The 57671-nt window shown below is 45.6% G+C and carries 51 protein-coding genes (2 of these 51 cut by a window edge); 29 read left to right on the top strand and 22 right to left on the bottom strand.

Going from position 1 to position 57671, the window contains the following annotated elements:
• On the bottom strand, positions 1-248 hold the beginning of the coding sequence (gorA, locus tag OCU35_RS12835; protein WP_102490373.1) for a glutathione-disulfide reductase. 1108 nt of this gene lie to the left of the window's left edge; the window shows 248 of its 1356 coding nt (coding positions 1-248); its start codon is at positions 246-248; the stop codon falls past the left edge of the window.
• 47 nt (positions 249-295) lie between these two features.
• Complete coding sequence (locus tag OCU35_RS12830) at positions 296-1135, bottom strand: 23S rRNA (adenine(2030)-N(6))-methyltransferase RlmJ (protein ID WP_017029312.1); 840 nt, start codon at positions 1133-1135, stop codon at positions 296-298.
• Between the two features lie 116 nt (positions 1136-1251).
• Between OCU35_RS12830 and prlC the strand changes: the two genes are divergently transcribed.
• Positions 1252-3294, top strand: coding sequence for an oligopeptidase A (prlC, locus tag OCU35_RS12825; RefSeq protein ID WP_261825463.1), 2043 nt, complete (start codon positions 1252-1254; stop codon positions 3292-3294).
• 46 nt (positions 3295-3340) lie between these two features.
• Here prlC and asnC read toward each other — a convergent pair whose 3' ends face one another.
• Positions 3341-3802, bottom strand: coding sequence for a transcriptional regulator AsnC (gene asnC, locus OCU35_RS12820; protein WP_017029314.1), 462 nt, complete (start codon positions 3800-3802; stop codon positions 3341-3343).
• A gap of 88 nt (positions 3803-3890) precedes the next feature.
• Between asnC and OCU35_RS12815 the strand changes: the two genes are divergently transcribed.
• Both OCU35_RS12815 and OCU35_RS12810 read left to right on the top strand, forming a co-directional pair.
• Positions 3891-4673, top strand: a complete 783-nt coding sequence (locus OCU35_RS12815; RefSeq protein ID WP_017242679.1) for a class I SAM-dependent methyltransferase — start codon at positions 3891-3893, stop codon at positions 4671-4673.
• 106 nt (positions 4674-4779) lie between these two features.
• Positions 4780-5319, top strand: a complete 540-nt coding sequence (locus OCU35_RS12810) for a hypothetical protein (RefSeq protein ID WP_261825462.1) — start codon at positions 4780-4782, stop codon at positions 5317-5319.
• A 52-nt stretch (positions 5320-5371) separates the two neighbouring features.
• On the opposite strand, the gene OCU35_RS12805 is transcribed toward OCU35_RS12810, so the two are convergent.
• On the bottom strand, positions 5372-5797 hold the full coding sequence (locus tag OCU35_RS12805) for a universal stress protein (protein WP_017029317.1): 426 nt from the start codon (positions 5795-5797) through the stop codon (positions 5372-5374).
• 212 nt (positions 5798-6009) lie between these two features.
• On the opposite strand from OCU35_RS12805, the gene ftnA reads away from it, so the two are divergent.
• From ftnA to OCU35_RS12790, 3 genes are all read left to right on the top strand, one after another.
• Positions 6010-6537: a non-heme ferritin gene (gene ftnA, locus OCU35_RS12800; RefSeq protein ID WP_017029318.1), complete on the top strand. Its 528-nt coding sequence runs from the start codon at positions 6010-6012 to the stop codon at positions 6535-6537.
• A 77-nt stretch (positions 6538-6614) separates the two neighbouring features.
• Positions 6615-6938 (top strand): universal stress protein UspB, encoded by a 324-nt coding sequence (gene uspB, locus OCU35_RS12795; protein ID WP_017029319.1) that lies wholly within the window; start codon positions 6615-6617, stop codon positions 6936-6938.
• Positions 6939-7047: 109 nt separating this feature from the next.
• Positions 7048-8235 carry a BaiN/RdsA family NAD(P)/FAD-dependent oxidoreductase gene (locus OCU35_RS12790; RefSeq protein WP_261825461.1) on the top strand — a complete coding sequence of 396 codons (1188 nt, stop codon included), beginning with the start codon at positions 7048-7050 and terminating at the stop codon, positions 8233-8235.
• Between the two features lie 130 nt (positions 8236-8365).
• Here OCU35_RS12790 and OCU35_RS12785 read toward each other — a convergent pair whose 3' ends face one another.
• The gene (locus OCU35_RS12785; RefSeq protein WP_240494788.1) at positions 8366-8671 is read right to left on the bottom strand and encodes a hypothetical protein; all 306 of its coding nucleotides are present in this window, start codon (positions 8669-8671) and stop codon (positions 8366-8368) included.
• 265 nt (positions 8672-8936) lie between these two features.
• Here OCU35_RS12785 and OCU35_RS12780 point away from each other — a divergent pair, with 265 nt between their 5' ends.
• Positions 8937-9707 (top strand): substrate-binding periplasmic protein, encoded by a 771-nt coding sequence (locus OCU35_RS12780; protein WP_102334650.1) that lies wholly within the window; start codon positions 8937-8939, stop codon positions 9705-9707.
• Positions 9708-9777: 70 nt separating this feature from the next.
• Here the strand turns inward: OCU35_RS12780 and OCU35_RS12775 are convergent, their stop codons facing one another.
• The 7 genes from OCU35_RS12775 to OCU35_RS12745 all read right to left on the bottom strand — a co-directional run bounded on the left by OCU35_RS12775 (position 9778) and on the right by OCU35_RS12745 (position 19999).
• Positions 9778-13218: a hypothetical protein gene (locus OCU35_RS12775; protein WP_261825460.1), complete on the bottom strand. Its 3441-nt coding sequence runs from the start codon at positions 13216-13218 to the stop codon at positions 9778-9780.
• A gap of 104 nt (positions 13219-13322) precedes the next feature.
• Complete coding sequence (locus OCU35_RS12770; RefSeq protein ID WP_261825459.1) at positions 13323-14327, bottom strand: LacI family DNA-binding transcriptional regulator; 1005 nt, start codon at positions 14325-14327, stop codon at positions 13323-13325.
• Positions 14328-14371: 44 nt separating this feature from the next.
• Positions 14372-15355, bottom strand: coding sequence for an ABC transporter ATP-binding protein (locus OCU35_RS12765; protein WP_017029325.1), 984 nt, complete (start codon positions 15353-15355; stop codon positions 14372-14374).
• A gap of 21 nt (positions 15356-15376) precedes the next feature.
• Positions 15377-16336: an ABC transporter ATP-binding protein gene (locus OCU35_RS12760; RefSeq protein ID WP_017033026.1), complete on the bottom strand. Its 960-nt coding sequence runs from the start codon at positions 16334-16336 to the stop codon at positions 15377-15379.
• On the bottom strand, positions 16333-17316 hold the full coding sequence (locus OCU35_RS12755) for an ABC transporter permease (RefSeq protein ID WP_017029327.1): 984 nt from the start codon (positions 17314-17316) through the stop codon (positions 16333-16335). The genes OCU35_RS12760 and OCU35_RS12755 overlap by 4 nt, the downstream gene beginning before the upstream one ends.
• A gap of 9 nt (positions 17317-17325) precedes the next feature.
• Complete coding sequence (locus tag OCU35_RS12750) at positions 17326-18300, bottom strand: ABC transporter permease (protein ID WP_017029328.1); 975 nt, start codon at positions 18298-18300, stop codon at positions 17326-17328.
• Between the two features lie 55 nt (positions 18301-18355).
• Positions 18356-19999 carry an ABC transporter substrate-binding protein gene (locus OCU35_RS12745; RefSeq protein ID WP_102555717.1) on the bottom strand — a complete coding sequence of 548 codons (1644 nt, stop codon included), beginning with the start codon at positions 19997-19999 and terminating at the stop codon, positions 18356-18358.
• Between the two features lie 532 nt (positions 20000-20531).
• On the opposite strand from OCU35_RS12745, the gene OCU35_RS12740 reads away from it, so the two are divergent.
• Positions 20532-21794, top strand: coding sequence for a hydroxymethylglutaryl-CoA reductase (locus OCU35_RS12740; protein ID WP_261825458.1), 1263 nt, complete (start codon positions 20532-20534; stop codon positions 21792-21794).
• Here OCU35_RS12740 and OCU35_RS12735 read toward each other — a convergent pair whose 3' ends face one another.
• Positions 21795-22676 carry a DMT family transporter gene (locus OCU35_RS12735; RefSeq protein WP_119009458.1) on the bottom strand — a complete coding sequence of 294 codons (882 nt, stop codon included), beginning with the start codon at positions 22674-22676 and terminating at the stop codon, positions 21795-21797. It lies immediately after the preceding gene.
• A gap of 308 nt (positions 22677-22984) precedes the next feature.
• On the opposite strand from OCU35_RS12735, the gene ubiE reads away from it, so the two are divergent.
• From ubiE to tatC, 6 genes are read left to right on the top strand one after another with little or no spacing between them, the layout of a single operon-like run.
• Positions 22985-23758 (top strand): bifunctional demethylmenaquinone methyltransferase/2-methoxy-6-polyprenyl-1,4-benzoquinol methylase UbiE, encoded by a 774-nt coding sequence (gene ubiE / locus OCU35_RS12730; protein ID WP_017029332.1) that lies wholly within the window; start codon positions 22985-22987, stop codon positions 23756-23758.
• A gap of 12 nt (positions 23759-23770) precedes the next feature.
• The gene (locus tag OCU35_RS12725; protein WP_017242689.1) at positions 23771-24376 is read left to right on the top strand and encodes a ubiquinone biosynthesis accessory factor UbiJ; all 606 of its coding nucleotides are present in this window, start codon (positions 23771-23773) and stop codon (positions 24374-24376) included.
• Positions 24373-26007, top strand: a complete 1635-nt coding sequence (gene ubiB / locus OCU35_RS12720) for a ubiquinone biosynthesis regulatory protein kinase UbiB (protein ID WP_017033023.1) — start codon at positions 24373-24375, stop codon at positions 26005-26007. Before OCU35_RS12725 ends, ubiB begins: the two co-directional genes overlap by 4 nt.
• Before the next feature lie 33 nt (positions 26008-26040).
• Complete coding sequence (gene tatA / locus OCU35_RS12715) at positions 26041-26304, top strand: Sec-independent protein translocase subunit TatA (protein WP_017029335.1); 264 nt, start codon at positions 26041-26043, stop codon at positions 26302-26304.
• Positions 26305-26307: 3 nt separating this feature from the next.
• Complete coding sequence (gene tatB / locus OCU35_RS12710; protein WP_017029336.1) at positions 26308-26646, top strand: Sec-independent protein translocase protein TatB; 339 nt, start codon at positions 26308-26310, stop codon at positions 26644-26646.
• 45 nt (positions 26647-26691) lie between these two features.
• Entirely contained in the window at positions 26692-27438 is a 747-nt protein-coding gene (gene tatC / locus OCU35_RS12705) for a twin-arginine translocase subunit TatC (RefSeq protein ID WP_017029337.1), read from the top strand.
• Positions 27439-27507: 69 nt separating this feature from the next.
• Here tatC and OCU35_RS12700 read toward each other — a convergent pair whose 3' ends face one another.
• Positions 27508-28269 (bottom strand): TatD family hydrolase, encoded by a 762-nt coding sequence (locus OCU35_RS12700; protein ID WP_017029338.1) that lies wholly within the window; start codon positions 28267-28269, stop codon positions 27508-27510.
• Positions 28270-28401: 132 nt separating this feature from the next.
• Between OCU35_RS12700 and hemB the strand changes: the two genes are divergently transcribed.
• From hemB to polA, 3 genes are all read left to right on the top strand, one after another.
• A complete protein-coding gene (gene hemB / locus OCU35_RS12695; protein WP_017029339.1) occupies positions 28402-29415 on the top strand; it encodes a porphobilinogen synthase in 1014 nt (337 codons plus the stop codon).
• 80 nt (positions 29416-29495) lie between these two features.
• Positions 29496-29942 (top strand): GNAT family N-acetyltransferase, encoded by a 447-nt coding sequence (locus tag OCU35_RS12690; RefSeq protein WP_102501719.1) that lies wholly within the window; start codon positions 29496-29498, stop codon positions 29940-29942.
• Positions 29943-30276: 334 nt separating this feature from the next.
• Complete coding sequence (polA, locus tag OCU35_RS12685) at positions 30277-33081, top strand: DNA polymerase I (RefSeq protein ID WP_261825457.1); 2805 nt, start codon at positions 30277-30279, stop codon at positions 33079-33081.
• A gap of 547 nt (positions 33082-33628) precedes the next feature.
• On the opposite strand, the gene yihA is transcribed toward polA, so the two are convergent.
• The gene (yihA, locus tag OCU35_RS12680) at positions 33629-34288 is read right to left on the bottom strand and encodes a ribosome biogenesis GTP-binding protein YihA/YsxC (RefSeq protein ID WP_261825456.1); all 660 of its coding nucleotides are present in this window, start codon (positions 34286-34288) and stop codon (positions 33629-33631) included.
• A gap of 200 nt (positions 34289-34488) precedes the next feature.
• Between yihA and OCU35_RS12675 the strand changes: the two genes are divergently transcribed.
• The 5 genes from OCU35_RS12675 to hemN all read left to right on the top strand — a co-directional run bounded on the left by OCU35_RS12675 (position 34489) and on the right by hemN (position 38998).
• Positions 34489-35106, top strand: coding sequence for a c-type cytochrome (locus OCU35_RS12675; protein ID WP_017029343.1), 618 nt, complete (start codon positions 34489-34491; stop codon positions 35104-35106).
• Between the two features lie 695 nt (positions 35107-35801).
• A complete protein-coding gene (locus OCU35_RS12670; protein ID WP_065599596.1) occupies positions 35802-36452 on the top strand; it encodes a methyltransferase domain-containing protein in 651 nt (216 codons plus the stop codon).
• Positions 36439-36999, top strand: coding sequence for a Der GTPase-activating protein YihI (gene yihI, locus OCU35_RS12665; RefSeq protein WP_017029346.1), 561 nt, complete (start codon positions 36439-36441; stop codon positions 36997-36999). Before OCU35_RS12670 ends, yihI begins: the two co-directional genes overlap by 14 nt.
• Positions 37000-37005: 6 nt before the next feature.
• Positions 37006-37494 carry a DUF2489 domain-containing protein gene (locus OCU35_RS12660; protein WP_261825455.1) on the top strand — a complete coding sequence of 163 codons (489 nt, stop codon included), beginning with the start codon at positions 37006-37008 and terminating at the stop codon, positions 37492-37494.
• Between the two features lie 130 nt (positions 37495-37624).
• A complete protein-coding gene (hemN, locus tag OCU35_RS12655) occupies positions 37625-38998 on the top strand; it encodes an oxygen-independent coproporphyrinogen III oxidase (protein WP_065209358.1) in 1374 nt (457 codons plus the stop codon).
• A 74-nt stretch (positions 38999-39072) separates the two neighbouring features.
• Here hemN and glnG read toward each other — a convergent pair whose 3' ends face one another.
• From glnG to glnA, 3 genes are all read right to left on the bottom strand, one after another.
• Positions 39073-40485 (bottom strand): nitrogen regulation protein NR(I), encoded by a 1413-nt coding sequence (gene glnG, locus OCU35_RS12650; protein ID WP_017033014.1) that lies wholly within the window; start codon positions 40483-40485, stop codon positions 39073-39075.
• Between the two features lie 27 nt (positions 40486-40512).
• A complete protein-coding gene (gene glnL / locus OCU35_RS12645) occupies positions 40513-41568 on the bottom strand; it encodes a nitrogen regulation protein NR(II) (RefSeq protein WP_261825454.1) in 1056 nt (351 codons plus the stop codon).
• Between the two features lie 227 nt (positions 41569-41795).
• Positions 41796-43205, bottom strand: a complete 1410-nt coding sequence (gene glnA / locus OCU35_RS12640; RefSeq protein WP_102501724.1) for a glutamate--ammonia ligase — start codon at positions 43203-43205, stop codon at positions 41796-41798.
• Between the two features lie 555 nt (positions 43206-43760).
• On the opposite strand from glnA, the gene typA reads away from it, so the two are divergent.
• The 4 genes from typA (at position 43761) to OCU35_RS12620 (ending at position 48092) form a co-directional block, all read left to right on the top strand.
• A complete protein-coding gene (gene typA, locus OCU35_RS12635) occupies positions 43761-45590 on the top strand; it encodes a translational GTPase TypA (protein ID WP_261825453.1) in 1830 nt (609 codons plus the stop codon).
• A 212-nt stretch (positions 45591-45802) separates the two neighbouring features.
• On the top strand, positions 45803-46717 hold the full coding sequence (locus OCU35_RS12630; protein ID WP_017029353.1) for a virulence factor BrkB family protein: 915 nt from the start codon (positions 45803-45805) through the stop codon (positions 46715-46717).
• Complete coding sequence (gene dtd / locus OCU35_RS12625) at positions 46689-47123, top strand: D-aminoacyl-tRNA deacylase (protein WP_026012654.1); 435 nt, start codon at positions 46689-46691, stop codon at positions 47121-47123. Before OCU35_RS12630 ends, dtd begins: the two co-directional genes overlap by 29 nt.
• A gap of 45 nt (positions 47124-47168) precedes the next feature.
• Complete coding sequence (locus tag OCU35_RS12620) at positions 47169-48092, top strand: bifunctional GNAT family N-acetyltransferase/hotdog fold thioesterase (RefSeq protein WP_017029355.1); 924 nt, start codon at positions 47169-47171, stop codon at positions 48090-48092.
• On the opposite strand, the gene OCU35_RS12615 is transcribed toward OCU35_RS12620, so the two are convergent.
• The 4 genes from OCU35_RS12615 to hslR form a co-directional block, all read right to left on the bottom strand.
• Positions 48089-49984 (bottom strand): AsmA family protein, encoded by a 1896-nt coding sequence (locus OCU35_RS12615; protein ID WP_261825452.1) that lies wholly within the window; start codon positions 49982-49984, stop codon positions 48089-48091. The genes OCU35_RS12620 and OCU35_RS12615 overlap by 4 nt on opposite strands.
• A 104-nt stretch (positions 49985-50088) precedes the next feature.
• Positions 50089-51717 (bottom strand): phosphoenolpyruvate carboxykinase (ATP), encoded by a 1629-nt coding sequence (gene pckA / locus OCU35_RS12610; RefSeq protein WP_261825451.1) that lies wholly within the window; start codon positions 51715-51717, stop codon positions 50089-50091.
• Between the two features lie 321 nt (positions 51718-52038).
• Positions 52039-52911, bottom strand: a complete 873-nt coding sequence (gene hslO, locus OCU35_RS12605) for an Hsp33 family molecular chaperone HslO (RefSeq protein WP_102446540.1) — start codon at positions 52909-52911, stop codon at positions 52039-52041.
• A 14-nt stretch (positions 52912-52925) separates the two neighbouring features.
• Positions 52926-53312, bottom strand: a complete 387-nt coding sequence (gene hslR / locus OCU35_RS12600) for a ribosome-associated heat shock protein Hsp15 (RefSeq protein ID WP_017029359.1) — start codon at positions 53310-53312, stop codon at positions 52926-52928.
• 183 nt (positions 53313-53495) lie between these two features.
• Between hslR and gspC the strand changes: the two genes are divergently transcribed.
• From gspC to gspE, 3 genes are all read left to right on the top strand, one after another.
• A complete protein-coding gene (gene gspC, locus OCU35_RS12595) occupies positions 53496-54440 on the top strand; it encodes a type II secretion system protein GspC (RefSeq protein ID WP_315972626.1) in 945 nt (314 codons plus the stop codon).
• A 95-nt stretch (positions 54441-54535) separates the two neighbouring features.
• On the top strand, positions 54536-56563 hold the full coding sequence (gene gspD / locus OCU35_RS12590; protein ID WP_017033003.1) for a type II secretion system secretin GspD: 2028 nt from the start codon (positions 54536-54538) through the stop codon (positions 56561-56563).
• Positions 56563-57671: the 5' portion of a type II secretion system ATPase GspE gene (gene gspE / locus OCU35_RS12585; RefSeq protein WP_261825449.1), read on the top strand. The gene runs 400 nt beyond the window's last position; 1109 of the gene's 1509 nt are visible here — the first part of the coding sequence; its start codon is at positions 56563-56565; its stop codon lies off the right edge, out of view. Before gspD ends, gspE begins: the two co-directional genes overlap by 1 nt.

Genomic DNA, 57671 nt, shown 5'->3' with positions numbered 1-57671 from the left:
TTTGACCACTGAAAGTCTTTCAGGTCTACATCAAAGCCGTAGTCTTCTGCGTAAAGGTTAATAGCTTCAGCAACTTGCGCGCCATGCCACATTACTTTCTTTGGCACACAGCCAACGTTTACACAGGTGCCACCAAGGTCTTTCGCTTCGATGAGAGCGACCTTAGCGCCATACATAGATGCACGGTTAGCTGATGCAATACCGCCACTACCGCCACCAATACAGATGTAGTCAAAATGAGTTGCCATTGAGTTCTCCAAAATCCTTGTAGTCTTTTTAGTTATATTGGGTGAATTTATTCGGGTACAACCCATTCAACCTTAAAATGTCCTGTTGCGGGTGCAATCGCTTGTTTTAATACAGGCAAGATGGCTTGCATCTGGCTTTCAAGCTTCCAAGGCGGATTGACAATGATCATGCCTGACGCTGTCATGCCTCTTTCGTTGGTATCTGGCGATACACCCATTTCGATTTGTAATATCTTGCGAATGCCAAGGCCTTGTAAGCCCTTCAGCATATCGTCGATATCATAGCGATTAACTACAGGGTACCAGATTGCGTAAATACCTGTTGCCCAGCGCTTATAACTTTGTGCGATAGCTTGTACGACATCGCGATATTCTTTAGCCAATTCGTACGGAGGATCAATAAGTACTAATCCACGACGCTCTCTTGGCGGTAAGCTACCCTTTAAGCGAGCGAAGCCATCTTCTTTAAAGATCTTAACTTGGCGGTCACGGTGGAACTCCTGCTCTAGCAGGGGAAAGTCGCTAGGGTGTAACTCAGTTAACACCATGCGATCACCGCGACGAAGTTGAGCTCGAGCGACGCGAGGAGAGCCAGGGTAGTACCTCAGCTCATCACCTTCATTGAGGGTGCGAATTGAATCAAGGTAGCTCTCTAATTCTTCAGGCAAATCAGCTTGCTGCCAAAGCTTCGCGATACCTTGTTTGTATTCGCCGGTTTTTTCTGACCATTCATGGGTCAGATCGTAACGGCCTACACCTGAATGAGTGTCGTGATAGACAAAAGGCTTGTCTTTCTGCTTTAAGGCGTCAAGTATAAGACTTTGTACAATGTGTTTAACCACATCGGCATGATTTCCAGCATGAAAACTGTGACGGTAGCTGAGCAAGGTGACTCCCCAAGTGAGTATGTGATGGGACTAATCCACATTATACTCGACTATTGAATTTTGCATAAGTCGTCACTATGTAAACTCTTATAAGACGAAAATAAAAGGGACCCTCTATGTCTAACCCGCTTCTCAATATTACGGATTTACCGCATTTCTCCGAGATCAAGCCAGAGCATGTTAAACCTGCTGTGGAAAAGGCAATTGCGGATTGCCGACACAAGGTAGACGACGTTCTAAAAGATAACGACAACCCAACTTGGGAAAACGTCTGCTTGCCATTGGATGAAGTGGACTCAGTTCTTTCACGCCTTTGGTCACCAGTGAGTCATTTGAACTCAGTAGCCAACAGTGAGGAGCTTCGTGAAGCCTATGAGAGCTGCTTGCCACTGCTATCTGAATACGGCACATGGTTAGGTCAGCATAAGGGGCTTTATGAGGCTTACAAAGCGATCAAAGCAGACTCAAGCTTTGACGGTCTGAGCCAAGCGAAGAAGAAAACCATCAAAGATGCACTGCGCGATTTTGAATTGTCGGGCATTGGTCTTCCAGCCGATGAGCAGCATCGCTATGGTGAGATCAGTAAGCGCCTGTCTGAGCTTGGGTCTAAGTTTTCTAACAATGTACTTGATGCCACTATGGGGTGGAGTAAGCACATTGAGGACGTGAATGAGCTTGCGGGCATGCCAGAATCGGCATTGGAAGCAGCCAAAGCGGCGGCACAAGCAAAAGATCTAGAGGGCTACCTACTTACGCTAGACATCCCTTCTTACGTTCCCGTTTTAACCTACTGCGACAATCAAGAACTACGTAAAGAAATGTATGAGTCATACAATACTCGTGCATCCGATCGTGGACCGAATGCGGGCAAGTGGGACAATACTGAGATCATTGCTGAGCAGCTAAAACTGCGCCACGAGATCTCTCGCATGCTAGGTTTCTCTACTTATAGTGAACGCTCACTTGCTACTAAAATGGCAGAGACCACCGATCAGGTACTTGGCTTCTTAAATGACCTTGCTAGTAAGGCTAAGCCTCAGGGCGAGAAAGAAGTAGAAGAGCTGCGTCAGTTTGCAGAAAAAGAATTTGGCGTCACCGAACTTAACCTTTGGGATATCGCTTACTACAGCGAAAAACAAAAGCAAAATCTGTTCAGTATTTCAGACGAAGACTTGCGCCCTTATTTCCCAGAAAACAAAGTGGTTTCTGGCCTATTTGAGGTGCTTGAGCGTGTGTTTGGCATGCAAGTGAAAGAGCGACAAGATGTGGATGTTTGGCACGAGTCAGTGCGCTTCTTTGATATCTTGACCATTGATGGCGAATTGCGTGGCAGTTTCTACCTAGACTTGTATGCCCGAGAGCATAAGCGTGGTGGTGCTTGGATGGACGAGTGTCGCGTGCGCCGCACAACGTCATCGGGTGAATTGGAAACGCCAGTGGCTTACCTAACTTGTAACTTTAACAAGCCGGTGGGGGATAAACCTGCGCTGTTTACTCATAACGAAGTAACGACGCTATTCCATGAGTTTGGCCACGGTATTCACCACATGCTTACTCAGATTGATGTTTCGTCTGTGTCTGGCATCAATGGCGTGCCATGGGATGCGGTTGAACTGCCAAGTCAGTTCCTAGAGAACTGGTGCTGGGAAGAAGAGGCGCTGTCGTTCATCTCAGGTCACTATGAAACGGGTGAGCCTCTACCAAAAGAAATGCTGGATAAGATGCTAGCGGCGAAAAACTTCCAGTCGGCGATGTTTATTCTGCGTCAGCTAGAGTTTGGACTGTTTGATTTTACTCTACACACCGAGTTTGATCCTGATATTGGCGCGCGAGTGCTTGAAACCTTGGCAGAAGTTAAGCAAAAGGTCGCAGTATTACCAAGCCTAGAGTGGAACCGTTTCTCTCATGCATTTAGTCATATCTTTGCCGGTGGATACAGTGCGGGCTATTACAGCTATCTGTGGGCAGAAGTGCTGTCTGCGGATGCGTACTCTCGTTTTGAAGAAGAGGGCATCTTCAACAAAGAGACAGGACAAAGCTTCCTGAATAACATCCTAGAGATGGGGGGCAGTGAGGAACCTATGGAGCTATTTAAGCGCTTCCGTGGTCGTGAGCCGCAAATTGATGCCTTGCTAAGACATGCAGGTATCGGGGCTTAATCCTCGTTAACTCTCTATAAGCCATCTCAAATTGAGGTGGCTTTTTTTATGGGTTCACATTGCGGTTGATTGGATTTTGTAGCGAGATAAGGGTTTCGGTAGATTGCACCTCATCGATGGCCTGCAATTTATTGATCAGGACATGCTGCAACTCTTCAATAGAGCGGCACATTAACTTAACGAAGATGCTGTAGGCGCCAGTGGTGTAATACGCTTCGACGACCTCATCTAGGGCGTTGAGCTTCTCTAGCGCTGAATGGTAGTCCTTGGCCGCATTCAAGTTGATGCCGATAAAACAGCACACGTCATAGCCCAATTTTTTGGTATTGACGATAACCTCTGTACCTTCAATGACCTCAGCAGCTCTCATTTTTTCAATTCGAACATGAATGGTGGCAGGGCTAACATTAAATCGCTTGCCCATCTCTGCATAGGGAGTACGGGCGTCCTCCATCAGTGTTTTTAGGATATCTTTATCGAGCTGGTCGAGCATAGGGTTTTGGTTCATTGGGGTTCCTTAAGAGACACAGATAACAAGAATGCGGTAAACTAACGGATATCCTAATCAGGTCGACAGACCCCTAAACTTTAGAGAGATGACGTTGCAGATTCAACTTCTAGCGCAGTCCGAAGACAAACAATTACAGATCCAAGCATTGGCGGAGCGCTGGGGCTTGCAACATGATCCTGATAGTCAGTTTGCCTTGCAGTTAGGCGAGCGTCTAGAACTAAAAAAGCTGGATGAGCCTAAACTAGGGTCAATCTTCGTGGACTTTGCTGGTGGAGCCGTGGCGCATCGCCGTAAATTTGGTGGTGGTAAAGGGCAATCTATTGCAAAAGCCGCGGGTCTCAACAAGGGCGCGACGCCGTGTGTGTTAGATGCGACAGCAGGCCTTGGCCGCGATGCCTTTGTGTTGGCCTCTCTAGGCTGCAAGGTGCAGATGATTGAGCGCAACCCTGTGGTTGCGGCTTTGCTTGATGATGGCCTTTCTCGAGCAAAGCTGGACCCTGAGATTGGTGGTTGGGTTAGCGAGCGTATGTCGCTATTGCACGCCTCGAGCCTAGATGCACTGTCGCAGTTAGCTGAGGATAACGAATTTCAACGACCTGATGTTATCTATCTTGACCCTATGTACCCTCACCCAGAAAACAAAAAGAAAAGCGCGCAAATCAAAAAAGAGATGCGAGTGTTTCAGACCTTAGTTGGCCCCGATCAAGATGCGGACGGTCTTCTTGAGCCTGCTTTGCAGCTTGCCACGAAACGAGTCATTGTGAAAAGACCTGACTACGCCAACTGGCTGAATGAGAAGAAACCAAGCATGGCCATCGAAACTAAGAAAAATCGTTTTGATGTTTATGTCTTGTCTTCAATGACTTAGCTCAAAGGTCAAAAATAAATAGTTGAATTACTGCGGTGAAATCGCTATATGTAAGTAATAATCATTATTAATTGCATTTGAGTGACGAGGCTTTATGAGTAAGAAAATGTGCAAATTTAATCGCCGAACGATAGAGGGCAGCTTAGGGGCTATCTATTCTATTGTGGCGGAGCCAAAATTTGTGTGTCGCTCTTGCGCTCGTGTAGCAAGTAGTGATGAAAACCTGTGTAAGCCTAGCCCAATTCCACCTCAAGCATGCCGCAATAAGATTGCAGGACCTATTTTAGAGCCGGCCGTCGAAGACTGTGTGTTGCTAGCTGAAGCAAAGGCGACAAACACCATTACCGAAATATCATCGGCTAAAAACAAATCGGAAAAGAAAAAACAGATTAAGCCAGTGATCGAAGTGGCGGAAAATGCAGAGCAAGACACTATTGCGGATGAAGAAGTACAGTGTCAGTTGAGCAACAAACAGCTCAAGAAGCAGCGTAAGATGCTGAAGAAGCAGGCGAAAATGTACAAGAAGCTGAACAAGATTTTACGCAAAGAGAAAAAGCTTACCAAGAAGAGAAGTAAGCTAGACGCACACCTTAATGAGGTGGTTGAGGCTACCTCTATTCGCGTAGCCTCAAATCATCTCCATTAATTCCAGAGCTATCCTAGAACCAACTTAGAACTGTTCCAGAACTGTCCCAGAACTAATCTTGAAGCGGTACCACCAATAGGTCGATAGGCATGTCATGAATCATGTGGCGAGTGTTGGAAAGCAACTTGCCCCAGAAGTCGTGATGGTGTCCACAGACAACCAAATCAAACCCTCTTTCTTTTATCGCATCTGAAAGTTCTTCGACCAGATCACCACGTCCCACGAGTGTGTTACTCACTGGATAATCGAGTTTTTCGCTCAAATCTTGTAGCTTTTGAGTGGAAAGCTTAGTGGTCGCGCTCTGACTATCAACCAAATTAACTTCAATCAGTCCTGTGTAGACTTCACTATAGTTAACGTCGATATGAATAAAAGAAAGCTCAGCATCAAGAGCTTTGGCAAGCTTGGCTGCTCGATTAGCTAAGTACTCACTATGATCCCCTAAGTCTAGGGCAACAACGATATGTTTATAGCTCATGATAGGCTCCTTATTCGGGCAATAGAGAATGTATCCTTAATTTCATTCTAGCAGGGCGAGACATATTTTTTGCTGAAGTGATCTGAAGTTGAAGTATTCGACTAACAAAAGAAAGAGAATTTTGATTTAGGGCAAAGTCTGTTAATTTAGACACATAGCCACATGGTATATTGGCTGAATGACATTAGAGCTATTAAGAAGAGGAACGTCTTATGCTGTCGGAACAGATGGTTGAAAATTTAAACGCACAAATAAACCTAGAATTTTTCTCATCCAATCTATACTTACAAATGAGTGCTTGGTGTGAAGATAAAGGTTTCGAGGGTGCAGCAGAGTTTATGCGCAAACATGCCACCGAAGAAATGGAGCATATGCAACGCTTGTTCACTTATGTGAGTGAGACTGGGGCGATGCCAATTCTCGGTGCAATAGATGCGCCAAAGCATGAGTTTGCTAGCCTTGGAGAGGTTTTCCGTGAGACCTACGAGCATGAGTGCATGATCACCGAAAAGATCAATAAGCTTGCTCACGTGGCTTTCACAAGCCAAGACTACTCAACGTTCAATTTCTTACAGTGGTATGTGGCAGAGCAACACGAAGAAGAGAAATTGTTTAAAGGGATTTTAGACAAGCTAGAGTTGGTTGGTGAAAATGGTCAAGCACTGTTCTTCATTGATAAAGACCTAGCAATTATGGCTAAAGAAGGTTCAACCTCTATCATGGATGTGGCAGCTGAGTAACTTATCCGTACTCGACTAAACAACTGATTCACACTGGTTGTCTTGCCATTTCCTAGAGAGTGTAGGGAGGAAAAGAGATGATCAGTGGGGATTTGATTATTTTTGCGCTTATGATCGTAACTGCGGTCAATTGTATGCGTTATATCAGTACATTAAGGGCACTTATCTTTGTGATGCGCGAAGCGCACCCTTTACTCTACCAGCAAGTCGATGGCCGAGGGTTTTTCACTACTCAAGGTAATGTCGTCAAACAGTTCAGACTTTTCCATTACCTCAAGAGCAAAGAATATTCCCAGCATCATGATCCGGTGTTTGTCGACAAGTGCGACAAGGTTAGAGAGCTCTTTATTCTCAGTTGCGCATTGCTTTTTGTCACCTTAGTGGCGGCTTTCAGCGTTTAATTATTAATCTTGTTTGTATCTCTACCCTGCATCTGGGTAGAATGTGCGCCTTTGTAAGGGTATGCGGTTTTCGCATGCCCTTTTTGTATGACCTCCCGAGATGTAGAAAATGAGTGAACACTTTGATGTCGTGATTATTGGTGCTGGTGCCGCAGGCCTGATGTGTGCTGCTGAAGCGGGCAAGCGAGCTAGGCGAGTACTAGTGGTTGATCATGCTAAAAAACCAGGGCGTAAGATTCTCATCTCAGGTGGTGGCCGCTGTAACTTTAGCAACTACGATGTTTCCCCTTCCAATTTCATCTGTAGTAATCCCCATTTCGTGAAATCGGCATTGTCGCAGTACACCAATTGGGATTTTATCTCTATGGTGAGTAAGCATGGCATCGAGTTTGAAGAGCGTGACCATGGGCAGTTGTTTTGCGTGGATTCTGCGAAGCAAATTGTAAAAATGCTACTTGATGAGTGTGACTCGCAGTATGTACAGTTTCAATACCAGGTAGCGGTAAGCAATATTGAGAAAACAGAATCGGGCTATACGCTCCTAGCCAATGGCAAACCGATCAGCTGTGAATCATTGGTCGTCGCGACAGGTGGTCTATCTATGCCTAAACTTGGGGCGACACCTTTTGGCTATCAGATCGCCGAACAATTTGGCTTGGATGTGGTACCCACCACTGCAGGTTTAGTGCCATTTACTCTGCATAAGCAAGACAAGCTGGATTTCAGTGAGCTGTCTGGAATTGCGATTCCTGCAGAGATTACTGCAGAAGATGGCACTGTCTTCAAAGAGGCATTGCTGTTTACGCATAGAGGGCTTTCTGGACCATCAGTGTTGCAGATCTCATCGTATTGGCGTGCAGGACAAAAGGTAACTGTCAATTTAGTGCCTGAGGCTGATGTTACTGAACTGCTGGCGCAGAACCGAGAAAAGCATCCTAACCAATCTCTAAAAAATACCCTATCTAAGGTACTGCCAAAGCGCTTAATTGAGGTGTTGATTGAGCGTAAACAGCTAGTCGATAAACCTCTAAAGCAATTGAATCACAAAGAGTACGACCAAGTCGTTGATGCACTTGAAGGCTGGCAGATTGTGCCTAATGGCACTGAAGGCTATCGAACTGCGGAGGTCACTCTAGGCGGCGTAGACACCAATCATCTTTCGTCTAAAACCATGGAGTGTAAAACCCACTCTGGTTTGTACTTCATTGGCGAGGTTATGGACGTAACGGGATGGCTTGGGGGCTTTAACTTCTGCTGGTGTTGGAGTTCGGGCTACGTGGCTGGGCAGAACGTTTAGACATAACTTGTTGAATTGACGGGGGAGCGTTCGTACTTCATTGTTTTTTGGGTAATATCTGAGGCTGAACCTTCTTAGCCGTAATGCTTAATATCACCCTTGCAGTACGAACACGAATGCGCCTGTCGAATTAAACAATATGCTTACCCATTTTTAGATAGTTTTTCTGTGCGTTTAAATAGGCTGCTTTTTGTATTTTTAGCTCGGCTTGCATCTTTGAAATTTCTTCAGCGTGAGTGTTGCGCGCAGTCATCGGAAGTTGCTGGTAGAAGTGGTTTTTTACGGCTAGTTCGCCTTTGATTGCATCATAGCTTCTTTCTGCGTTTATATAAGCATAAAGGTGTTCGCTCATCTGTTGAAGCCTTGCACTTTTCTCACTCGCTTCTTTTTTAGCTGCCTTGATTTTTTTTATGCACACAGTACCGGTAGTGCTCACGATGCTAAATACTGAAGTGAATGCAACTAGGCTTAACAACATTTCTTATACTCGTCTGGCTATTTATCGTACGGGCGTGCATTTTGCCACTGTTTGAAAATTAATCAACGCATTTGTATGACAATTTAACTTTCCATTTTTATGCCCCTTTAGCATATCGAAGAAGGTTCTCAAATTAAGTCTCTGATAACCCTGATAGATCACACAAGAAAGCGCTTACTTTTGCGATAATTGGAGAAAGAAAATTTTTTGCTTGGGAACAGAAATGATCAGCTTTTGGAATGGAAATAAGTCACCTTCTCGTCAAGAACATGAGTTTGAGGTACTGCAACTTGCTTTAGGTACAACTGAGGTCAGCAATGACTTAACGGATTACCCTGACGCTAAAGACGAAGGCAATATCTTCAATCTAGGCGCTGATGCTCTGGTAACTGTTGCTGGGAACACTAAGTTTGATCCGCATGCCTTTTTACCCGTGAATCACCCCTTGTGCATGGGATTGCTTGGGCATCGAATCCTGATTGTTCGTCGTCAAGATGTCAGCACATTTTCGGGTATCACTGAAGATGATTTAAAAAGCTTGAAGGCGGGAATTCCTGCAACTTGGGCTGATGCCGATTTATTTCGTAGCAACGGCTATCAAGTCTTTGAGCAAGGTTCTTTGGATACCATCTTTGCTGATCTGCAATTGGGCTTATGTGATTATGTCGCTCTCGGGGCCAACGAAGTGCAGGCGATTTATCATGAATTTGCTGAGCAATTTGAAGGGTTAGTCATCGAGCCATCCATGATGCTCTACTATCCATTTCCATTGGTTTTCTATGTGCACCCTGAAAAAGAGCAGCTCGCGACTAAGATAAATAATGGTTTGGAACAGAGCCGTAATAGTGGTGCGTTGAGAGCCTTGTTTGATAAGCATTATGGTCAGACGGTTACCGATATGAATTTGTTATCTCGCAGGCAGATAGAGCTTGATAACCCTCTGCTTCCAAAGACTTTTTCTGGCTTTAGTTCAGAGCTTTGTACAAGTAAATAAGCAATTGGATCATGGCAAACAAAAAAGGCCTCAGCATTGTGCTGAGGCCTTTGTTTTTCAATGGTTTTTGTTAGCTACGCAGAGCCGCCTTCGCCACTGTGCAGCGTACCTGAGAGACTTTTCCAGAACGACTGAATAGCTCTTGGCACACCTCAGCGGTTAGACCACTATTTGGCATTGCTACTACCGAACCACCTTCATAGATGACCTCAACAGAGGTTTCGCTATCAGATGCAACTTGGTACACAAACGGCACTTGGCAGTAAGTGAAGGCTAGTTGGCCAACGGTTAGAGGGATCTCTTTGGTTTCGCCCTGAAGATCAAGGTAGCTAAAGGTTACAGCTTCATTCAAGAACTCACTGCTGTTAAGGAGTGAAGGGTTTAACTGAATCGCTCCCTCTTTGACTTCAATACCAAGCTCTACAAAGCGAGTAATGATCTCTTCTTTTACCTGTCCTGTCATACCCGGTTGCTGTGCGCCCGCTTGTTTAGGGGTATGCGAGTATGGGTCAGTAGGGAAGGCACCATAGTTGCTTGCTGTCTTGTTGAAACCAATACCTTCACGAACGCGGTAGTAGTAATCAGCAAGGGCTTTGGTTACTTCGCTATCAGCATCTTGCTCTAGCGCTAGTAAGTAGTTCTCTTGCACCGCCAACAGTAGTTTGGACACCATGTGCCAATAGATACAACCTAAGCCTTCATAACCAAACATGGTACCAGAGCGACCAGTAAAGGCCTTGTGGTTGAATACCTGTTCGTAAAGGGCGTTGATCTCTTGCCACTGAGCCTCTGTTGCCTCTGGGTAGTCACCCTTGACGCTATTGATAGCTGCATTTAAGTAGTCACGGTTTTCAAAGCTCGCATTAAAGTGGAAGTTGTCAGCTGTGCTTTGTTGAACAAGGCGCTTATCACCCTTTTCTACCATTGCGTTCAGAAGACTAGAGTCAGCAATTTGCTGTTTGGTGACTTGGTTTTTCTCCATGAATGGAGTTAGGTCACGATCAGGGTAAAGCATGAAGCTCTTCTGGTCCTGACGGTACATGTCACTAGCGTACAGCTTGTCTAACAATTGCTTAGTTTCTTGAGGCTCAAGAAGACCAGAACTCAATACCGCTACCTGACCTTCTAGCATCGGGTACAGTTCTTCTACTGTCACGCTGTCTTTTGCGTAAGAGATAATGTTGTAGGCGTTGTACAGACCATCTTCACGAAGGTTGTTACGAATACTCTTATCGAGAACCGTTAAGCTTACGTTCAGTAGCTTGCTGATCTCTGCCGTATCTACGGTTTCTTTGCTACCAAAGCTACCAGTAGGGTATACATTGTTGCGATAATCAGCGGCTGCTTGCGCTAGTGATACAAGAACGTCGTACCTTAGCTTAGGGGTTACTTCGCCTGCAGTGATAGAGGTTTCAGCGTCGGCTAAGATAGCTTCAATTGCGACCATCCAATCACGTACTTGAGTTGATAGTTGCGTGTACTGAGGAGCTTCAGCAAGCATTTGCTGCATGAAAGATACATAGCGACGCATGTAGTAAAGCGTAACCATAGACAAGCCATTACCAACGATGGCGTTATTGGCATCGTTCCACTCAGGACGTTGAGTATTTAGCCAGATACCACCATCAAGCACTAGGTTGCTTAGTTTAGAGAGTAGAGGAACTAAGATTTTCTCTAGTAGGTTAACCATGTAAACAGAGTCATCGCTGTTTAGAACTAACTTACCATCGCTGCCTAGTTCAGCCACTTTGCGCTCGATCAGAGACTGTTTTTCGTTGTTAAAATTAACAGTATCTTTCGGGTTGGCAAACAAACCATCCACATCACAAATTTCGTAAGGTACGTTCGCGTAGCTGTACGTCTCTGTATTTAGCAGCGCGATCAAGTCGTCGTGTTCAAACTTATTGGCTAGTTCTAGGAACTTAAGCAAGTAGATGATCTGATGGTCACCCCAGTAGCCAATGTTGCTCCACTCATCTTCTGGATCAAGAAGCTCCCAATCAATACCATCTTTAGTAATGCGGTAAGGGTTAAAGCCATCAACAGTTGATGCGTTAACAAACTTAGCGATGAATGATTTGATGAAGCCAGGGTAGCTGAGTGCCATCGCTTCCCAGTTTTGGAAGATGTCACGCCAGTTGCCTTGATAAGACAGCAGGCGATCGCCTTGCTCATCTTTGAGTTTGATTTCGTAATGGTTCCAAGGACGGCTTGGGTCACCATGACGACGGCCAAACGTTAACGGCAGATACTCATAGGCAAGGCGAACAAGTTGTTGATCATCTGTTTGTTTTGCACGAGAGACTAATTCTGCGTGAGTAAAGCTATCGGCAAGTTCAGCAAAGAAACCTTGATGCTTTGCTACTACCGTTTGGTTAGCGTTACGCATGGTTTTTACTACGTCGGCTTTATCCAAGGTGTAGTTGTTTTCGACTACGCCGCCACGCATGTTATTGAACAGTACGTTAGCGTAGTGGTGAACAGAGGTGCTTTCTTCTGCTGTTAGCTGCCATGCATCGGCACCTGACATCAAAGAGACCAATTCTTTTTGGTTATCTTCGATACTTGAAAGGACTTGTTTGCGAATATCGTTAGGCACCGCAATCTGAGTATTCAGTGCAGTAATATCGCTATGGTTCTTGTCGATGTCAGCGGCGATAACCCAAGAGTTTGTTTGATTGCCTTCTAACTTAATTGTTTTATGAATCAGGTAGCTACCACGTTGACCCTTAGTTAAGGTCTCGTCCTGAATTGGCAGTCCTTTTCTAAATGCGGCGATTTGCGTGCTAGTCAGTAGGATCTGATTCGCGTCATCATCAAGGCTAAATACAGTCGTTGCAAGTAGGGACTCTGCAGGATCTGCGCGGTCGCTGAGTTTTGCATACATGGTGTATAGCGCTAAAGGAGAACCTTGCTGACGCTCATTCCATTTGTACGCATCAACTAAGGCACTTCTTGTTTGCAAGGCACCTAAAGGGGCACCTGGTGGCAATAGGTTTTGCAGGCCATCGAGCAGCTCAATCTCGCGGTCATCGCCAGAAAGATCGGTTAATTGTGATTGGCGGATAAAGCCAAATTGCTCACTGGTGTTCCAGCTGTATTGGAATTGTAGCTTCAAAGAGTGGTTGATCTCTTCAAAGATAATCTTGTCACCGATGCTGTTTTTGTAGAGGTTACGCTCTACTTGATACAGGCCATCATGGAAGGTATTGAACGGTTCCCATAAAGAAGCACCTGAACTGGTTTTTACTTTAAAGATCGACTTTGCACCGGTGTTTTCGGCGCTTTCATGAATATAGTCCACTGACTTGTACGGGAACAAAGCGTTTTCTGGGCGGATACGACCAGCAGAAAGGCTACCTGTAGAAGAGATGAACAGCCAGTGATCGCTTGCTGAAACGACACTGATAAAAAATGGGTTCATGTGGTCGACATTGGATATCTTGTAGTAGCGTTCGCCATCAAGGTTGACGAACTTTCCATCCACGTCTTGTAGAGTATTGTGTTCCATATTTCAGGCCCTTTTAGGATTTTTGAAAGCGCTTACTTTTTTACGCTATTGTTTTTATATCGCTATATCCGAGGTAGTAGCCTCTGATATAGACCCTTTATTCATTAAATAATTGAGTGAACAGAGTTGCGCTTCACTAGTTCAGGATTGAAGCGTTTTTGCACAGGTAGCTTGCTTCCATTTAGCTGATTCAACAGCATGTTGGTTGCATTGATGCCGATTTCTCTAATTGGATAGTTTACTGTGGTCAGCGTCGGTCGAATGTAACGGCAGTAAACACTGTCATCAAAACCAATAACGGATATGTCTTTGCCAACAACCAGGTTTCTTCGATCGCACTCGTCATAGGTAGCCATTGCGATATTGTCATTTTGGCAGAGGACAGCGGTAACTTGTGGGTGCTCATCAAGGAGTTGTTTTGCCTGTCTTTTGTTTAGCTCGCTTTCCGTCTCGTAAGTACCGTGATAGACGTAGTCCATACTCGGTTCGATACCCGCTTCCTTAATGGCTCTGTGATATCCGATTAAACGCTCTCGACAGTCCATTTTATCCATATCACCGGTAATGATACCGATATGGCGATGACCCAACTCAATAAGGTGTTTAGATGCAAGATAACCGCCCAGCTCATTGTCGATATAAAAGCATTGCTCTGAAATCTCTTCAATGTGCCTGTTGACGACCACTAATGGACGGTCATGTTTAGCTAGCTTGATTAGGTCTTCATCTTCCAGTTTGTCGGCATGAACGATAAGCCCATCGACGCGCCTAGAATCAAGGAAGTGCAAAGACTCAGCTTCAACCTTTTTATCCATATGACCGCAGGTTGCGATCAAATGCAGATTGGCATCGCGAGTCTTTTTTTCTACTTCTTTCATAAGGTTGCCAAAGAAGGAGCCCTCTAAGGCCCCTACTAAAACACCGATACTATTAGAACGATTAGAAGCCAAAGCCTTGGCAATGGAGTTAGGTTGAAACCCTAACTCGTTGATTGCATTGTAAACTTTCTCTTTGTTCGCCTCTTTTACTGTGCTGTGGTTATTCAAAACACGGGATACCGTGGCTTGAGACACTTTGGCAAATTCGGCAACTTCTTTTATCGTAATCATGTTCTAATCTTATCTATCTCAGAGAAGAAAACTATCTGTCTGAATTATTCGTAGTTATGGCAACGGATAAAGTGATCATCTGCCAACTGTCTAATTTCTGGGAATGATTTGTCACACTGCTCGCTTGCTTTAGGGCAGCGAGGTGCAAAAGGACATCCTACGCTTTCTGGTTTCCAAAGAGGAATCTCACCCTTCTTCGCGTCCAGTTCACGTCGTCCACCACGACCAGGCTCTGGTACCGCAGATAATAATAGCTGCGTATACGGATGCTGAGGCGTTTGTGTCACTTTGTCACTGTTACCCCACTCAACCATGTGGCCTACATACATTACCGCAGTTTTCTCAGCAAAGTAGCGAGCAGTGGCAATATCGTGAGTGATGTACATAAACGAGATGCCGTGCTTGTCTTTTAGGTCCGACATTAGGTTCAAGATACCTAAGCGAACGGACACGTCTAGCATTGAAATAGGCTCATCGGCCAAGATAACTTCTGGGTCAACCGCAATTGCACGAGCAATAGCAACACGCTGACGCTGACCACCACTGAGTTCGTGAGGGAATTTATCGGCAGTTTCCACTACTGGTGATAGACCGACTAGCTCAAGCAGTTGGTATACCAAGGTATCAATGTTCTCTTTGCCTACACGATTATGGATCTGTAGTGGGCGAGCAATGTGGTGGTAGATAGAGTGCACTGGGTTTAGAGAGCCAAACGGGTCTTGGAAGATCATCTGAACCTGACGAGCGTACTCTAGGCTGCCATTTTCTTTGATGTACTGATCAATTGGCTGACCCTTAAACTCAATGTCGCCACCTGTGGCTTCATAGATGCGGGTTAGAACGCGAGCGCCAGTACTCTTACCTGAGCCAGACTCACCAACAATAGCCAGAGCTTCGCCTTTACAAAGGTCAAATGACACATCATTAACGGCGCGCATGTAGGCGCCTTTTTTCTTGCTGCTACCAACAGGAAAGTCTTTGATTAGGTTCTTAATCGAAAGAATTACGTCAGGGGTATTAGTTTGCATAGTTTTCCCTTTTCTTCTCAATTACAGCAAGTTACATGCAGCATGGTGGTGTGGAAGCACTTCAATAAGCTGCGGTTCAGTCTTCATACAGTCAGCGAAGCATTCGCTACAGCGGTCTTGGAAGTTACAACCTTGAGGTATCTTAAGCAGGTTAACTGGGTTACCTGGGATACCGTGTAGGCGTGTTTTAGGACCGTGAATACTTGGGAATGAAGAAACCAAGCCTTTGGTGTACGGGTGAACTGGGTCGCGGAATACTTTTTCAGCTTCACCAATTTCAATCAGGTTACCTGCGTACATCACGCCAATGCGGTCTGCAATCTCACCCATCAAGCTCAAGTCATGGCTGATGAACAAAATAGAGAAGCCAAATTTTGTTTTTAAGTCGTACAGTTCATTTAGGATTTCGCGTTCTACTACCACATCAAGCGCAGTTGTAGGCTCATCCATAATGATCAGCTTTGGTTCAAGTGCTAGAGCAATCGCGATGACCACACGTTGACGCATGCCACCTGATAGTTGGTGTGGGAAGCTCGATAGACGATCCCCATGAATGCCTACAATCTTTAGCAGCTCAACGGCTTTTTCACGAGCTTCTTTTAGAGTGACTCTCTTGTGCGCTAGAATCACGTCAGTAAGCTGCTCACCAATAGTGATTACTGGGTTCAAAGAGTTCATTGCACTCTGGAATACCACTGAGGTTTCGTTCCAACGGAACTCACGCAGCGCCTTGTCATTCATCTTCAGAATGTCTGTGCCCTTGTAAAGGATTTCGCCTTCAGAGATCAACGCTGGTGCTTTATGTAGTCGAGCGATAGCAAATGCTAGCGTGCTCTTACCACAGCCTGATTCACCTGCGATGCCCAAGGTTTCGCCTGGTTTGATTTCTAGACTGACATTGTTTACTGCACGTGCAACACCGTTTGGCGACACGTAATCAACACATAGGTTGTTAATTTCTAATAGAGGTTGTTGGTTCATGCTAGGCCTCGACGTTTGTCAGCGTCTTTCTTCATTTTCGCCCATAGCTTCATATGAGCACCAGTTTTCAGTTTCGGGTTACTTACTTGGTCAATCGACATGTTGATTAGTGCTAGTGCACCACCTGTGATTGCTAGAGCAAGAGCTGGAACAATCATTTCCCACCAAGCGCCAGTATAAAGAGCCGCTGAAGTTTGTGCCCAGTACAGCATTGAGCCCCAGCTCACTTCTGTTGAGTCGCCTAGACCAAGGATGCCTAGACCTGCTTCTGCGCCCATTGCGTAGATAACTGCGCCAAGGAAACCACCGAAAACGATAGACGTTAGGTTTGGTAGAATCTCTACAAGGATGATGCGAATCTTTGACTCACCCATTACCTCAGCTGAGATGATGTATTCTTTGTGTCTTAGTGCCATGGTTTGCGAACGGATAACACGTGCCCCCCATGGCCAGGATGTGAGTCCGAGTAACAAGGTTATGACTAATGAGCTGACCTGTCCGAGGAAGGCGGCGAGTACAATTAGCAGCGGTAGCTGAGGGAAAACCAAGAATACGTTAGTGACGAAGTTCATCCACTCATCAACTTTGCCACCTAGGTAGCCAGAAGTCACACCAACTGCTACAGCAAGAGTCATTGCAATAATGCCAGCAGACAGAGCAACAGTTAGCGATTTCTTACCACCGTGTAACACTTGGCTGTATACATCGCGACCACTACGCGTCGTACCCATGATATGTTCAGCGCTTGGCTCTAAGTGAGCGCGAGCTACGCGTCGCTCAGGGTCGTGTGTTACTAGTACTGGTGAGAAAAGTGCACCAGCTAAGATGATAGTAATTAGGAAAGTACCAATAATTGCCGGTGGATTTCCGTTAAAGAAGTCTTGTAGAGTCCCTTTAAGCTTGCGCAGTGTCGTTGCTAGACCTCGCGCACGACCTGTAGGGAACTCGGACGTATCAATATGTGCAGTTAACTTTTTCATTATCAAACCTTAATCGTCAATGCGAGGGTCAAGCCAAACGTACAGTAGGTCAGCAATGAAGTTTGCTGTTAGTACTGCAGTAACCAAAATCAGTAGGATTGCTTGAATTAGTGGGTAATCACGTGCTGTGATGCCCTTCAGTAGGATGTTGCCAAGGCCTTGGTAGTTGAATACAACCTCTGTAAGGATTGAACCCGCAAATGAGAAACCAATTGCCATTGCAATCGCTGTTGCTACTGGAAGAATCGCGTTGCGTCCTGCATAACGATACATAACACGGAAGCTTGATAGACCTTTTGCTTCAGCCATGGTCACGTAGTCTTCACCCAATACGTTGATCATTGCGTTACGCATGTTGAATACCCATGTTGCGATGCCCACAAGAATCATCGAGCCCATTGGAAGTACGGCGTGTGTTGCGACGCTGCTAATGAACTCCCAAGTAAATCCTGGAGTAATCATTGGGTCATAGGTGTAACCCAGAGGGAACATTTCTAGCTGTAGAGCAAAAATGTAGAATAGTAGTAGTGCTGTAACGACGTAAGGGAAGTTACTGATGAATGCCAACACTGGTGGAACGATTTGACCAAATAGGCCTTCACGACGGTAAGAAGCGTAGGTGCCGATACTAACGCCAATGATTAGAGCAACAATAAGTGAGCCAAGGGCTAGGAACATGGTCCAAGGTAGGGACATGCCAATTACTTTCGTTACTTCAGTTGGGAACATCAAAACCGATGGGCCAAGGTCTAGAGTGAACACACTTTTAATGTATGCGAGGTATTGTTCGAATAGGCTACCATCAACGAAGCCGTACATTTCTTTTACCGCATCCATTTGGGCCATGTCCATTTTACCACCGGCAGCCGCAAATAAAGCATCAACTGGACTACCAGGCATAATGCGTGGTAAGAAAAAGTTGAATGTTATTGCGACAAAGAACGCCGTCAAATAGAAGCTAAATCTACGGAGTACAAAATTCATAGGTCTTTCCTGAGAATGGAGGACTACCGGAAAGGTAGTCCTCAGTGGGTTTTAATTATTTTGCGTGAAGGTGATCTAGGATCTTCACTTTTTTGTCCGCTTGGTAGTAGTTAGGGTGGATGTATGGGTTTTCAGCATCCGGCCAGCCTACAACTCTCTCAGTACGGTATTGGAACCATGTTGGGTTAGAGAATAGAGGAATGAACGCAACATTCTCTGCTGCAAACTCTTGTAGTTCGTTTAGGATCTCAGTCTGAACTTTCACGTCTGTAGTTTGAGTAAATGCATCAATCTTGTCAGAGATCTCTTGTGAGAATACACCGTGACCTGCGTGCCAAGCTTTACCTACAGCATTCGCTGAGAAGTAGTCTTGGTATGCTTGGATTGGGTGTGCGTTGTTGGTGTTAGACCAGTTGATAGAGATGTCGTAGCCACCTTCTTTCAAGTTCTTGTCGTATACAGACCAGTCAACAGTCTTAACGTTTGCTTTCACGCCAACTTCTTCGAAGTACTCAGAAACCATTTGCACGGTTTGTACCCAATCAGTCCAACCACTTACTACTTCGATATCAAACTCAACGTTTTCGCCGCCTGGCATGTTACGGATGCCGTCACCATTGGTGTCTTTTAGGCCAGCCTCGTCAAGAAGACGGTTTGCTTCGTCAAAGTTGTAAGTAGAGTATTTCGCGAATTTCTTCTCGATATCTTGGTTTACGTACGCTTCAAAGTACTGACCTAGACCGCCCATGTAGTGGTTAGGTGTTGGGTAGCCGTAAGCTGCGATATCAACGATAGTTTCACGGTCAAGTGCCATAGAAAGTGCACGACGTACATTGACGTCATCCAATGGAGCTTTTTTAGTGTTTAGGTAAAGTTGGATTGCATCGTTCGCTGGGTACCAGTAGTGGTTGTTCTCTGGATCGCGGTCAACGAAGGTTTTATCGATGTCAGCAACAAAGTTAGATGCCCAATCGATTTCGCCTTTCATAAGCGCAGCTTGGATTTGCGAGTTATCGTTGTAAGAACGCGCAGTAATACAATCTAGGTATGGACGGCCTTGCTCTGCTTGCCAGTAATGAGGGTTACGACAAAGTTTGATTTGCTGAGGAGTCATAAGAGCAACCTCAGTCATAGGACCGTTACCAACAGGATTAGGGTTAGTGAAGGTAGTTAGGTTTTCTACTCCGCTCCATACGTGCTTAGGAACGATGTAGTAATCTTTTAGACCCCAAAGGAAAGTAGAATCCGCTTTAGCCATCTTGATAACAACAGTTGTGTCGTCAGTTGCTGTTACGCTTTCAGTGTAGCCACTCCACATACCTTTAACGTCAAACGCTTTGTTGTCTTTAGTCAGTGTGTAGCTATAAGCAACGTCTTCTGCTGTTAGAGGTTTGCCATCAGACCATTTTAGATTCGGACGAACCTTGATAGTGATGGTCATTAGGTCTTCAGATTGTGTGATAGATTCAGCGATACGAGGCTCAATCTCACCAGTTTTACCGTTATGGATGAATAGTGGCTCGTACATGGTACCAGCAACGATATCTTTTTGGGTGTAAGGGTTAAAGTTTTCAACAAAACCAGTGCCGATCGCAGGTATAGTAATCTCGCCACCTTGCTTGATTTCTGTATTGGCGAAGGTCGCTCCTGTAGTTAACAGTCCGACTACAAGTGATGCCACTGCAGTTTTCTTTAACATATCTTCTATTCCTCGTTGTTACACTTCAATGAAGAAAGTATGAAAGCGCTTTCTTTTTTGAAGCGTAGGTTTAAGAACCGATTAATTATTTTGTGTTTGTTTCGTAGGGTTTCTAAAAGAAGTATCGCTCGTGAAAGCGCTTTCTTTAGCGAGTAAGTTACGACTTCTTCATCAGCAAAACAAACATCATTCTGGTAAAACCTGTTCGATCTCACGCATATTTCACGAACCAATGACGAAAGTTTGATCTGCTGCAAGATTTATATATTTGTATGATTTGTACGCGAATTCGATTAAATCTTAAACGGAAACGCAATATACGAAGGCAGAAATGCTTAGTTACATTTACTCACTCAATGAGTCAAATCATTGCCACTGGAGTACCCTTGAATCTGGTTTGCGTTGTAATTGGAGGGGAATGTTCGTATTCTGCTCGGCAAAGCTATTTGTACGACTAAAATAAGATTGCGCTAAGGAAGGAATCGGCTCAGGGATCTGTTTAGCAATTGTGATAACCCCCAAAGTGAGAAATATGCCTAAATTAAATCTACATCGCAGTGATTACACCTCATCTCTCAGTTCTGAGCTTGACCCTTCACTTCGTAATGAGGCTTTGCAACCTCACTTTGATACGCCCAAAAGAAAGTTAACGAAGAGCCCGTATTTGACTGAGAAGAATGTCCTGCGACGTTGGGACTCTCTTGATAATGCTGATTCTCAGAAACATCTCTTAGATGAGCATACTCAGCAGCACATGTTGGAGTACTCAAAGAACATTGAGCATTTCATTGGCACAATAAAAATGCCCGTGGGTATGGCTGGCCCATTGCGAATCAATGGCTTATTCGCTCGCGATGACTTTCTGATTCCTCTAGCCACCACAGAGGCTGCGTTAGTGGCATCCTATAACCGCGGTTCTCAATTGCTCACTGCTGCTGGTGGCGCTACGGCTATGCTTCTTAATGAGGGTGTGACTCGTACACCAGCGTTTGCCTTCTTTGATATTAGTGAAGCAGGGCAGTTTGTCGCTTGGGTTGTGACTCAATATGCCACCTTTAAGTCTATTGCCGAACAAACCACCTCTCACGGCAAGTTAACAGATATCAGTGTCAGCATTGAAGGTAACCATGTTTACCTAGTATTTGAATTCCTTACCGGTGATGCCTCGGGCCAGAACATGGTCACGATTGCCACTAATGCGGTGCTTGAGTACATCATGGCACATACGCCAGTTGAACCAGAGCACGCCTTCCTTGATGGAAATCTATCTGGGGATAAAAAAGCCAACGCCCAAACACTGCGCAGTGTTCGCGGTAAAAAGGTGACGGCAGAGGCGCACATTCCAGCAGAATTAGTCGAAAAGTACCTACACACCACCCCTGAGAAGATGATGCAGTTTGCGCAGATAACAACGGTCGGTGGAGCGCTAAGTGGCACTATTGGTATCAATGCCCATTATGCCAACGCATTGGCTGCGCTTTATATCGCGTGTGGCCAAGATGCCGCATGTGTGGCTGAATCTGCGGTCGGTATGACACGATTGGAAGTGGACAGAAATGGCGATTTGTATGCCAGTGTGACCTTACCCAACCTAATGGTAGGAACTGTGGGTGGTGGTACTGGATTACCAAGTCAAAAGGCGTGTTTAGACCTGATGGGACTGCATGGCAACGGAAAATCACAGGCCCTAGCCGAGGTTGCCGCTGCCCTTTGTCTTGCTGGTGAGCTTTCTATTGTTGGTGCGTTTTGTGCTGGGCACTTTTCTCGTGCCCATCATAAACTCGCGCGAAAATAGTTAAGCAGCCTTACGTTTAAGTTGCTGGATAACCAGTCCAGCAACGATCAATACCAAACCGAGTAAGGTTGAGATATGAATCTCTTCTCCTAAGATTTGCGATAGCAAGATCAGGGAAATGAACGGAGAGATAAAGATGAGATTGCTGATCCTTGCGGTGTTTTGTGTGGCTTTTAGTGCACCCAGCCATAAAACAAAGGTAATCCCCATCTCAAACAGGCCAACGTAAGTCACCGCTAGCCAACCTTTAGTGCTGATATCCCAAGCGGCGCCTTCCCAAATAGAGAGCGCTATGGTGAGTGGAATCGCTACTAGGAAACCAAGCAGTACCGCAATGACCGGATCGGCTTTATTTTTGGCGTTCAAGATCCAGTAACCGGCCCAAAGCAGGGTAGACAACAAAGCTAAACCAACCCCTAGCGGACTCTCAAACTGCAAGCCCAGCACATCCCCTTGTGTTGCAATGACCACCACACCTAAATAGCCCAGCGTACAAGCAATCCAGTCTTGAGTTCGAATCTTTTGTCCCAAAAATACGGCCGCCATCAAGGTGAGGGTAATGGCCCAGCTGTAATTGATCGGTTGTGCCTGCGAAGCGGGTAAAAGGTCATAGGCCTTAAACAGGATCAGATAGTAGGCGAGGGGATTAATCAGACCTAACATCAAGTAGTAAAGTGGATTTGCGACAAAGGTTCCGACGATGGTATGAGTCTTTTTTTGATAGACACAAACAAGCAATAGGGCAATCGCAGAGACTATGCTGGCACAGGTTAGCATCTGGATTGGCGTAAACTCAGCGAGGGTGAGTTTGAATGCGGTGGCAACAGTAGACCACAGAAGGACTGCACTGAGTCCTAATATAAGCGCTTTGCGTTCGTTCATGAATGACTCAAAGTGTTAAATAAAGGAAAAGATAAAAGAGGGCTCAGTCTATAGCCTTTGTGGGTATGCGCCAATATACAATTTGCTTGGTTTGGCCGTGTATTTCCACTCGCTGTGGTGCATCTATTCACACTTATGCAAACCTTATGAGTCTGTGAGAGACTTCAGCAAAGACAAGCGCTGATGTATGCAGTAAACTTGGCCATTCGTTTGCAATGCAGTTTGCTAGCGTAGCCGGGCGGCTTTCGTCGTGAATACACTTTCACTAGCCCTCGTTTGGAATACGACTTCAGAGATAGAACATGGATATGAGCGTTAAAGAACCCCAAGATCAAGCCTCGCAAGACACTACTCACTTTGGTTTCAAGACTGTCGCCAAAGATGACAAGGTCACTAAAGTAGCAGAGGTATTTCATTCGGTAGCAAGCAAATACGACCTGATGAACGACCTAATGTCTGGTGGTGTTCATCGCTTGTGGAAACGCTTTACCATCGACTGCAGTGGCGCTCGCCCTGGGCAGCGCATATTGGATCTCGGTGGCGGTACTGGTGACCTAACAGCTAAGTTTTCGCGCATTGTGGGTGATAATGGGCACGTGATCTTAGCGGACATTAACAACTCAATGTTGAACGTAGGTCGTGACAAGCTAAGAGATGTTGGCGTTGTCGGCAATGTTCATTATGTTCAAGCCAACGCAGAAGAACTGCCGTTTCCTGATGATTACTTCGATTGCATCACCATTAGTTTTTGCCTGCGCAACGTAACAGACAAAGACAAGGCTCTACGCTCTATGTATCGCGTATTGAAGCCAGGCGGTCGCTTACTAGTGCTTGAGTTTTCTAAGCCAGTCTTGGACCCATTATCTAAGATCTACGATACCTATTCATTCCACATCCTGCCGAAGATGGGTGACATCATAGCGAACGATTCAGAGAGTTATCGTTACCTAGCGGAGTCGATTCGTATGCACCCAGATCAAGAGACCCTTGAAGGCATGATGCAACAGGCAGGCTTTGAGCAGACGAACTACTACAACCTGACAGGCGGCATAGTCGCATTGCACCGTGGTTACAAATTTTAGTGGGATGCCAAAATGCCAATTGATGCCTTAGTGACAGCCGCTGTTGAAACCTCATTCAATGCCTTGATAAAAGAGCAACCGGAGAGCCAAAAGCAATTGGCTCGCTTAAAGGGCTCTATTATTCGACTCAATATCAAAGAGTTAAATAAAAGCCTAATCTTTGTGTGCAGCCAGCAGGTTGATGTGTTGGCTGAATTTGAAGGGACGCCGGATTGCGAGCTCACGCTAAGCCTAACGGCTTTGCGAGATTTACAGCAGCAAGCCAATATCAATGACTTATTCAAGAAAGATAAGCTGTCAGTTTCTGGAGATATGCAGGTAGGACAGCAATTCGCGACTCTAATGCAATTGAGTAAGCCCGATGTGGCTGAGATTCTCTCCAAAGTGCTGGGAGATGTGGCAGCACATACCCTAGTTACTGGTGCTAAGAACGGTTTGTCGTTTTTTCAGCGCAATGCTCGTAAGCACACGACGCATCTTAAGCATGCCATTACAGAAGAGTGGGAGTTGGCGCCATCGCCGTTGGCCGTCGCCAGTTTCTGTGACCAGGTCGATGACGCTCAGGCAAAACTACACTCTTTAGAACAACGCTTATCGCGTCTAATGGAAACCGAATGACTCCTTCTGAGCTAAAGCGCCTTTATCTTATTACTCGAGTTCAATTGGAATATGGCTTAGATGAGCTTATCCCTGAGCATGAACTGGCGAAATTTCCACGACTAGCGCGAAAGGCGCTCTTTTGGATCAAGAATAAGCATCCAGAGAAAGAGCTAGGTCATCGAATGCGTCTTGCCTTGCAAGAGTTGGGGCCGGTATGGATTAAGTTTGGGCAGATGATGTCTACGCGCCGAGACCTATTTCCTCCGCATATCGCCGATCAACTTGCCTTGTTGCAGGACCGCGTTGAGCCATTTGATGGTCACCTTGCGAAGAAGCACATCGAGCTGGCTCTAGGCGGCCCTATTGAAAAATGGTTTGATGACTTTGATATTGATTGCCTAGCATCAGCGTCAATTGCACAGGTACACACCGCTAAGCTGAAAGAATCAGGCCGAGAAGTGGTACTTAAGATCATTCGTCCAGATATTCGCCCAATCATTGATGCCGACGTTAAGCTTATGTTTCGTATGGCGAAATTGTTGGCTAAAGTTGCACCAGAGGCTCGTAGACTACGACCTATCGAGGTGGTGGCTGAATACGAGAAGACGCTACTGGATGAGCTCGATCTACGCCGTGAAGCAGCCAATGCCATGCAACTTCGCCGTAATTTTGAAGGCAGCGAAGAGCTGTATGTTCCAGAGGTTGTGGTTGATTTAAGCAGCAAGAATCTCATGGTGTCTGAGCGTATCTATGGCATTCAAGTCTCTGATATTGAAGGACTTGAAGCGAATGGCACCAACATGAAGCTGCTTGCTGAACGCGGAGTGACAGTCTTCTTTACCCAGGTATTTAGAGACAGTTTCTTCCATGCCGACATGCACCCAGGCAATGTGTTTGTCCAGTATTCACACCCTGAAAATCCGCAATGGATTGGCCTAGATTGTGGCATTGTGGGCACGCTCAATGCCGATGATAAGCGCTATCTAGCGGAAAACTTCTTGGCGTTCTTCAATCGTGATTACGGTAAAGTTGCGCAGCTGCATGTGGACTCAGGCTGGGTTCCAGCAGACACCAATGTACAAGAATTTGAGTTTGCGATTCGTATGGTGTGTGAACCTATTTTTGCCAAGCCATTGTGCGAGATTTCGTTTGGTCACGTGCTACTAAATCTGTTCAACACCGCGCGACGCTTCAATATGGAAGTTCAGCCACAATTGGTGTTGTTGCAGAAAACCCTTCTCTACGTAGAAGGATTAGGCCGACAGCTATACCCTCAATTAGACCTATGGGCGACGGCTAAGCCATTTCTTGAAAAGTGGATGGGCGAGCAAGTCGGCCCGCAGGCGGTAATCAACTCACTTAAAGAGAGAGCACCATTTTGGGCAGAAAAGCTTCCTGAATTGCCTGAGCTGCTGTACGACAACCTTAGGCATGGCAAGCAATTGTCTAGAAAAGTCGAGCATTTATATGAGGGATATCGACAAACGAAGAGACAACACGCCACTGGCCAATTTATGTTTGGAATAGGCGCTACATTTATCGTATGCTCGTCCATACTTTATGTTAGTGATAACCCATTGATTTCTTCAGTGGTTGGCGGGGTCGGATTGTTGGCTTGGCTTTTAAGCTGGCGCACTTACCGCAAGTAATTATTTATAGAATGGAAACAAAGGTAATAACACATGGGTGGAATTAGTATTTGGCAACTTCTGATCATTGCTGTGATCGTGGTTCTGTTATTTGGTACCAAAAAGCTTCGCGGTATTGGCGGCGATTTGGGTTCTGCAGTTAAAGGCTTTAAGAAAGCAATGTCTGATGAAGACGCTGCAGCGAAAGATGCAAAAGATGCAGATTTTGAACAGAAGAATATCTCTGAAAAGAACACTTCTGAGTCGAAATCAGCAGAGCAGAGCACTGAAAAGCAAAAAGATAAAGAGCAGGTTTAAACCGTGTTCGATATAGGTTTTTGGGAACTGATACTGATCTCTGTATTGGGGTTGGTGGTATTAGGACCCGAGCGTCTTCCTGTGGCTATTCGTAGTGTTGCTCGCTTTGTTAACTCAGCTAAATCTATGGCAAGTAATGTTAAAGATGAGCTGGATCATGAGCTTAAAATTCATGAGCTTCAGGAAAATCTGAAGAAGGCAGAAAAGATGGGAATGCAGGATATGTCTCCTGAATTGCGCCAGTCTGTCGAAGAGTTAAAAGAAGCAGCTAAAAGCGTTCAACAACCTTACAAGTCCTCAGAAAACTCTGTTGAGTCGCCTTCTCCTAAGTCACAAGATTAATCAATAGGGGCACATTCGCCCCTTTTGTTATTTATAGAGGTTTCTATGTCTTCGGTTGATTCTAACCAGCCATTGATGAGTCATCTGATTGAGTTACGTACCCGATTATTGCGTGCTATTGGCGCTGTAATGGTCGTATTTCTGTGCCTGATTTATTTTTCCGGCCATATCTATGAGTTTGTATCCGCTCCCTTAATCGACCGATTGCCTGAAGGGGCGACGATGATTGCGACGGATGTTGCGTCACCGTTCTTCACACCACTGAAATTGACACTCATTTCGTCTGTCTTTGTTGCAGTGCCGTTTATTCTCTATCAGGTGTGGGCGTTTGTAGCACCGGGCCTGTATAAGCATGAGAAACGCTTGGTAATGCCATTGCTGTTCTCTAGTTCGCTACTGTTTTATTGTGGTGTAGCGTTCGCGTATTTCGTGGTATTCCCATTAGTGTTTGGCTTCTTTACTGCGATTTCCCTTGGGGGAGTAGAGTTTGCCACCGATATCTCAAGCTATCTCGATTTCGTATTGGCGCTGTTCTTGGCCTTCGGTATTGCGTTTGAGGTGCCGGTTGCGATTATCTTGCTATGTTGGACTGGCGCAACGGATGTTGAAACGCTAAAAGCGAAAAGACCGTTTGTTGTTGTCGGCGCTTTTGTTATCGGTATGATGCTGACACCTCCCGACATTATTTCTCAGACATTACTCGCGATACCTATGCTTCTTTTGTTTGAGGTTGGTCTGTTCTTTGCTCGCTTCTATACCCGTCCAGACGAGGAAGAAGAGCAAGAGTCTTAATGATTGCCGCTAATTATCAGATATAAAAAAATCCCCAGCATTGGGGATTTTTTTATATCTATAGCAACCTTATAGGTTGAACAGCTTGATTGCATTGCTGGTGGTAATGTTATCTACCTCTTGAATGCTTAACTCTCGATGTTCAGCCACGCGCTGGGCAACTAACTGTGTATAGGCAGGTTCATTCCTCTTGCCGCGATGAGGCACTGGAGCAAGGTAGGGACAGTCTGTTTCTAGGATGACATATTGCATATCCAAGTGAGGAATCACCTTATCCATACCGCCATTTTTGAAGGTGGATACACCGCCTAGCCCTAAGTGAAAGCCAAGGTCATTAATGGCTTTGGCTTCTTCGATGCTTCCGCCAAAGCAGTGGAACACGCCGCGTAGGGAGCCATCTTGCTCTTTGCTCAGCAGGCCTAGCGTTTCTTCGATGGAATCGCGAGTATGAATGACCACGGGCAGGTCTTTCTCTTTTGCCCAGTTTAGCTGAGTGATAAAGGCATATTCTTGCTCTGCTCGATACGTTTTGTCCCAGTAAAGGTCAATACCAATCTCACCCACAGCAATGAAGTTGTGTTTATCAAACCAGCCTTCTATTTCGCTTAATGTCTGCTTGATATCTTGATCCACATAGCATGGATGCAAACCCATCATAGAGCGGCATACTTCTGGGTACTTTGCCTCTGTTGATAGCATAGGCTCTATGGAATCTAGGTCGATATTGGGTAGTAATATACGGTCAATGCCTTGTTGCAAAGCACGCTGTACCACTTGGTCTCTATCTTGGTCAAATTCGCTAGCGTAGATATGGGCGTGGGTGTCGATCATGAGAAAACATCATTTGTTGGCTATTTGTGCCCCAGTATATGTGCATTCGTTCTATTTTTCATGTTACGTACATTCCTACACCCGTGGTTAGTGGTATGATTTGCCAAAGTTGATTTAGACAAGGAGCGCGCGATGACCGCACTTATTCAGAGTCCATTCCCTGCACGTAGAATGCGCCGTATGCGCAAACATGATTTTAGCCGCCGCCTAATGGCTGAGAATAAGATCTCCGTTGATGATTTGATCTACCCAATGTTTGTTCTAATGGGTAAGAACCGTCGTGAAGCCGTAGAATCGATGCCGGGCATTGAACGCCTATCTATCGACCTTATGCTAGAAGAAGCAGAAAGGCTCGCCAACTTGGGTGTTCCGGCTATCGCACTGTTTCCGGTAGTGAATCAGGATGTAAAAAGCACTTGTGCAGCTGAAGCCCATAACCCTGAAGGTTTGGTGCAAAGAGCGGTACGCCTGCTAAAAGAGCATATCCCGCAGATTGGCGTCATTACTGATGTTGCTCTGGATCCCTACACTACCCATGGTCAAGATGGCATCATTGATAACGATGGTTATGTACTGAACGATGAAACAACAGCTGTCCTGATCAAACAAGCACTGTCTCACGCTGAAGCTGGCGCAGATGTGGTTGCACCATCCGATATGATGGATGGTCGTATTGGTAAAATTCGTGAAGCATTGGAAAAAGCGGGCTATATCCATACTCAGATAATGGCTTACTCCGCTAAATACGCGTCTAACTACTACGGACCATTCCGTGATGCAGTGGGTTCTGCGAGCAACCTAAAGGGTGCAGACAAGAAGAACTACCAAATGGACCCTGCCAACAGCGATGAAGCCTTGCATGAAGTGGCGTTAGATATTGCTGAGGGTGCGGATATGGTGATGGTTAAACCTGGCATGCCTTATCTAGACGTGGTTCGCCGAGTGAAGACTGAGCTACAAGTGCCAACCTTTGCCTACCAAGTTTCTGGAGAGTATGCGATGCATAAAGCCGCTATTCAAAATGGCTGGCTGAAAGAGAGAGAGACGGTGCTAGAGTCCTTGCTATGCTTCAAGAGAGCGGGCGCGGACGGTATCCTGACCTACTTTGCAAAAGATGTGGCTGAGTGGTTAGCTGAAGAAAAATAACTACACATAAAGTTGTTATCGTTTAAGGCCCTCGTAATGAGGGCTTTTGTGTTTATTCATATCCAACACAGGGGGGAAATATGTCGATTGTGGTTCGTGAAGGCTCTTTGCAAGAAGCCTTAAAGGTAATGAGCAGTATTCAAGAGTTTGCTAAGCCAGAGGGTATTGAGTCACTATCTCAGCGTCTTGGTGATAAAAAGCAGCTGGTGCTTGTTGCCGAAGAAGAGGGCGCTTTACTTGGCTTTAAGGTTGGATATGAGCAAGACAGTAGTACCTTCTATAGTTGGCTTGGCGGTGTAAATTCGCAGGCGAGAGGTAAAGGGGTCGCGCAGAGCCTATTAGTTGAGCAAGAGCATTGGGTTGCGAATGAAGGGTATTCTTGGCTAACGGTTAAGTCGAGAAACCAATTTTCTTCTATGCTTCGATTGCTGCTGAGAAATGGTTATTGGATCGAAAAGTGCGAGCCTTACCCAAACCCTCAAGAAAATAGACTTTACTTCCGAAAGTCCATGTTGACTGAAAGTTAGTCGACTCTTTGACAGGCGTTTGTTGCGCAACAAATACCTTCTATCTTTATCTCTCAAAATTTTTTTCCACATACAATGATCACGCCAAGATCTTATTATGGATCGATAGATCTATATTAAGTTGTTGTATTTTAAGGTTTTTAATCTTCATTTTTTGATTTTATCTACAGGCTTTTTCATCAGGTAAATAATTTGCACACAAACTTATCCACAGGAGAGGGTGGGGTAAGGGATAATTTTTGTGGGCGTAAATAAGGGTTATCTAGATAAGCAGAGAGACTCGTGGCATCCTATACCTAAGTTATTCCCTTCTACCTAAGTTGGACACCTATACATGGCAACGATCCCTGAAAATCCGCTGATTCTAATTGACGGTTCCTCATACCTTTATCGAGCATTTCACGCTTATCCTGGCACCATGAGTAACGGTGAGCACCCGACTAATGCCGTTTATGGTGTGATGAATATGCTAAGAAGCATGATGCGCCAATTTTCTAGCGAGCGCATTGCGGTGATTTTCGATGCCAAAGGGAAGACATTCAGAGACGACATGTATCCCGAGTATAAGGCGAATCGTCCACCTATGCCCGATGACCTTAGATGCCAAATTGAGCCATTGCACAATATGATCAAGGCAATGGGTCTACCTCTTATTTCTATTTCAGGTGTTGAGGCCGACGATGTTATCGGTACTTTATCTTCTGCTGCTTCTAAGAAAGGTATGCCAGTCCTTATCAGTACCGGCGATAAAGATATGGCTCAGCTAGTGGATGAGAATGTCACTCTGATCAATACCATGACCAATGTTATCTCTGATAGAGAGGGTGTGATTGAAAAATTTGGGATCCCGCCAGAATTGATTATCGACTACCTTGCACTGATGGGCGATAAGGTTGATAACATCCCAGGCGTGCCTGGTGTTGGTGATAAAACTGCGACGGCTCTATTGCAAGGCATTGGCGGTCTAGATGACCTGTATAACAGGCTTGATGATATCGCCCCGTTGGGGTTCCGTGGCTCTAAAACCATGGCGAAAAAGCTCGTTGAGCACAAAGATTCAGCCTACCTCTCCTACCAATTGGCAACCATTAAGCTAGATGTTGAGTTGGATGTGACTCTGGATGACCTAGTGAAGGCAACTCCAGATAAAGATCAGCTGATTTCACTTTATGGTCAAATGGCATTTAAATCTTGGCTAAACGAGTTGTTAGAGGGCGGTACCGGCGTTGTAGAAGCGGATGAGAAATCTGGTCGTGCCATTAGCAACGGAGCAGGTAAAGCGGCATCAACAGCTGAAACACCGACAAAAGCGATTACCATCGATCGCAGCCAGTACGAAACCATATTAGAAGAAGACAGTTTTAACCTTTGGCTGGAGAAGCTAAAGAAAGCTGAGGTGTTTGCCTTTGATACAGAAACTGACAGCCTAGATTACATGGTGGCAAACTTAGTGGGCTTGTCTTTTGCTACGGCAGAGGGTGAAGCGGCGTATGTTCCTGTTGCTCATGATTATCTAGATGCACCAAAGCAGCTGGATCGCGATTGGGTTCTACAACAACTCAAGCCACTATTGGAAGACTCAGCCCAAGCTAAGGTAGGGCAAAACCTCAAATACGATGCATCAGTCCTAGCGCGCTATGATATTGAAATGCAAGGCATTGCCTTTGATACCATGCTCGCGTCTTACGTGTATAACAGCGTGGGAGGCAAGCATGATATGGACAGTTTGGCCTTGCGATTCTTGCAGCATCCGTGCATCTCATTTGAGCAAATTGCCGGTAAGGGCAAAAAACAGCTGACTTTTAACCAAATTGATCTAGAAGAAGCCTCTCCCTATGCCGCTGAGGATGCCGACGTTACCTTACGTTTGCATAACCATCTAAATGCACTTCTTGAGGCGGACGAAAAGCTTAATTCGGTATACCAAGACATCGAGATGCCATTGGTGCCTGTGTTATCACGTATTGAGCGTCGTGGCGTGTTAATTGATGACATGCTGCTAGGCACGCAATCGCAAGAGATTGCTCAGAGACTGGATGAGTTGCAAGCAAAAGCCTTTGAATTGGCAGGCAAAGAGTTCAACTTGAGCTCTCCTAAGCAATTACAAGCCATCTTATTTGAAGAAATGGGCCTGCCGGTTGTGAAGAAAACGCCATCGGGCGCACCATCGACCAACGAAGAAGTGCTTCAAGAGTTGGCTCTTGATTATCCGCTACCTAAGTTAATTCTTGAGCATCGTGGTTTAGCTAAGCTGAAATCAACTTACACCGATAAGCTGCCTAAGATGATAAATCCAACAACAGGTCGCGTGCATACCTCATACCATCAAGGCGTTACGGCTACGGGGCGTTTATCGTCTACCGATCCTAACCTACAGAACATCCCAATCAGAAATGAAGAAGGTCGCAGAATTCGTCAGGCGTTTGTCGCGCCACATGGCTGGAAGATCCTTGCGGTGGATTACTCTCAAATAGAACTGCGCATTATGGCGCACCTATCCGGAGATAAGGCGCTACTAGAAGCGTTTAGAACAGGCAAAGATATCCATGCTGCAACCGCAGCAGAGATCATTGGTGTCGATATTAATGAAGTGTCTAGTGAGCAGCGTCGCCGTGCTAAGGCAGTCAACTTCGGTCTTATCTATGGTATGAGTGCCTTTGGTTTGGCTAAGCAGCTTGGGATCCCTCGCGGTGAAGCTCAGCATTACATGGATACCTATTTTGAGCGTTACCCTGGTGTGATGCAGTACATGGAAGAAACTCGCAGTCAGGCCACTGAGCAGGGCTATGTTGAAACCTTGTATGGTCGTCGTCTACACCTGCCTGAGATTAACTCAAGAAACGGTATGCGCCGTAAGGCGGCAGAGCGCGCTGCAATCAATGCACCAATGCAGGGCACAGCTGCAGATATCATTAAAAAAGCAATGTTGCTTGTCGATGAGTGGATTGAGCAACAGCAAGGTGAGCCTAAGGTTCGTATGCTAATGCAGGTACACGATGAATTGGTCTTTGAGGTCCGTGAGGATGCACTTCAAGAAACTGAAAGAAACATACAGGATCTAATGGAAGCAGCAGCAGAATTGGCTGTGCCTTTGGTAGCTGATGCTGGTCATGGTGACAACTGGGATCAAGCGCACTAACACACTATCTGCACCAAAAGGGGACATTAACGAGAGCTGACTCACGAAGTCAGCTTTTTTTTGCGTGAGTTTTGTACAGACGGTGAGTTTTACTGGTGAGCCCTGCAAAGGGTTTTTTATGAAAAAAAACTACAAAAAGTGTTTGCATTTGGTCACAGATCGGGTAAATTTATCTGTGTAGGGTACAGAGGTAAGATGTTCCATCTTTCAGACCTTTTGTTTCACGTTATTAGAATTTGTTTAAATTCATACGCTTCAGTTACTTTTTGACTGAAGCGTTTTTTATTGCCCCAAAGAAAATTTTTCCCCTTACTTTCTAATGCCTTAGATTCACACCAATCTAGAAATAACTCGCCTGTATGCATAAAAAGGCATAGTTAAATTTTCAATGTGCTCAAACTGCACTCAGAGCATGACTTGCTGATAGAACTCACTTATTTAGATTTTAGCAATGCTGTGGATGGAGTCGGGGGCTCACTGGTTTGTAAGTTACAAACAAAAAACGCGGCCTCAGGCCGCGTTTTGTTAATCATGGTTCGCTATCGAGCTATTCTTGCTCTAGAGCATCATCATCTTGTTCAGGTTGCTCAAAGGCTGGTGCAAACCAGGTGTCTAGACGCGCACGTAGCTGATCAACACCAATCCCTTTTAAGGAAGAGAATGCTTCAACATTCACATCACCACCGAAGCCTTCAGCATCTTTTTGAATCTTAAGTAGGGCTGCTTTACGAGCGCCACTCTTCAATTTATCCGCTTTAGTTAATAGAACCTGAACTGGGATGCCAGAGTCTACTGCCCAGAAGATCATCTGCTGGTCGAGGTCTTTCATTGGATGACGAATATCCATTAGGACCACTAGTCCTTTTAGACACTCACGTCTTTGTAAGTATTCGCCAAGGCTTCTTTGCCACTTTTTCTTTAGTTCCAGAGGAACTTGAGCAAAACCGTATCCCGGAAGATCGACAATGTGACAGTTCTCATCCACCTTGAATAAGTTAATTAGCTGAGTACGACCTGGGGTCTTACTGGTTTTTGCCAGTGCGCGCTGGTTGGTTAGGCGGTTGAGCGCACTAGATTTTCCCGCATTAGAACGACCAGCGAATGCGATTTCGATACCTTCATCTTCAGGAAGGTGACGAATATCAGGGGCACTGGTTATAAAATGCGTGTTTTGGTAATGAATTTTTACGCTCACTGTTAACTCCATCGCGACTTTGTGTAGTCGACTGATTACTTTTTTGTGAATTTGTGTAAAATAACCGTGTTCGGCATTAGTTCGCCTATTCTAGCACGACAAAAGGCGGCACCTAGGGCTTGTTCACCTTTTCAGGTACTTTTTATTCAATCTAGAAGATAAAAACTGAGCAAGCCTTAGTCTTGGAAGCTCAATTATTATAATGGAATGTCATGAAGAAATTAGCGCTCATCGTAACTCTTTTCGCTAGCTGCTCTGTGTGGGCGGCAGGTAGCATTGAAGCAGGTAAAGAAAAATCAGCAACTTGTGCAGCTTGTCATGGTGCTGACGGCAATAGTCCAGTAGCTATTTATCCTAAACTGGCAGGCCAACACGAAAACTATATTGAGAAACAACTTAAGGACCTTAAGTTGGGTGCAACTAGTGGTGGCAAGCAAGGTCGTTATGACCCAGCGATGAGTGCAATGGCCATGCCTTTGACAGACGAAGATATGGCTGACTTAGCGGCTTATTATGCGTCTATACCTATGTCAGAAAATACAACACCTGAGAATGTGGTAGAGCAGGGCAAAGAGTTGTACCTAGCGGGTAACGCAGAGCGCGGAATTGCCGCTTGTGTGGCTTGTCATGGTCCTCGCGGAAACGGCACTAGCCTATCAGGCTTCCCTAAGATCTCAGGTCAACATGCTGATTACATCAAGCAGCAGCTACAAAAGTTCGCTTCAATGGAGCGTAACAATGACCTAAACGGCATGATGCACGATGTAGCGAAGAAGCTGACAGAAGAAGAGATGGATGTACTCGCCAAGTATGTTGGTGGTCTGCACTAATCTCCATCTTTGTCGCTAACAAAGATTTAAAGGCCTAACATCCACTCGATGTTGGGCCTTAGTTTATTCTGCTACCTGCTATTTTTGTCATAGCTTGGCTGATTATCACATCACTTTGTGAGACATTTCTCATTTTCGATATCCGCTATATTGCACAGCAACTTTGTAACTAATTGAAAGATTTAATGAATAATTGTGGGTTTTTAAAAGTGTGATCGGCTCCTGCTGTTTATTAATTGCACATTTTTCTATCAGGAGTAGAGTAGTCGTTATCGAAAGGACATGATGATTGATTGTTTTCAGTCTTGCTCAGGAAAAGTTTAGGGAATGGTATCGCCTTTGGCGACGTAGGGTTAACAACGGATGGTTTGTTTTTCTCAGGTCGAGAACCCAGATAGGAAGGCTGAGGATTAGCCGCGCAAATGGAAGCTTGCTAGGGATAACAAAAATCATCAGGATGATGAAAAACAAAATTTTGGCATGGAAAGCGTCAAAAACAAATGGAATTTTGAGAGCGATAGGGAAACCTATCGCTTTTTTATTGCCTGAAATTTGCGAATAACCGGCTTAAAGACGCTTGATATGGAATATTGCCGTATACGCATACAAAAAAAACAGCGGAATTGCGGATTTTTTCTACACTCTTTCCCCATATTTTGATAAGTTGCGCCTCCTAAGCTAAATAGGCGATTTGAATGTTAGATTGTCCACTTTGTCATCATAGTGAATCAAAGTTTTATTGGGAAGATAAGCGCAGACAGTACCATCAATGTCAGCGTTGCGAACTGGTGTTCGTTGACCCCAATCAAAGGCTGGATTCAAGCCAAGAAAAGGCTCACTATGATCTACATGAAAATGACCCAACTGACGTGGGTTATCGTAAGTTCTTATCGAGAGTTCAGATTCCACTTGCCGAAAGAATCGGTAGCCACAAGCAAGGGTTAGACTTTGGCTGTGGTCCCGGTCCTACATTATCTTTGATGATGCAAGAGGCGGGGCACGATGTAGACTTGTACGATCTCTACTACTATCCAGATACCAAGGTATTAAACAAGCGCTATGACTTTATCACTGCGACAGAGGTAATAGAGCACCTCTATCAGCCTGATGTAGTTTGGGCACAGTGGATGAGCATGTTGAAGCCAGGCGGCTGGCTAGGTTTGATGACTAAGATGGTTCGTGATGTAGAGGCCTTTTCCACATGGCACTACAAGAATGACCACACGCATGTAGTATTTTTTAGCAGAAGCACATTTGAGTTTTTAGCTGCGAGAGATGAGCTAGAACTAGAATTTATTGAAAACGACGTAATATTATTGAGGAAGTCGAGTAATGAGTCGACATAAGAAATCGAGAAAAGCAGGTTCAACAGGTGATGTAGACCTAATCGTAACTCGTAACCGCTCTGAGGCGGATGTAGAGGGACGCACACGCAAGAAACTAAAGAAGCGTAAAGGTCAGAAAGCTGGTGCACGCCACTCGGTTGCTACTGAATCAAAAGAGAACGCAGGTCGCGGTCAACGTGATCCACGCATTGGTTCTAAGAAAAAGATCCCACTTATCATAGAGGCAGCTCCTAAGCCAACTAAGCAGCAACGCAAGTACACTGCAGAGCAAGAGCTAGAAGCACTAGAAAATGATGCACAATTGAATGTGTTACTAGATCGCATTGAAAATGGCGAATCTCTAGGTGTAGGCCTTCAGTCGTACGTTGACCAGAAATTGGATCGCGTAGAAGTGCTAATGAAGCAACTGGGTCTACTTGAGCCAGAGGAAGAAGAGCCGGAAGAGGTTGTTGTTCCAAGTAAAGCGAATAAGAGCAAGAAAGCAAAAACGGAAGATGAGCTTCTTGCCTCATTTGAAGACCTAGATCTAAGCGATTTCAAGGACTAAGAATCAATGGATATGGCTGTGCTGGCTTCGATTGGAGTTATCATCATCCTTGGGTTGGGTGGTTACGCTGCGTATTTGCTTAATAAACTTAAAAAGCAGAAGCAGCTTATTTCACAACATCAGGCGTTAGCCATTGCAAAGCGCAATGCCAAGATCTTCGAAAGTGTCGATACTTTATGCCTTGCAGGCATTCAAGGTCAATGTGACCTTTCGGAGCTGAGCATTCGTCTGTGCAACATTCTGGACTATGTTCAGGGTGAGCAACGCATTGATGTGAAAACACGCTACCCAGCGTTGAGCGAGCTATTTGAAGTGGTTAATGACATGGCTCGAGGCGAAGATCGCCAGCAATTGGCGAAACAAGAGCGCATGAAACAGAACTTGGCTCGTCATAAGGCTGAAACTCGTCTGAGTGATACTATTATTGAAGAGTTGAAAGATCTTAAGGGTCAAGTGGCTCCATTGAACGACCAAATCTCCATTCAAATGCGATAGCACTCGCCATAGGCGTGATCCTGCTAGCAAATATCAACAATTCTGCCTGATATTTGCTAGCTATAAAACGAGTCACCTTAGTGGCTGTGGCAAAATAGCTCCCCTTATCAGCAGTACTTAGGATATTAATATGTCTAGCCGACAAATTATCTGGGATCAGAGTGTATTGGATAAATACAACTACTCTGGGCCTCGTTACACTTCTTACCCAACGGCTGTGGAATTCCACGAGGCGTTCACCGTTGCTGAGCTAGACATTGCGTACATGCAATATCCTGAGCGTCCGCTATCTCTCTATATCCACATTCCGTTCTGCCATAAGCTTTGCTACTACTGTGGTTGTAATAAGGTCATCACTCGTCATCAGCATAAAGCGGACGACTACTTAGATGTATTGGAATTTGAGATTCGCCAGCGTGCGGCACTGCTGAAAGAGCGTAAGGTAAACCAGTTGCACTTTGGTGGGGGCACACCCACCTTCTTAACCAAGGCGCAAATTAGCCGTTTGATGGCGGTGATTTACGAAGAGTTTGCGTTTAATGCTGATGCTGAAATCAGTATTGAGGTAGACCCGCGTGAGATTGAGCTGGATATGCTTGATCACTTGCGTGAAAAGGGCTTTAACCGACTGAGTATTGGTGTTCAAGACTTCAATAAAGAAGTACAGCGTGTAGTAAACCGTGAACAAGATGAAGCGTTCATTTTTGCTATGGTTGAACGAGCTAAAACGCTGGGCTTTCGCTCTACCAATCTAGACCTAATTTATGGCTTGCCGTTGCAAACGGCGGACTCGTTTGCTGAAACTATGCGTCAGGTGCTGAGTATGCGTCCAGGACGCCTATCAGTGTTTAATTACGCTCACATGCCTCAGTTGTTTGCAGCGCAGCGTAAGATCAAAGACGAAGACCTACCCATTGCCTCTGAGCGTATGTCTATTCTGCAGCAAACCATTGAAACCCTGACGACCGAAGGGTATCAGTTTATCGGTATGGACCACTTTGCACTTCCAGAAGATGAACTTGCAGTGGCACAGCGAAACGGTGAGCTACATCGAAACTTCCAAGGCTATACCACGCAAGGTGATTGCGACCTTATCGGCTTTGGTGTCTCTGCCATTTCTATGGTGGGTGATACGTATGCGCAAAACCAGAAAGAGCTTAAGCTATACTACGGTCAGATAGAGTCTGAGCGTCATGCACTGTGGAAGGGCGTGGCTCTGGATAAAGACGACCTAACCCGCCGTGAGGTGATCAAGCAGCTTATCTGTAACTTTACTTTGAATAAGCGCGATATCGAACAGCAGTTCGGATTAAGCTTTGATCAGTACTTCGCTGAAGATTTGCAGCTACTACAAACCTTCATTGATGATGAATTGGTTGAGGTCTCAGATTCTGAGATTAAGGTAAGCCTTCGTGGTCGCTTGCTGATTCGAAACATCTGTATGTGTTTTGATAAATACTTCCGAGCTAAGGCTCGCCAGCAGCAGTTTTCTCGCGTTATTTAGAGCAGAAAGCCACCTTAACCAAGGTGGCTTTTTTCTTTTTTGGCGTCCAGCAATAGCCAATCAATTGAGTTCAATTAATCGCTGAGGCTTAGCTCTTTCAACTTACGAGTTAATGTATTGCGTCCCCATCCCAATACTTTTGCAGCGTCTTGTTTATGACCATTGGTGTGATTCAGCGCTACCTTCAATAAAATACGCTCAAATTCAGGAAGGGCATAAGAGAGGAGTTCCGTTTCCCCAGAGGCGAGTGCGGTTCTAGCCCACTTCTCTAGCAGTTCTTGCCAGTCTGAGCTATCCGTACTGGTAGACAGGCTTCGCTCTTCTACAAGCTCTTGAGGAAGGTCTGACGGCAGTATTTCACTACCACTTGCCATGACCGTCAACCAGCGACAGGTGTTCTCTAGTTGTCTAACGTTGCCCGGCCAGCTAAGTCGAGTAAGGATATCTACCGCTTCTTTGGACAGGGTTTTCACTTCAACACTCAGCTCTTCTGCAGCTAAATCTAGGAAGTGCTGTGCGAGCTTTTCGATATCTTGTTTGCGCTCCCTTAAAGAAGGGATGTGTACGCGAATAACGTTTAAGCGGTGGAAGAGATCTTCACGAAAGTCCCCCTCTTTAACGAGAGATTCTAGGTTTTGGTGAGTAGCCGCAATGATCCTTACGTCTACCTTGATAGCAGAGTGCCCGCCGACACGATAGAACTGTCCGTCGGCAAGTACGCGCAATAATCGCGTTTGGATATCCAGTGGCATATCACCAATTTCATCCAAAAATAGCGTGCCACCATTGGCCTGTTCGAATCGACCTTGGCGAACGCTGTTTGCGCCAGTAAATGCCCCTTTCTCATGTCCGAAAAGCTCTGACTCGATAAGGTCTTTTGGAATCGCAGCCATATTGAGGGCAATAAAAGGATTTTTGCTACGAGGACTGTGTTTATGCAAAGCGTGGGCGACCAATTCCTTACCCGTACCTGATTCACCATTAATTAACACAGAGATAGAGGAGCGGGAGAGACGGCCGATAGCACGGAAGACCTCTTGCATCGCAGGTGCCTCGCCTATGATTTCAGGAGTGTCCGCTTTGCTGGAGGTTAACGCGTTGTGGCTTTGTTTTTGTTCTTGGCTATGAGTAATGGCGCGATCGGCAAGGGCAAGTGCTTCATCGATATCAAATGGCTTCGGCAGGTACTCAAAAGCCCCTTCTTGATACGCCTTAACGGCAGCGTCTAGGTCTGAGTGAGCCGTCATAATAATAACCGGCAATTCAGGCTCCGCTTTTTGGATCTGTTTAAGCAGGTCAAGGCCATCCATACCAGGCATACGAATATCTGAGATGATAACGTCTGGAACCTCTCGCTCTAGTGCTAAAAGTACGCTTTCAGCATCTGCGAAGGTTTCACACTTTATATTGGCGTTAGAGAGGGTCTTTTCTAGAACCCAGCGTATAGAACTGTCGTCATCAACGACCCACACATAGCCTTTACTCATTATTCTGCCTCCTAGCGCTTTTATTTTTTAATAATCTAAAATGGGTAGATAAACGGTGAACGTCGTTTTACCGGGCCAACTGTCTACTTCGATCTTGCCGTGATGCTGGTCTATAAGGTTTTGGGATATTGATAGCCCAAGCCCAGTACCACCCTCTCGGCCACTGACCATAGGGTAAAACAAGGTATCTACTAGCTCTGGGGGAATACCAGGACCGTTATCGACCACCTCTATTCTGGCGGCAAGCTTAACTCGCTTGCCATGGATATTGACTTGATGCTCAGTTCGAGTGGTTAGGGTGATTAGAGCATCATCTTGCTTTTGTAATATTTGAGCGGCATTGCTCACTATGTTGAGCAGTGCCTGCTCGATCTGCTCGCTGTCCATGGCAATATCCGGCAAGCTCGGATCATAATCTCGCTCAATGCGAACATTTTGACCTAACTCGAGCCCGACCAACTGACGCACCTTTTCTAAAATAAGGTGCACATTCTCTGGTTGCTTGGTGCCCGGTCTTTGTGGTCCAAGCAAGCGATCCACCAGGTTCCGTAACCTGTCAGCTTGCTCGATAATAATCTGGGTATATTCGCGCAATGACTCCGATGGCAGCATTTTTTCTAGTAGTTGCGCTGCGCCGCGAAGTCCACCAAGCGGGTTCTTAATTTCATGAGCCAGGCTTCTCACCAGTAGCTTGGCTGCTTGCTGCTGAGCATGTTGATTGAGCTCTTGATTGAGTCTTCTTTGTTGATCCACCTGTCGCAACTCAACTAAAAGCATCACCTTTTTGTCCCACGAAATAGGGCTGATGGTGATCTCCAATAGCAATGGTCTGCCTTCTATAACAAAGGTGACGTCACTGTCTGTAATGCTCTGCCCTGAAATTAAGGGTTGTTCAAACACCGCAAAGTCGATGGAGGAGTGCTCCACCAATTCAGGTAACCGCTGATCGACACAACGATTCTTACTCTGTCCAAATAACTGTTCAGCCGCTGGGTTTAAGTAGCAAACCGTCAATGCTTCATCGATCAGCAAGGTCGCTGTAACAAGTTGTTCTAAGACGGTGTCAGCTAGTGGTTTACTCACGAAAAATCCTTTTTGGTGCAGAGAGAAAATCTAAGTTTATTATTGCACAATATTGGTGCAATAAGTGCTGCAGTTCGAGGAAATTAGCTCTTCCCTAGATAATGCAAAAAGCTTGCCGTTTTTTGAGATTGCTCTTAATTGGTGCTAATTAATTGAGTGCACGACAAATGGAGAATAAAAAAGGGCCTGCCAATGGCAGACCCTTTTAAAAGCGCTTAATCTAAAGATTAAACAGAGTAGTAAAGGTCAAACTCAAGTGGGTGAGTTGTCATGTTGATCTTTTCTACGTCTTGAGATTTCAGGTCGATGTAAGAATCGATGAAGTCATCAGAGAATACGCCGCCAGCAGTTAGGAACTCACGGTCTGCATCTAGAGAAGCAAGCGCTTCTTGTAGTGAAGCTGCAACTGTTGGGATTTCAGCTGCTTCTTCTGCAGGTAGGTCGTATAGATCCTTGTCCATAGCTTCGCCTGGGTGGATCTTGTTCTTAATACCGTCAAGGCCAGCCATTAGCATTGCAGAGTATGCTAGGTATGGGTTAGCCGCTGGGTCACCAAAGCGTAGCTCGATACGGCGTGCTTTAGGGCTTGGTACTACTGGGATACGGATAGAAGCAGAACGGTTACGTGCAGAGTATGCAAGCATAACAGGTGCTTCGAAACCTGGAACTAGACGCTTGTATGAGTTAGTTGCAGGGTTAGCAAATGCGTTGATTGCACGCGCGTGCTTGATTACGCCACCGATGTAGTAGATAGCTAGCTCAGATAGGCCACCGTACTTGTCACCAGCAAATAGGTTAACGCCATCTTTTGCTAGAGATTGGTGAACGTGCATACCAGAACCGTTGTCGCCAACCAGTGGTTTAGGCATGAAAGTTGCTGTTTTGCCGTAAGCGTGAGCTACGTTATGAACAACATACTTATAGATTTGAGTTTCATCAGCTTTAGTTGTTAGCGTGTTGAAGCGAGTAGCGATCTCGTTCTGACCCGCTGTAGCTACTTCGTGGTGATGCGCTTCAACTACTAGGCCCATTTCTTCCATGATTAGACACATAGCAGAACGGATATCTTGAGATGAATCAACAGGAGCTACTGGGAAGTAACCGCCTTTAACACCTGGACGGTGACCTTTGTTACCTTCTTCAAAATCAGAACCTGAGTTCCAAGATGCTTCTACGTCATCGATTTTGTAGAAAGAACCTGACATGTCAGTGTTGAACTTAACATCGTCAAACAGGAAGAATTCTGGTTCTGGACCGATTAGTACTGTATCTGCGATTCCAGTAGAACGCATGTACTCTTCAGAGCGCTTCGCGATAGAGCGAGGGTCGCGGTCGTAGCCTTGCATAGTAGTAGGCTCAAGAATGTCACAACGGATGTTCAGTGTTGAATCTTCTGTGAATGGGTCAAGTACCGCGCTTGCTGCGTCCGGCATCATAACCATGTCAGATTCATTGATACCCTTCCAACCAGCTACAGAAGAACCATCGAACATTTTGCCTTCTTCAAAGAAGTCTGCATCGACTTGGTGTGAAGGAAGAGAGATATGTTGCTCTTTACCTTTAGTATCGGTAAAGCGTAAGTCAACGAACTTAACTTCATTTTCTTGGATCAGCGATAGTACATTTTCTACTGACATGATTGGAAAACCTCCAGTGTTGGTAAACGTGATTGCTCGATTTTGGTGAGCATAAAATCCTAGGATTCAATCTACACTCTTTTTTACTCATCGAACAATTAATATTTTTCGACTGCTTTCCCTAATGCGAAAGGCGTGCCAACTTTTTAAAATCTATATTTATCAATGCTTTAATTGGCTGGCGGTTGCTTTTTGATATCCGCAGTGCACCAAGATGATCCATGGTTGCACAATATTGGGGCGTAAAAATGTGAGATTTGGGTGCAGTTGCTCAATATCAATGAATTATTCTCAGTTAAAAATAAGAAATGGATCACTTTCGCCCTAGATTGGTGCGATGAGAGATCGCCTCTAAAGGGTAAATAAGGTGACTAAAAGAGGGAAGCCAGTGGAATTTACTAAGCTGGGGGCTAAATAGAGGTCAATAATTCATTAATAAGTAAGGTATAGATCACATCTTGTTGGGATTTTGGCTAAAATCTGATACATTACGGCAAATTTTTTTAATTCCTGTCATCGGCAAACCGCCGAGACGCTACTGAGTGAACTCTATTCATGTCTACTCCACAGATTGATAAGTTAAGAAACATCGCCATCATTGCGCACGTTGACCATGGTAAAACAACACTGGTTGATAAGCTGCTACAGCAATCGGGTACGCTTGAGTCTCGTGGTGAAGCTGAAGAGCGCGTAATGGACTCGAACGACATCGAGAAAGAGCGTGGCATTACCATTCTTGCAAAAAACACTGCAATTAACTGGAATGATTACCGCATCAACATCGTAGATACCCCAGGACACGCCGATTTCGGTGGTGAAGTTGAGCGTATCATGTCTATGGTTGATTCTGTTTTGCTTATCGTAGATGCAGTTGACGGCCCTATGCCTCAAACTCGCTTCGTAACACAAAAAGCATTTGCACACGGCCTTAAGCCAATCGTTGTAATCAACAAGATTGACCGCCCTGGCGCTCGCCCTGATTGGGTTATGGACCAAGTTTTCGATCTATTTGACAACCTAGGCGCAACTGACGAGCAGCTAGACTTTACTGTTGTTTACGCTTCAGCGCTTAATGGCTGGGCAACAATGGAAGAAGGCGCAACTGGCGAGAACATGGAACCATTGTTCCAAGCTGTTGTTGATACAGTAGAATCTCCAAACGTTGACCTAGACGGTTCACTGCAAATGCAGGTTTCTCAGCTTGATTACAGCTCTTACGTTGGTGTTATCGGTGTATGTCGTGTAACTCGTGGTTCTGTTAAGCCTAACCAGCAAGTGACTATTGTTAACGCTGAAGGTAAAAAGCGTAACGGTAAAGTAGGCACGGTATTGGGTTACCTTGGTCTTGACCGTCACGAAGTTGAGCAAGCAAATGCAGGTGACATCATTGCAATTACAGGTCTTGGTGAGCTGAAGATTTCAGACACTATCTGTGACCAAAACAATGTAGAAGCGATGACTCCTCTATCTGTAGATGAGCCAACGGTTACTATGACTTTCCAAGTAAACACTTCTCCGTTCGCGGGTAAAGAAGGCAAGTTCGTTACTTCACGTAACATCCTTGAGCGTCTTGAGAAAGAATTGGTACACAACGTAGCATTGCGCGTTGAAGAAACTGACAACCCTGACCGTTTCCGTGTATCTGGTCGTGGTGAGCTTCACCTTTCGATCCTTATCGAAAACATGCGTCGTGAAGGCTTCGAGCTAGCAGTATCTCGTCCAGAAGTAATCCTTAAAGAAGAAGACGGTCAACTTCTAGAACCCTACGAGACAGTAACCATCGATGTGCTTGAAGAGCATCAAGGTGGCATCATGGAAAATATCGGCCTACGTAAAGGTGAGCTAACAGATATGTCTCCTGATGGTAAAGGTCGTGTTCGCATGGACTTTATGATGCCTTCTCGTGGTCTTATCGGTTTCCAAACTGAATTCCTAACGTTGACGTCTGGTTCTGGCCTGATGTACCACTCGTTTGATCACTACGGCCCTCACAAAGGCGGCGTAATTGGTCAACGTAATAACGGTGTTCTTATCTCGAACGCAACGGGTAAAGCTCTGACGTATGCTCTGTTTAACCTACAAGAGCGTGGTCGTCTGTTTGCACAGCACGCTGATGAAGTTTACGAAGGTCAGGTAATCGGTATTCATAACCGTGCAAACGACCTAACCGTTAACTGTCTTAAAGGTAAGCAGCTAACGAACGTACGTGCTTCTGGTACGGACGAAGCTCAGGTTCTTTCTCCACCGATCAAGCACACTCTAGAGCAAGCTCTTGAGTTCATTGACGAAGATGAACTAGTAGAAGTAACGCCTGAAAGCATTCGTATCCGTAAGAAGCTTCTTACTGAGAACGAGCGTAAGCGCGCAGCACGTCCAGCTAAGTAATCTAATCTCAGACTAGCTGTGCGCTGAGTGCACAGCACAGCTGAACGCAGCCCCGCAGAAGCCCCTTTATTGGCTTACTTCTGCGGGGCTGTTTTTTTTGCTAAACTGAAACTTCTTTCGTAACAGATTGAATTTTCAAACGGCAAGTCATGATGACTTGTGAATAAGTCTCAACTTTCAATCCCTATTGGTATTACAGCAGGACGCAGTAAATGCTCAATCTTCCACGCTGGGTACATGTTTTATTACATTACTCCGGCTACCTCTACCAAAGAGCCAAGCACGATAGGCTACCTGTGAATGCAGGTTATATGGCTTACATCACTCTATTGTCTTTGGTCCCTTTAACCACGGTTACCTTAACCGCGTTGTCGCGTGTGCCTCTATTTGATGGTGTAGGGGATACGGTTCAGCAGTTCGTGTTTAGTAACTTTGTGCCCGCTGCGGGTGAGGCTATTCAGCACACTCTGAACGAATTTATTGCCAATACGGGTAAGATGACCTCGATAGGGTTAGTGTTCCTATTCTTTGCTGCCTTGCTATTGATCTCGGCCATCGATAAAAACCTCAACTACATTTGGCGAGTGCGCAAAAAGCGCCGTACTGTGTATTCATTTTCTATGTATTGGATGGTGCTAACTCTCGGTCCTGTGCTAGTGGGCATGAGCTTGGTCTTTTCTTCTTACGTTGGCTCGCTACGGGTTTGGAGCGAAGATACGGTGCATTTGGTGTATGGCCTGTTGCCTATCAGCTTTTCTTTCTTAGCCTTCTTTGGGCTGTATCTGCTGGTGCCTAATATTAAGGTACGCTTTAATCACGCCTTGGCGGGCGCGTTTGTTGCCGGCTGTTTGTTTGAGGTCAGTAAGAAGCTATTCGCCTACTACGTGTCTCAGTTCCCTTCGTATCAGCTGATATATGGTGCCTTGGCGGCGGTCCCTCTGTTATTTATGTGGATTTATCTCTGCTGGATGATAGTGTTGATCGGTGCAGAAATCACAGCCAGCTTAGGTGAAGATGAGGTGTGGCGGGTGAATGAGCCATTCAGCATCAAATGGTTTTTGTACTACCAAGATAAATTAATGAGAAAAAGGATTCGAAGTGATAGCTCTGATTCAGAGAGTGAGTGAGGCCGCTGTAAAGGTCGACGGTGAAGTGGTCGGAGAGATCGATAAAGGCTTATTAGTCCTGCTTGGCGTAGAAAGAGATGATGATGAAGCCAAAGCTAAACGCTTGATGGAGAGGGTAACCACCTATCGCGTATTTGGTGATGATGAAGACAAAATGAATCTGAATGTGAAGCAAGTTGATGGTAGTGTGTTAGTGGTTTCCCAATTCACGCTACCTGCCGATACTAAGAAAGGGACTCGAGCGGGTTTCTCACGCGGTGCGGCACCGGCAGATGCAGAGCGCTTGTATGAGTACTTCTCTGATCGATGCGCGGAAGTGCTTCCCACTGAGCGCGGTCGCTTTGCTGCAGATATGAAGGTCTCACTGGTCAACGATGGTCCTGTTACCTTCTGGCTCCAAGTCTAGGACTGTTGTTCTATAACTAATTGATTCAAATGGATCTGAACTCATATGTTTAAACTGATTACCCCAAGAACTGAAAACCAACTGCAAAAGTATTATCACTTTCGCTGGCAGATGTTGCGTGAGCCTTGGCAAAGGCCAAAGGGTTCAGAAAGAGACGAGTACGATGAGCTTAGCCATCACCGCATGATAGTGGACAGTCGAGGCCGTCCTGTTGCCATAGGACGCCTGTATGTAACTGCAGATGATGATGGTCAGATCCGTTATATGGCGGTGAAAAAGAATCGCCAGGGCAAAGGCGTTGGTTCTTTGATCATGGTAGCTCTAGAGTCTTTGGCTAGAGAGGAGGGCGTGAAGCGACTGGTGTGTAATGCCCGCGAAGACGCCATTGAGTTCTATCGCAATAATGGCTTTGAAAGCCAGGGTTCGTTGAGCGATGAGCGAGGACCTGTACGCCATCAGCAAATGATTAAAACCATCGACCCTATGGCGAATGTATTGCGACGCCCTGATTGGTGTAATGAGCTACAAAGTCGCTGGGAAGAGCAGATCCCTATCAGTGATAAAATGGGAATCAAGATCAACCAGTATACCGGCTATAAGTTTGAGTGTGTTGCTCAGCTAAACCCAAATCTTAATCCACACAATACGATGTTTGCAGGCTCAGCGTTTACCCTAGCCACCTTAACGGGGTGGGGGATGGCTTGGCTGTTGATGAAGGAGCGAAACCTTCATGCTGACATCGTGCTTGCGGACAGTAATATTCGCTATCGTCACCCTGTAAAAGAGAGCCCAAAAGCGAGTACCTCTTTGGATGGCATTAGTGGAGACCTTGATAGACTAGAAGGAGGGCGCCGAGCCCGAATTATTATTAAGGTATTTATCTATAGTGGCACACAAGAAGCGGTTGAATTTACCGGTACTTATGTATTGCTGCCTAGCTCAAAGGCCAATGAAACCCTAAGTGTTTAGGGTTTCTCCTGATTTTCAGCTTTAGGGCAGGTCATGGAGATTTGATTGCGCCCTTTAGGCAGTGTAGAAGAGAGCGACAGGCAATCTGTGCTGAGGTGAAACTTAATGTTCCCCCCTTCTAGATCCACTAGGTCAACACTGCCTTGCACGCTTCCAGACAAATCTTGGCTGACGAATTGAATCTCTGACACCTTCACCACCCCTCTGTTTGCTTCGATGTTCACCTCTGGAATGATAACCGTGTGCTTATTTTTTGCAGAGAAAGGTAGGGTCAACTGTACATCGTGTGGCGCTATCTTTACCTGACCATCAAGGCTGTGTTTTAGCATTAGCTCATCGCCACCTAGACCGCTTAAGTCAATGGTTAAGTCAGCAAGTCCGTTCCAACCGACCGCCGCATCGAGCGGGTGCGTAATGCTTTCTAAAGGCAGGCCATAAGCCTGTACGGACACTTGCCACGGATAGCTGGCTAGCCCTAGATCTATGCTTGAATCTGCTTTGATTAATCCATCATTGATAGGCACAAACAGTTGCCTTACATGCCATAGTCCGTCAGTGGTATCCGTCTCTAGATAGGGCTTGATAGACGTCATGCCAAATGCAGACAGGCTATTCGCACTAGCGGCAAAGGAACCATTCCACAGCGCCCAATTACCGTCTTTTTTGAGGATAAGTTCTCTGCCTTCGGCGTTAACATTGGACACCTGCCAATGACTGTCTGTAGAAATATCAATAAGCTGACTGCGCTCTACCCTGAGTTTGTCTATTTCAACGGTCTGTAGAGCATGTAGTGATTTCATTACAGCATCATGGACCTCAGGGTCTTCAATACTCCACTCCAGATTCTTAATCTCTAGTTCATTGAGGTGCACACTGTCTTCAGACAGCTTACCGCTGGTGGTAAATTGGCCCTGCTCAAACAGAAAGGTAAACTTATCGAACTGAATACTGTGTGATGCAAATTGCCCTGATGCTTGTGGCTCCAGTAACAATTGTTCATGCCAAGCAACGCTCTCTGCGGAAAACTGGAATGGACTATCTTGCGTCCATAAGTCTTTGCGAAGATCCCAGTTGCTTAGCTGCAGATGCATTTGGTTGAGAGCAAGGTCATTAGCTTGCCAACTAGATCGCTCGATCTCTAGGTGTTCAATAGACGTGATTTTTTTCAGAAGAGGGATCAGTGGCGGTGGCTCTGGTTGAGAGAATAGAGGCTCGGAAAGCTGGAGGTTTCGCACCAACGCATCGTTGATCACCCAATCATCACTGTTTTTCTCAGCAATGAATTGAATTTCGCCTCCACGCCAATTAAAGCTGACAAGGTCTAATTGAGTCTTATCTTCAACGTAATTGATTCTGGCCTTAAAGTTATCAAAGGCTTCGCCCTTCCAGTACACCTGATCACTGTCGATATTTAGGTACCCTTCAGGGTAAGGGGCTTTCGGGGTGTAAGTGAGCTGGATATCTCGTGCGATAAAGTCGTTGTTCGCAAAGTCCATACCTCGGATTTCAATATGCTGAGGCTGCCAGCGCTGCACTAGGCTATCGAGCTCGTTTTTATCTGGGACTCCCTCAGGCAGGTTAACGCCGGAGATCAATACATTGGTTATTGAGAGTGGCTTGGGCCAGCGCCATTGCGCTTCGAAACTCAATTGCACGTTGTTGATAGCAATGACAGAGTCATTGGGCTGAGCGATAGTCACTCGAGATAGAGATAATTGATCGGGGTACTGATAGTGTGACTCGTCTATTTGAATTGAATTATCTGTGACGCGAGAGAGGATTTGTTGAGTTAACCAACTTGAATGAGAGGTTTGTAAGATCAGAAATAGCGCAATAAGCCCTGCTAGTAAAAGCAATATCGCCCATAAACTGATTTTGAGTACCGCCTTCATCCTATTTCCCAATGCTGTTCGCGTATGGGTAAAGATGACTTATATCTTATTGTTTATCAATAAAAAAGCCCCTGAAACAGGGGCTTGATTCACAAGAAGAATAATCAGTCTAGCTGTGGTCCGGCTTTAACGAGTGATTTACCTTCATCGTTGTCAGTGTACTTGTCAAAGTTATTGATAAAGCGTTGCGCTAAATCATTAGCCTTGCTTTCCCATTGCAATGGGTCAACGTAGGTGTCGCGTGGATCCAAGATCTCAGGATTAACATCGTGTAGTGACTTAGGCACCTCTAGGTTAAACACAGGGATAGTGGTGGTTTCCGCTTTCTCGATAGAACCATCTAGAATGGCATCGATAATGGCGCGAGTATCTTGGATAGAGATACGCTTGCCTGTACCATTCCAGCCCGTATTCACTAGATAAGCCTCAGCACCTGCGGCTTCCATACGCTTCACTAGCACTTCTGCATACTTGGTTGGGTGCAGAGTGAGGAACGCTGCGCCAAAACAGGCAGAGAAGGTTGGCGTTGGCTCTGTAATACCACGCTCAGTACCAGCTAACTTAGCGGTAAAGCCAGAAAGGAAGTGATACTTCGTTTGCTCTGGTGTGAGCTTAGACACAGGTGGTAAAACGCCAAATGCATCCGCAGATAGGAATATCACCTTATTCGCGTGTCCGCCCTTAGAAACAGGCTTAACGATGTTCTCAATGTGATGGATTGGGTAAGAGACTCGAGTATTCTCAGTCTTCGAACCGTCATCAAAATTGATTGAGCCATCATTGCGCACCGTAACGTTCTCTAATAACGCATCACGACGAATGGCATTATAGATATCTGGCTCTGCTTCTTTTGATAACTTGATGGTTTTTGCGTAGCAACCACCCTCAAAGTTAAACACGCCATCGTCATCCCAGCCATGCTCATCATCACCGATCAATGCACGCTTTGGATCGGTTGATAGCGTTGTTTTACCCGTACCGGATAAACCAAAGAATACCGCGACGTCGCCTTCTTCGCCCATGTTTGCAGAGCAGTGCATAGAGGCGATGTCTTGTAGAGGAAGGAAGTAGTTCATCATTGCGAACATGCCTTTCTTCATCTCGCCACCATACCAGGTGCCGCCGATCAGCTGCATGTTCTCTGTGAGGTTAAATACAGTGAAGTTTTCAGAGTTCAGACCATGCTCTTGCCATTTATCGTTGGTGCATTTCGCACCATTCATTACCACGAAGTCAGGCTTGAAGGTTGCTAGCTCGTCTTCGGAAGGGCGTATGAACATGTTTTTCACAAAGTGAGCCTGCCATGCTACCTCTGTGATGATACGCACAGCCAGGCGAGTATCAGGGTTAGTGCCACAATAACCGTCAATGACAAACAGACGCTTATTGGAAAGTTGAGTGGTTACTAGTTGTTTTAGGTCATTCCAAACAGCTTGGTCGATAGACTTGTTGTCGTTCTTAACCGTATCTGTTGTCCACCACATGTTTTCACGTGTGGTGTCATCCTTAACAATGAATTTGTCCTTTGGAGAACGCCCTGTGAAAATGCCAGTATCTACCGCTACAGCGCCTAGTTCTGTCACTATGCCCTTTTCGTAACCTTGTAGTGTTTCACTGGTCTCCTCTGCGAAAAGCGTTTCGTAACTCGGGTTACGAACGATTTCGGTAGAGCCGTTGATACCATATTGAGTAAGATCGATGTTTGCAGCCTTAGTATGTTCCATAACGGTCATAGGTGCTCCTTGTAGGGTATTTATAGTAAGAATAATTTTGAAGTTGCTGAATTTATAAGTATTTTGGTCTAGCAAGCAATCTTCTTAATACTGACTATATATGGCTTTTTTGATTATTTTTTCAACAAGGATCACGTTTTTGTAGTTCAGGATTTGGACAGGAATAAGTCTTGAGGTTGATCATAAAAGCGCACTATTGACATATATCGTGCTAAAAATGCGAGTCAATGCGGATTTTATGAACATTTTCCGCTATGAAAAGTGATGGATATAAAAAAACCGGCCCACTTGGCCGGTTTATAAAATGCTCAAACTGTGAGCTTAGTGCAATGTAGGCTTATTCTCTGCGTTGGCAAACAATTCTTCTACTTGAGCAGCATCAAAATCGTAAGTGGTTCCGCAGTAGTCGCAGTGTAAATCTACGCTACCTTCTGTCGCCAAAATATCGTTAATCTCTTCGCGTGCCACAGTAAGGATTGCAGCGCCACTGCGCTCTCTTGAACAGCCACAGAAGAACTCAACTTCTTGCGGGTCGAACAGCTTAACGGTTTCTTGGTTGTAAAGTCGGTACAGCAACTCATTGGCTGGTAGGCCGAACAACTCTTCGTTCTTCACTGTGTCCGTCAGTTGCTCTAGGTGCTCGAAGTCATCCGCAGAGCCAGTACCATCTGGAACAACCTGTAGCAGCATACCTGCAGCGTGTTGTTTGCCTTCATGTTCACCAATACGGAACCATAGGCGGGTTTTAAGCTGCTCTGAGCGCTCAAAGTAAGCCTCTAGAACCTCCGCAAGGGTATCGCCTTCTAGACCAACAACGCCTTGGTAGCGTTCGCCTTTGTTTGGTGAAATCGTAATCACCAAGTGACCTTTGCCTAGCATGTCATGCAAAGTCGCAGTCTCAGCGATCTCGCCTTCAAAGCGAGCAACACCGCGCATCTTTTGGTTGTTGTCACCATTGATGACAGCCAATGATACTGGGCCATCGCCTTGTAATTGAAGCGTGATAGAGCCTTCAAACTTTAGAGTGGCTGTCAGTAATGATGTAGCCACTAGCAGTTCGCCAAGCAAGGTTTGAACTGCCGCTGGGTATTGCTTGCTGTCTAGGATGGCTTGATACGCTTTATCTAGCTGTACTAGTTCACCACGTACAGATAAATCTTCAAATAAGTAACGATTTAACACGTTGTTTTCCATTAGGAAACTCCAGCTTATTGGTTCTTAAATTTAATCAGGTCACGTCGTTGTTTTTTATCAGGGCGACGTTCAGGACTTGGGTTATGTGCGTGCAGCTTGCGCTCTAAAGCAGTTTTTTCTCGCTTCTCTACACTCTCAGCGGTTTCGCTGTAGAGTAATTGCGCCTCAGGTGCTCCGCGTCGTTGGTCAGAAACTTTTTCTATCCTAACCGTTTTTTCAACATTTCCCTGTCGTAGGGTAATGGTAGCCCCTAGTTCCACAATTTTGCTTGGTTTGCTACGCTGCCCATCATAGTGGACCTTGCCACCATCGATCATGTTACGAGCGATCGAACGGGTCTTATAAAAGCGTGCTGCCCATAACCATTTGTCTAGTCTTACAGACTCGGTATTGGAACTCATAGTGATCTTTGCTCTCTAAGTGTTATCCAGCAGCCTGATTAATGGTGACGGATATATCATTTTTCAAGTAAATGCATTTATTTACATTCGAATTTATTGGTTGTCTAAATTTGGTAATGTTATTTATGGTAATCTTGCGCACCAGTTTAACCCAGTAGCACCAACGCCTTAGTGGCATATACTATGGAAGTCGGTATATCAAAAGGACCTGTTTTGTCTAAGTTTTCCACATACTCGCACAAAGCCAATCAACTACTAAATAGTGTAGTGAATCAGCAGGCGATAATTGCCCGAGGATTGACTTTTGTTTTGCTAGTTACGTCTGCTTGGCTGTGTGGTCATTTATTTTGGCACCTAATGGGGTCTGAATCAGGAGTTGAACGCTGGACACCCTCAACTGCTAGCGTTGGCACGAATACTGGCCAGCAACAAGGCGCGGATATTGCCCCTTTGCTCAATGCTAATCTGTTTGGCGAAGAATCAGAAGATGCACCTGCGGTTGTTGAGCAAGTGGTTGATGCCCCGAAAACACGTCTTAATCTTGTATTGGTGGGCGTGGTGGCCAGTAGTAATCAGAAAAGCAGTTTAGCGGTGATTGCTAACAGAGGAAATCAGGATACCTATGGCATTGGTGAGACCATTGATGGTACGCGAGCGCAGCTGCGTAACGTGCTAAAAGATAGAGTTATCATCGAAAACCAAGGTCGTAATGAAACCTTAATGTTAGAAGGGATAGAATATAAGCGCGTCGCCGATGTACAAGAGATCGCGAAGCAGCAACCCCAATCGAATGTTCAGGGCAATAACCCTGAGGTCGATCTAGGTGACCTAGACTCTATCAAAGCAGCAATATCAGAGAATCCTCAGCAGTTCCTCAAGTATATTCGTCTATCTCAAGTTAACCGTGACGGTAAGTTAGTGGGTTATCGTGTTCGCCCTGGGAAAGAGCGTGCGCTGTTTGATTCTGTTGGCCTGCAAGATGGCGATATCGCCGTTGAACTCAATGGCGCGGACCTTACGGAGCCGTCAGCGATGGGCGAGATTTGGAAGTCTTTGGGCGACTTAAGTGAGATTAACCTCACCGTTGAGCGAGATGGTCAACGCTACGATATTTATTTACAACTATAGTTTGGTAACAGCATTGTTATCGACTAGGAAGCATCGGCCTATCTAATAGAGCCATGCTCGGCATGGAATGCCATTGATTTTTTTGGGAGTATGAAGTGAAAAGTTGGTTTAGCAAGAGCGCATGGTTGTTGATGGGAAGTTTGGCGTGTGCGCCAGCCTTCAGCGCCAATGAATTTAGCGCCAGCTTCAAGGGAACGGACATCGGCGAATTTATCAATATCGTCGGACGTAACTTAGAGAAAACCATCATTGTTGACCCTACTGTTAGGGGCAAGATCGATGTACGTAGCTACGATGTGCTCAACGAAGAGCAGTATTACCAGTTTTTCCTCAGTGTTCTTGAAGTGTATGGGTTTGCCGTTGTTGAAATGGAAAACGGTGTACTCAAGGTCATTAAAGCCAAAGATGCGAAAACCTCAGCCGTACCTGTAGTGGGTGATGCCAATGTTAAAGGCGATGCGGTAGTCACTCGCGTTGTTGCTGTGCGCAATGTGTCTGTTCGTGAGCTCTCGCCACTACTGCGTCAATTAAACGACAATGCCGGCGCCGGTAACGTGGTTCACTATGATCCTGCCAACATTATCTTGATTACTGGCCGTGCGGCGGTCGTAAATCGCTTGGCAGAAATCATTGAGCGCGTTGACCAAGCCGGTGATAAATCTATCGAGGTTGTTGAGCTTGAGAACGCTTCTGCAGCAGAGATGGTGCGCATTGTTGAGGCATTGAACAAGACCACCGATGCGAAAAATACTCCTGCCTTCCTACAGCCTAAGCTGGTAGCCGATGAGCGCACCAACTCAGTGTTGATCTCAGGCGATCCACAAGTTCGAAAACGCCTAAGAGCTGTCGTCTCTCAATTGGATAAAGAGATGGAGGTTAAAGGCAACAACCAGGTTGTTTATCTAAAGAATGCTAACGCAGAAGACCTTGTTGAGGTCCTAAAAGGCGTTTCAGATAACCTAGCGGCGGCGAAGAAAACCGCAAAAGGTGCAGCCGCTGTTCGCAACCCTAATTCTGAAGTGATGATATCTGCGCACACCGGCACTAATGCCTTAGTGATTACCGCTCCGCCAGATATTATGAAAGCGCTACGTGACGTTATTGCGCAGCTTGATATTCGTCGTGCACAGGTGCTAATTGAAGCCTTGATCGTTGAAATGTCAGAGGGTGACGGCGTTAACCTAGGCGTGCAATGGGGTAACCTTGAAACGGGTGCCGTTGTTCAATACGGTAATTCTGGCGCGTCTATTGGTCAGGTGCTGGTGGGTCTAGAAGAAGCACAAGACACGAGTTCTACCACTGCGGTTTACGATGAGAACGGCAACTTCCTACGTAACGAAACCACCACGACTGAGGGTGACTATTCCACGCTAGCGAGTGCGCTAAGCGGTGTGAATGGTGCAGCGGTAAGTTTGGCGATGGGCGACTGGACGGCGTTAATCAGTGCGGTAGCGACGGATTCAAATTCAAACATTCTATCGTCTCCAAGCATTACGGTGATGGATAATGGCGAGGCTTCGTTCATCGTAGGTGAAGAGGTTCCGGTCATTACAGGCTCGACTTCGGGCTCAAACAACGAAAACCCATTCCAAACGGTCGACCGTAAAGAAGTGGGTATTAAGCTCAAGGTTGTGCCTCAGATAAACGAAGGTGACTCAGTTCAATTGAAGATTGAACAAGAGGTTTCCAATGTGTTGGGCGCTAATGGTGCGGTCGATGTTCGATTCGCTAAGCGACAACTGAACACGTCAGTAATGATTCAAGACGGCCAAATGCTGGTGCTTGGTGGTTTGATTGATGAGCGCGCTCTTGAGAGTGAGTCTAAGGTTCCAATCTTGGGTGATATTCCTTGGTTAGGCCAACTGTTCAAATCGACCAGTACCCAGGTTGAAAAGAAAAACCTAATGGTATTTATCAAGCCAACCATTATTCGTGATGGGGTGACCGCTGATGGTATTACTCAGCGTAAGTACAACTACATCCGTGCAGAGCAACTGTACAAAGCAGAAGAAGGCCTGAGACTGATGTCTGATGATTTAGTGCCGATTATGCCTAAATTTGGTGATGAAGCTCGTCGCCCTTCAGAGCTGCAAGCCTTTATCGAGCAAGTGGAAGCGAAGTAATGGAAAGTGGTGCGTTTTCAAGGTTTGAGACGAGTATGACTCGCCTGCCATTTAGCTTTGCCAAGCGCTTTAATGTGGTGCTTGAGCCTAATGCGGATGCCAGTGCTAACCAGTTGTTTTTCATTGAACCACTGCAGACCTCAACCCTACTAGAAGTGACTCGAGTTTCGTCGCTACCTATTCAGTTGGTTGAGCTTGATAAGAAGAGTTTTGACTCGAAGCTTTCCGATGCCTATCAGCGTGATTCGTCTGAAGCGAGACAGCTAATGGAAGATATCGGCGCAGACAGCGACGATTTCTTCTCGTTGGCAGAAGAGCTGCCACAAAACGAGGACTTGCTTGAGGCCGAAGATGATGCGCCGATCATTAAGCTGATCAACGCCATGCTGGGTGAGGCCATCAAAGAAGGTGCCTCAGATATCCATATTGAGTCCTTTGAGAAGTCACTGTCTATTCGTTTCCGTGTGGATGGTGTACTGCGAGACGTCCTAGCGCCAAGCCGCAAGCTAGCGCCACTGCTTGTGTCTAGGGTTAAGGTTATGGCTAAGCTTGATATCGCCGAGAAGCGCGTACCTCAAGATGGTCGTATCTCACTGCTGATAGGTGGGCGTGCGGTAGATGTGCGTGTATCCACAATGCCTTCGTCTCACGGCGAGCGAGTGGTGATGCGTCTTCTCGATAAAAACGCCACACAGTTGGACTTAAACAGCTTAGGTATGGCGCACCATAACCACGTCAATTTCCAAACGCTTATCAAGCGACCTCACGGCATTATCTTGGTTACCGGTCCAACGGGTTCGGGTAAATCCACCACCTTGTATGCGGGCTTACAAGAGCTGAATAGTGCTGAACGCAATATTCTGACGGTAGAGGATCCAATCGAATTCGATATTGACGGCATTGGACAAACTCAGGTAAACCCTAAGGTCGATATGACCTTTGCTCGCGGATTAAGAGCTATCTTGCGTCAAGATCCTGATGTGGTAATGGTCGGTGAGATTCGTGACCTTGAAACTGCACAGATCGCGGTACAAGCGTCTTTGACCGGTCACTTGGTGATGTCAACGCTGCACACCAATACCGCAGTGGGTACGATCACCCGATTGCG

The sequence above is a fragment of the Vibrio breoganii genome (assembly GCF_024346795.1).
In the GTDB taxonomy this organism is placed as follows: domain Bacteria; phylum Pseudomonadota; class Gammaproteobacteria; order Enterobacterales; family Vibrionaceae; genus Vibrio; species Vibrio breoganii.
The sequence above is the reverse complement of the archived record's forward strand: the minus strand, read 5'-3'. Positions and strand labels throughout refer to the sequence as shown.

What these genes read in the sequence shown, in the direction of transcription:
- OCU35_RS12735 (WP_119009458.1), bottom strand. Translation starts at nt 22,676, where the DNA reads ATGAACGAACGCAAAGCGCTTATATTAGGACTCAGTGCAGTCCTTCTG.
- OCU35_RS12750 (WP_017029328.1), bottom strand. Translation starts at nt 18,300, where the DNA reads ATGAATTTTGTACTCCGTAGATTTAGCTTCTATTTGACGGCGTTCTTT.
- yihA (WP_261825456.1), bottom strand. Translation starts at nt 34,288, where the DNA reads ATGGAGTTAACAGTGAGCGTAAAAATTCATTACCAAAACACGCATTTT.
- OCU35_RS12745 (WP_102555717.1), bottom strand. Translation starts at nt 19,999, where the DNA reads ATGTTAAAGAAAACTGCAGTGGCATCACTTGTAGTCGGACTGTTAACT.
- ubiE (WP_017029332.1), top strand. Translation starts at nt 22,985, where the DNA reads ATGAGCGTTAAAGAACCCCAAGATCAAGCCTCGCAAGACACTACTCAC.
- OCU35_RS12690 (WP_102501719.1), top strand. Translation starts at nt 29,496, where the DNA reads ATGTCGATTGTGGTTCGTGAAGGCTCTTTGCAAGAAGCCTTAAAGGTA.
- gspC (WP_315972626.1), top strand. Translation starts at nt 53,496, where the DNA reads ATGGAAGTCGGTATATCAAAAGGACCTGTTTTGTCTAAGTTTTCCACA.
- hslO (WP_102446540.1), bottom strand. Translation starts at nt 52,911, where the DNA reads ATGGAAAACAACGTGTTAAATCGTTACTTATTTGAAGATTTATCTGTA.
- OCU35_RS12755 (WP_017029327.1), bottom strand. Translation starts at nt 17,316, where the DNA reads ATGAAAAAGTTAACTGCACATATTGATACGTCCGAGTTCCCTACAGGT.
- OCU35_RS12620 (WP_017029355.1), top strand. Translation starts at nt 47,169, where the DNA reads ATGTTTAAACTGATTACCCCAAGAACTGAAAACCAACTGCAAAAGTAT.
- uspB (WP_017029319.1), top strand. Translation starts at nt 6,615, where the DNA reads ATGATCAGTGGGGATTTGATTATTTTTGCGCTTATGATCGTAACTGCG.
- OCU35_RS12660 (WP_261825455.1), top strand. Translation starts at nt 37,006, where the DNA reads ATGGATATGGCTGTGCTGGCTTCGATTGGAGTTATCATCATCCTTGGG.
- hemB (WP_017029339.1), top strand. Translation starts at nt 28,402, where the DNA reads ATGACCGCACTTATTCAGAGTCCATTCCCTGCACGTAGAATGCGCCGT.
- yihI (WP_017029346.1), top strand. Translation starts at nt 36,439, where the DNA reads ATGAGTCGACATAAGAAATCGAGAAAAGCAGGTTCAACAGGTGATGTA.
- glnA (WP_102501724.1), bottom strand. Translation starts at nt 43,205, where the DNA reads ATGTCAGTAGAAAATGTACTATCGCTGATCCAAGAAAATGAAGTTAAG.
- glnG (WP_017033014.1), bottom strand. Translation starts at nt 40,485, where the DNA reads ATGAGTAAAGGCTATGTGTGGGTCGTTGATGACGACAGTTCTATACGC.
- OCU35_RS12790 (WP_261825461.1), top strand. Translation starts at nt 7,048, where the DNA reads ATGAGTGAACACTTTGATGTCGTGATTATTGGTGCTGGTGCCGCAGGC.
- OCU35_RS12700 (WP_017029338.1), bottom strand. Translation starts at nt 28,269, where the DNA reads ATGATCGACACCCACGCCCATATCTACGCTAGCGAATTTGACCAAGAT.
- tatC (WP_017029337.1), top strand. Translation starts at nt 26,692, where the DNA reads ATGTCTTCGGTTGATTCTAACCAGCCATTGATGAGTCATCTGATTGAG.
- OCU35_RS12775 (WP_261825460.1), bottom strand. Translation starts at nt 13,218, where the DNA reads ATGGAACACAATACTCTACAAGACGTGGATGGAAAGTTCGTCAACCTT.
- prlC (WP_261825463.1), top strand. Translation starts at nt 1,252, where the DNA reads ATGTCTAACCCGCTTCTCAATATTACGGATTTACCGCATTTCTCCGAG.
- typA (WP_261825453.1), top strand. Translation starts at nt 43,761, where the DNA reads ATGTCTACTCCACAGATTGATAAGTTAAGAAACATCGCCATCATTGCG.
- ubiB (WP_017033023.1), top strand. Translation starts at nt 24,373, where the DNA reads ATGACTCCTTCTGAGCTAAAGCGCCTTTATCTTATTACTCGAGTTCAA.
- OCU35_RS12810 (WP_261825462.1), top strand. Translation starts at nt 4,780, where the DNA reads ATGTGCAAATTTAATCGCCGAACGATAGAGGGCAGCTTAGGGGCTATC.
- OCU35_RS12740 (WP_261825458.1), top strand. Translation starts at nt 20,532, where the DNA reads ATGCCTAAATTAAATCTACATCGCAGTGATTACACCTCATCTCTCAGT.
- polA (WP_261825457.1), top strand. Translation starts at nt 30,277, where the DNA reads ATGGCAACGATCCCTGAAAATCCGCTGATTCTAATTGACGGTTCCTCA.
- OCU35_RS12670 (WP_065599596.1), top strand. Translation starts at nt 35,802, where the DNA reads ATGTTAGATTGTCCACTTTGTCATCATAGTGAATCAAAGTTTTATTGG.
- OCU35_RS12815 (WP_017242679.1), top strand. Translation starts at nt 3,891, where the DNA reads ATGACGTTGCAGATTCAACTTCTAGCGCAGTCCGAAGACAAACAATTA.
- tatA (WP_017029335.1), top strand. Translation starts at nt 26,041, where the DNA reads ATGGGTGGAATTAGTATTTGGCAACTTCTGATCATTGCTGTGATCGTG.
- asnC (WP_017029314.1), bottom strand. Translation starts at nt 3,802, where the DNA reads ATGAACCAAAACCCTATGCTCGACCAGCTCGATAAAGATATCCTAAAA.
- hslR (WP_017029359.1), bottom strand. Translation starts at nt 53,312, where the DNA reads ATGAGTTCCAATACCGAGTCTGTAAGACTAGACAAATGGTTATGGGCA.
- OCU35_RS12770 (WP_261825459.1), bottom strand. Translation starts at nt 14,327, where the DNA reads ATGATTACGATAAAAGAAGTTGCCGAATTTGCCAAAGTGTCTCAAGCC.
- OCU35_RS12780 (WP_102334650.1), top strand. Translation starts at nt 8,937, where the DNA reads ATGATCAGCTTTTGGAATGGAAATAAGTCACCTTCTCGTCAAGAACAT.
- OCU35_RS12765 (WP_017029325.1), bottom strand. Translation starts at nt 15,355, where the DNA reads ATGCAAACTAATACCCCTGACGTAATTCTTTCGATTAAGAACCTAATC.
- OCU35_RS12630 (WP_017029353.1), top strand. Translation starts at nt 45,803, where the DNA reads ATGCTCAATCTTCCACGCTGGGTACATGTTTTATTACATTACTCCGGC.
- OCU35_RS12675 (WP_017029343.1), top strand. Translation starts at nt 34,489, where the DNA reads ATGAAGAAATTAGCGCTCATCGTAACTCTTTTCGCTAGCTGCTCTGTG.
- OCU35_RS12615 (WP_261825452.1), bottom strand. Translation starts at nt 49,984, where the DNA reads ATGAAGGCGGTACTCAAAATCAGTTTATGGGCGATATTGCTTTTACTA.
- pckA (WP_261825451.1), bottom strand. Translation starts at nt 51,717, where the DNA reads ATGACCGTTATGGAACATACTAAGGCTGCAAACATCGATCTTACTCAA.
- OCU35_RS12760 (WP_017033026.1), bottom strand. Translation starts at nt 16,336, where the DNA reads ATGAACCAACAACCTCTATTAGAAATTAACAACCTATGTGTTGATTAC.
- OCU35_RS12725 (WP_017242689.1), top strand. Translation starts at nt 23,771, where the DNA reads ATGCCAATTGATGCCTTAGTGACAGCCGCTGTTGAAACCTCATTCAAT.
- ftnA (WP_017029318.1), top strand. Translation starts at nt 6,010, where the DNA reads ATGCTGTCGGAACAGATGGTTGAAAATTTAAACGCACAAATAAACCTA.
- OCU35_RS12805 (WP_017029317.1), bottom strand. Translation starts at nt 5,797, where the DNA reads ATGAGCTATAAACATATCGTTGTTGCCCTAGACTTAGGGGATCATAGT.
- hemN (WP_065209358.1), top strand. Translation starts at nt 37,625, where the DNA reads ATGTCTAGCCGACAAATTATCTGGGATCAGAGTGTATTGGATAAATAC.